This window comes from Pseudomonas fluorescens, assembly GCF_902498065.1.
Taxonomy (GTDB): Bacteria; Pseudomonadota; Gammaproteobacteria; order Pseudomonadales; family Pseudomonadaceae; genus Aquipseudomonas; species Aquipseudomonas fluorescens_BJ.
Genome location: NZ_CABVIR010000008.1, coordinates 113,184 through 168,913, shown reverse-complemented (window position 1 = coordinate 168,913; position 55,730 = coordinate 113,184). Strand labels below are relative to the sequence as shown.

The 55,730-nt window shown below is 59.7% G+C and carries 54 protein-coding genes and 3 pseudogenes (2 of these 57 cut by a window edge); 32 read left to right on the top strand and 25 right to left on the bottom strand.

Annotated features, from left to right (window positions below; translation table 11 throughout):
• On the bottom strand, window positions 1-128 hold the 5' portion of the coding sequence (locus F8N43_RS24435; protein WP_150654513.1) for a LysR substrate-binding domain-containing protein. It extends 802 nt beyond the left edge of the window; 128 of the gene's 930 nt are visible here — the first part of the coding sequence; the start codon lies at window positions 126-128; its stop codon lies off the left edge, out of view.
• A 226-nt stretch (window positions 129-354) separates the two neighbouring features.
• Here F8N43_RS24435 and F8N43_RS24430 point away from each other — a divergent pair, with 226 nt between their 5' ends.
• The 5 genes from F8N43_RS24430 to F8N43_RS24410 all read left to right on the top strand — a co-directional run bounded on the left by F8N43_RS24430 (window position 355) and on the right by F8N43_RS24410 (window position 6,274).
• A complete protein-coding gene (locus tag F8N43_RS24430; protein WP_150654512.1) occupies window positions 355-1,848 on the top strand; it encodes an aldehyde dehydrogenase in 1,494 nt (497 codons plus the stop codon).
• Window positions 1,849-1,879: 31 nt separating this feature from the next.
• The gene (locus F8N43_RS24425; protein WP_150654489.1) at window positions 1,880-3,250 is read left to right on the top strand and encodes an aspartate aminotransferase family protein; all 1,371 of its coding nucleotides are present in this window, start codon (window positions 1,880-1,882) and stop codon (window positions 3,248-3,250) included.
• 400 nt (window positions 3,251-3,650) lie between these two features.
• Window positions 3,651-4,637 (top strand): ABC transporter substrate-binding protein, encoded by a 987-nt coding sequence (locus F8N43_RS24420; protein ID WP_150630402.1) that lies wholly within the window; start codon window positions 3,651-3,653, stop codon window positions 4,635-4,637.
• A 9-nt stretch (window positions 4,638-4,646) separates the two neighbouring features.
• Entirely contained in the window at window positions 4,647-5,450 is an 804-nt protein-coding gene (locus F8N43_RS24415) for an ABC transporter permease (protein WP_150630403.1), read from the top strand.
• Window positions 5,438-6,274 carry an ABC transporter ATP-binding protein gene (locus F8N43_RS24410; RefSeq protein ID WP_150630404.1) on the top strand — a complete coding sequence of 279 codons (837 nt, stop codon included), beginning with the start codon at window positions 5,438-5,440 and terminating at the stop codon, window positions 6,272-6,274. Before F8N43_RS24415 ends, F8N43_RS24410 begins: the two co-directional genes overlap by 13 nt.
• Before the next feature lie 133 nt (window positions 6,275-6,407).
• On the opposite strand, the gene F8N43_RS24405 is transcribed toward F8N43_RS24410, so the two are convergent.
• Together F8N43_RS24405 and F8N43_RS24400 are read right to left on the bottom strand one after the other, a co-directional pair.
• Window positions 6,408-7,487: an endonuclease/exonuclease/phosphatase family protein gene (locus F8N43_RS24405; RefSeq protein ID WP_150630405.1), complete on the bottom strand. Its 1,080-nt coding sequence runs from the start codon at window positions 7,485-7,487 to the stop codon at window positions 6,408-6,410.
• Window positions 7,488-7,553: 66 nt separating this feature from the next.
• Window positions 7,554-8,228: a YciC family protein gene (locus F8N43_RS24400; RefSeq protein WP_150638510.1), complete on the bottom strand. Its 675-nt coding sequence runs from the start codon at window positions 8,226-8,228 to the stop codon at window positions 7,554-7,556.
• Between the two features lie 178 nt (window positions 8,229-8,406).
• On the opposite strand from F8N43_RS24400, the gene F8N43_RS24395 reads away from it, so the two are divergent.
• From F8N43_RS24395 to F8N43_RS24385, 3 genes are all read left to right on the top strand, one after another.
• Window positions 8,407-9,162: a DUF2076 domain-containing protein gene (locus tag F8N43_RS24395; protein WP_150654488.1), complete on the top strand. Its 756-nt coding sequence runs from the start codon at window positions 8,407-8,409 to the stop codon at window positions 9,160-9,162.
• Between the two features lie 120 nt (window positions 9,163-9,282).
• Window positions 9,283-9,762: an NYN domain-containing protein gene (locus tag F8N43_RS24390; RefSeq protein WP_064675757.1), complete on the top strand. Its 480-nt coding sequence runs from the start codon at window positions 9,283-9,285 to the stop codon at window positions 9,760-9,762.
• A 22-nt stretch (window positions 9,763-9,784) separates the two neighbouring features.
• Complete coding sequence (locus F8N43_RS24385) at window positions 9,785-10,396, top strand: PolC-type DNA polymerase III (protein ID WP_017340916.1); 612 nt, start codon at window positions 9,785-9,787, stop codon at window positions 10,394-10,396.
• Window positions 10,397-10,523: 127 nt separating this feature from the next.
• Here the strand turns inward: F8N43_RS24385 and F8N43_RS24380 are convergent, their stop codons facing one another.
• A complete protein-coding gene (locus F8N43_RS24380) occupies window positions 10,524-10,976 on the bottom strand; it encodes an Lrp/AsnC family transcriptional regulator (RefSeq protein WP_150630408.1) in 453 nt (150 codons plus the stop codon).
• A 165-nt stretch (window positions 10,977-11,141) separates the two neighbouring features.
• Here F8N43_RS24380 and yedA point away from each other — a divergent pair, with 165 nt between their 5' ends.
• On the top strand, window positions 11,142-12,068 hold the full coding sequence (gene yedA / locus F8N43_RS24375) for a drug/metabolite exporter YedA (protein ID WP_150630409.1): 927 nt from the start codon (window positions 11,142-11,144) through the stop codon (window positions 12,066-12,068).
• Between the two features lie 64 nt (window positions 12,069-12,132).
• Window positions 12,133-13,467: a DEAD/DEAH box helicase gene (locus F8N43_RS24370; RefSeq protein ID WP_150630410.1), complete on the top strand. Its 1,335-nt coding sequence runs from the start codon at window positions 12,133-12,135 to the stop codon at window positions 13,465-13,467.
• Window positions 13,468-13,602: 135 nt separating this feature from the next.
• Here F8N43_RS24370 and F8N43_RS24365 read toward each other — a convergent pair whose 3' ends face one another.
• Both F8N43_RS24365 and F8N43_RS24355 read right to left on the bottom strand, forming a co-directional pair.
• Window positions 13,603-14,844, bottom strand: coding sequence for a TIGR03862 family flavoprotein (locus tag F8N43_RS24365; protein ID WP_150638372.1), 1,242 nt, complete (start codon window positions 14,842-14,844; stop codon window positions 13,603-13,605).
• A 281-nt stretch (window positions 14,845-15,125) separates the two neighbouring features.
• Complete coding sequence (locus F8N43_RS24355; RefSeq protein WP_150638368.1) at window positions 15,126-16,046, bottom strand: histone deacetylase; 921 nt, start codon at window positions 16,044-16,046, stop codon at window positions 15,126-15,128.
• Window positions 16,047-16,134: 88 nt separating this feature from the next.
• Here F8N43_RS24355 and F8N43_RS24350 point away from each other — a divergent pair, with 88 nt between their 5' ends.
• The 4 genes from F8N43_RS24350 to F8N43_RS24335 all read left to right on the top strand — a co-directional run bounded on the left by F8N43_RS24350 (window position 16,135) and on the right by F8N43_RS24335 (window position 19,643).
• Window positions 16,135-16,704, top strand: a complete 570-nt coding sequence (locus F8N43_RS24350) for a GNAT family N-acetyltransferase (RefSeq protein WP_150630414.1) — start codon at window positions 16,135-16,137, stop codon at window positions 16,702-16,704.
• Between the two features lie 106 nt (window positions 16,705-16,810).
• Window positions 16,811-17,680: an acyl-CoA thioesterase II gene (gene tesB / locus F8N43_RS24345; protein WP_150630415.1), complete on the top strand. Its 870-nt coding sequence runs from the start codon at window positions 16,811-16,813 to the stop codon at window positions 17,678-17,680.
• Complete coding sequence (locus tag F8N43_RS24340) at window positions 17,677-18,270, top strand: HAD family hydrolase (protein WP_150630416.1); 594 nt, start codon at window positions 17,677-17,679, stop codon at window positions 18,268-18,270. The genes tesB and F8N43_RS24340 overlap by 4 nt, the downstream gene beginning before the upstream one ends.
• 194 nt (window positions 18,271-18,464) lie before the next feature.
• Entirely contained in the window at window positions 18,465-19,643 is a 1,179-nt protein-coding gene (locus F8N43_RS24335; RefSeq protein ID WP_150637996.1) for an integrase core domain-containing protein, read from the top strand.
• A 52-nt stretch (window positions 19,644-19,695) separates the two neighbouring features.
• Here F8N43_RS24335 and F8N43_RS24330 read toward each other — a convergent pair whose 3' ends face one another.
• From F8N43_RS24330 to F8N43_RS24315, 4 genes and pseudogenes are all read right to left on the bottom strand, one after another.
• Complete coding sequence (locus tag F8N43_RS24330; protein WP_150654486.1) at window positions 19,696-20,655, bottom strand: alpha/beta hydrolase; 960 nt, start codon at window positions 20,653-20,655, stop codon at window positions 19,696-19,698.
• Complete coding sequence (locus F8N43_RS24325) at window positions 20,656-21,549, bottom strand: neutral zinc metallopeptidase (protein ID WP_150654485.1); 894 nt, start codon at window positions 21,547-21,549, stop codon at window positions 20,656-20,658.
• Between the two features lie 220 nt (window positions 21,550-21,769).
• Window positions 21,770-21,922: pseudogene (locus F8N43_RS29625) on the bottom strand (aldo/keto reductase); the annotation flags it as partial.
• A 21-nt stretch (window positions 21,923-21,943) separates the two neighbouring features.
• Entirely contained in the window at window positions 21,944-23,692 is a 1,749-nt protein-coding gene (locus F8N43_RS24315) for an FAD-dependent oxidoreductase (RefSeq protein WP_150638363.1), read from the bottom strand.
• 173 nt (window positions 23,693-23,865) lie between these two features.
• Here F8N43_RS24315 and F8N43_RS24310 point away from each other — a divergent pair, with 173 nt between their 5' ends.
• The 4 genes from F8N43_RS24310 (at window position 23,866) to F8N43_RS24295 (ending at window position 27,573) form a co-directional block, all read left to right on the top strand.
• Window positions 23,866-24,642 (top strand): IclR family transcriptional regulator, encoded by a 777-nt coding sequence (locus tag F8N43_RS24310; protein ID WP_150630420.1) that lies wholly within the window; start codon window positions 23,866-23,868, stop codon window positions 24,640-24,642.
• Between the two features lie 145 nt (window positions 24,643-24,787).
• The gene (locus F8N43_RS24305) at window positions 24,788-25,843 is read left to right on the top strand and encodes a Gfo/Idh/MocA family protein (RefSeq protein WP_150630421.1); all 1,056 of its coding nucleotides are present in this window, start codon (window positions 24,788-24,790) and stop codon (window positions 25,841-25,843) included.
• A 2-nt stretch (window positions 25,844-25,845) separates the two neighbouring features.
• A complete protein-coding gene (locus F8N43_RS24300; protein ID WP_150638361.1) occupies window positions 25,846-26,661 on the top strand; it encodes a sugar phosphate isomerase/epimerase family protein in 816 nt (271 codons plus the stop codon).
• Between the two features lie 33 nt (window positions 26,662-26,694).
• Window positions 26,695-27,573, top strand: a complete 879-nt coding sequence (locus F8N43_RS24295) for a DMT family transporter (RefSeq protein ID WP_150630423.1) — start codon at window positions 26,695-26,697, stop codon at window positions 27,571-27,573.
• Between the two features lie 6 nt (window positions 27,574-27,579).
• On the opposite strand, the gene F8N43_RS30040 is transcribed toward F8N43_RS24295, so the two are convergent.
• The 3 genes and pseudogenes from F8N43_RS30040 to F8N43_RS24285 form a co-directional block, all read right to left on the bottom strand.
• Complete coding sequence (locus F8N43_RS30040) at window positions 27,580-28,368, bottom strand: methyl-accepting chemotaxis protein (RefSeq protein WP_412072601.1); 789 nt, start codon at window positions 28,366-28,368, stop codon at window positions 27,580-27,582.
• Window positions 28,369-28,434: 66 nt separating this feature from the next.
• Window positions 28,435-29,202 (bottom strand): annotated as a pseudogene (locus F8N43_RS30035) (MCP four helix bundle domain-containing protein); the annotation flags it as partial.
• 95 nt (window positions 29,203-29,297) lie between these two features.
• Window positions 29,298-30,554 carry an MFS transporter gene (locus F8N43_RS24285; RefSeq protein ID WP_224787855.1) on the bottom strand — a complete coding sequence of 419 codons (1,257 nt, stop codon included), beginning with the start codon at window positions 30,552-30,554 and terminating at the stop codon, window positions 29,298-29,300.
• A gap of 352 nt (window positions 30,555-30,906) precedes the next feature.
• Between F8N43_RS24285 and quiC the strand changes: the two genes are divergently transcribed.
• Together quiC and F8N43_RS24275 are read left to right on the top strand one after the other, a co-directional pair.
• Window positions 30,907-32,808, top strand: coding sequence for a 3-dehydroshikimate dehydratase QuiC (gene quiC / locus F8N43_RS24280; protein ID WP_150654484.1), 1,902 nt, complete (start codon window positions 30,907-30,909; stop codon window positions 32,806-32,808).
• Between the two features lie 102 nt (window positions 32,809-32,910).
• Window positions 32,911-33,588 (top strand): TetR/AcrR family transcriptional regulator, encoded by a 678-nt coding sequence (locus tag F8N43_RS24275; RefSeq protein ID WP_150630427.1) that lies wholly within the window; start codon window positions 32,911-32,913, stop codon window positions 33,586-33,588.
• Window positions 33,589-33,633: 45 nt separating this feature from the next.
• On the opposite strand, the gene F8N43_RS24270 is transcribed toward F8N43_RS24275, so the two are convergent.
• The 3 genes from F8N43_RS24270 to F8N43_RS24260 form a co-directional block, all read right to left on the bottom strand.
• Window positions 33,634-34,488 carry a shikimate dehydrogenase gene (locus tag F8N43_RS24270; RefSeq protein WP_150630428.1) on the bottom strand — a complete coding sequence of 285 codons (855 nt, stop codon included), beginning with the start codon at window positions 34,486-34,488 and terminating at the stop codon, window positions 33,634-33,636.
• Between the two features lie 5 nt (window positions 34,489-34,493).
• Window positions 34,494-34,934: a type II 3-dehydroquinate dehydratase gene (gene aroQ / locus F8N43_RS24265; protein WP_150654483.1), complete on the bottom strand. Its 441-nt coding sequence runs from the start codon at window positions 34,932-34,934 to the stop codon at window positions 34,494-34,496.
• Between the two features lie 140 nt (window positions 34,935-35,074).
• The gene (locus F8N43_RS24260) at window positions 35,075-35,986 is read right to left on the bottom strand and encodes a LysR family transcriptional regulator (RefSeq protein ID WP_150630429.1); all 912 of its coding nucleotides are present in this window, start codon (window positions 35,984-35,986) and stop codon (window positions 35,075-35,077) included.
• Between the two features lie 216 nt (window positions 35,987-36,202).
• On the opposite strand from F8N43_RS24260, the gene F8N43_RS24255 reads away from it, so the two are divergent.
• Both F8N43_RS24255 and F8N43_RS24250 read left to right on the top strand, forming a co-directional pair.
• Window positions 36,203-36,631, top strand: a complete 429-nt coding sequence (locus F8N43_RS24255) for a DUF4160 domain-containing protein (protein WP_150630430.1) — start codon at window positions 36,203-36,205, stop codon at window positions 36,629-36,631.
• On the top strand, window positions 36,628-37,074 hold the full coding sequence (locus F8N43_RS24250) for a DUF2442 domain-containing protein (protein ID WP_150654482.1): 447 nt from the start codon (window positions 36,628-36,630) through the stop codon (window positions 37,072-37,074). Before F8N43_RS24255 ends, F8N43_RS24250 begins: the two co-directional genes overlap by 4 nt.
• A 54-nt stretch (window positions 37,075-37,128) precedes the next feature.
• Here F8N43_RS24250 and trmA read toward each other — a convergent pair whose 3' ends face one another.
• Together trmA and F8N43_RS24240 are read right to left on the bottom strand one after the other, a co-directional pair.
• Window positions 37,129-38,208: a tRNA (uridine(54)-C5)-methyltransferase TrmA gene (gene trmA / locus F8N43_RS24245; protein WP_150654481.1), complete on the bottom strand. Its 1,080-nt coding sequence runs from the start codon at window positions 38,206-38,208 to the stop codon at window positions 37,129-37,131.
• Window positions 38,205-39,500, bottom strand: coding sequence for an NCS2 family permease (locus F8N43_RS24240; RefSeq protein WP_150630433.1), 1,296 nt, complete (start codon window positions 39,498-39,500; stop codon window positions 38,205-38,207). Before F8N43_RS24240 ends, trmA begins: the two co-directional genes overlap by 4 nt.
• A gap of 222 nt (window positions 39,501-39,722) precedes the next feature.
• Here F8N43_RS24240 and F8N43_RS24235 point away from each other — a divergent pair, with 222 nt between their 5' ends.
• On the top strand, window positions 39,723-40,169 hold the full coding sequence (locus tag F8N43_RS24235; protein ID WP_150630434.1) for a DUF4879 domain-containing protein: 447 nt from the start codon (window positions 39,723-39,725) through the stop codon (window positions 40,167-40,169).
• Window positions 40,170-40,234: 65 nt separating this feature from the next.
• A complete protein-coding gene (locus F8N43_RS24230; protein WP_150630435.1) occupies window positions 40,235-40,786 on the top strand; it encodes a DJ-1 family glyoxalase III in 552 nt (183 codons plus the stop codon).
• A 6-nt stretch (window positions 40,787-40,792) separates the two neighbouring features.
• On the opposite strand, the pseudogene F8N43_RS29620 reads toward F8N43_RS24230, so the two are convergent.
• Together F8N43_RS29620 and F8N43_RS24220 are read right to left on the bottom strand one after the other, a co-directional pair.
• Window positions 40,793-40,897: pseudogene (locus F8N43_RS29620) on the bottom strand (addiction module antidote protein, HigA family); the annotation flags it as partial.
• 50 nt (window positions 40,898-40,947) lie between these two features.
• Window positions 40,948-42,186, bottom strand: a complete 1,239-nt coding sequence (locus F8N43_RS24220; RefSeq protein WP_150638347.1) for an MFS transporter — start codon at window positions 42,184-42,186, stop codon at window positions 40,948-40,950.
• Between the two features lie 388 nt (window positions 42,187-42,574).
• Here F8N43_RS24220 and F8N43_RS24215 point away from each other — a divergent pair, with 388 nt between their 5' ends.
• From F8N43_RS24215 to F8N43_RS24205, 3 genes are read left to right on the top strand one after another with little or no spacing between them, the layout of a single operon-like run.
• Window positions 42,575-44,017 (top strand): cytochrome ubiquinol oxidase subunit I, encoded by a 1,443-nt coding sequence (locus tag F8N43_RS24215; RefSeq protein WP_150638345.1) that lies wholly within the window; start codon window positions 42,575-42,577, stop codon window positions 44,015-44,017.
• A gap of 3 nt (window positions 44,018-44,020) precedes the next feature.
• On the top strand, window positions 44,021-45,028 hold the full coding sequence (gene cydB / locus F8N43_RS24210) for a cytochrome d ubiquinol oxidase subunit II (protein WP_150630438.1): 1,008 nt from the start codon (window positions 44,021-44,023) through the stop codon (window positions 45,026-45,028).
• A gap of 57 nt (window positions 45,029-45,085) precedes the next feature.
• On the top strand, window positions 45,086-45,253 hold the full coding sequence (locus F8N43_RS24205) for a DUF2474 domain-containing protein (protein ID WP_064680606.1): 168 nt from the start codon (window positions 45,086-45,088) through the stop codon (window positions 45,251-45,253).
• Window positions 45,254-45,331: 78 nt separating this feature from the next.
• Here F8N43_RS24205 and F8N43_RS24200 read toward each other — a convergent pair whose 3' ends face one another.
• Both F8N43_RS24200 and F8N43_RS24195 read right to left on the bottom strand, forming a co-directional pair.
• Window positions 45,332-46,456 carry a methyltransferase gene (locus F8N43_RS24200; RefSeq protein ID WP_150638343.1) on the bottom strand — a complete coding sequence of 375 codons (1,125 nt, stop codon included), beginning with the start codon at window positions 46,454-46,456 and terminating at the stop codon, window positions 45,332-45,334.
• Window positions 46,457-46,606: 150 nt separating this feature from the next.
• Complete coding sequence (locus F8N43_RS24195) at window positions 46,607-47,338, bottom strand: helix-turn-helix transcriptional regulator (RefSeq protein ID WP_150654480.1); 732 nt, start codon at window positions 47,336-47,338, stop codon at window positions 46,607-46,609.
• A 333-nt stretch (window positions 47,339-47,671) separates the two neighbouring features.
• Here F8N43_RS24195 and F8N43_RS24190 point away from each other — a divergent pair, with 333 nt between their 5' ends.
• Window positions 47,672-48,448: a ferredoxin--NADP reductase gene (locus tag F8N43_RS24190; protein WP_150654479.1), complete on the top strand. Its 777-nt coding sequence runs from the start codon at window positions 47,672-47,674 to the stop codon at window positions 48,446-48,448.
• Between the two features lie 41 nt (window positions 48,449-48,489).
• Here the strand turns inward: F8N43_RS24190 and mscL are convergent, their stop codons facing one another.
• A complete protein-coding gene (gene mscL, locus F8N43_RS24185; protein WP_150630442.1) occupies window positions 48,490-48,906 on the bottom strand; it encodes a large-conductance mechanosensitive channel protein MscL in 417 nt (138 codons plus the stop codon).
• Between the two features lie 654 nt (window positions 48,907-49,560).
• Here mscL and radA point away from each other — a divergent pair.
• A complete protein-coding gene (gene radA / locus F8N43_RS24180; RefSeq protein ID WP_008040321.1) occupies window positions 49,561-50,928 on the top strand; it encodes a DNA repair protein RadA in 1,368 nt (455 codons plus the stop codon).
• A gap of 130 nt (window positions 50,929-51,058) precedes the next feature.
• On the opposite strand, the gene F8N43_RS24175 is transcribed toward radA, so the two are convergent.
• Window positions 51,059-51,427, bottom strand: coding sequence for a PilZ domain-containing protein (locus tag F8N43_RS24175; RefSeq protein ID WP_150630443.1), 369 nt, complete (start codon window positions 51,425-51,427; stop codon window positions 51,059-51,061).
• Between the two features lie 158 nt (window positions 51,428-51,585).
• On the opposite strand from F8N43_RS24175, the gene F8N43_RS24170 reads away from it, so the two are divergent.
• The 3 genes from F8N43_RS24170 to yjiA all read left to right on the top strand — a co-directional run bounded on the left by F8N43_RS24170 (window position 51,586) and on the right by yjiA (window position 54,997).
• On the top strand, window positions 51,586-53,652 hold the full coding sequence (locus F8N43_RS24170) for a carbon starvation CstA family protein (RefSeq protein WP_150638340.1): 2,067 nt from the start codon (window positions 51,586-51,588) through the stop codon (window positions 53,650-53,652).
• Between the two features lie 14 nt (window positions 53,653-53,666).
• Window positions 53,667-53,864: a YbdD/YjiX family protein gene (locus F8N43_RS24165; RefSeq protein WP_007895266.1), complete on the top strand. Its 198-nt coding sequence runs from the start codon at window positions 53,667-53,669 to the stop codon at window positions 53,862-53,864.
• Between the two features lie 161 nt (window positions 53,865-54,025).
• Window positions 54,026-54,997, top strand: a complete 972-nt coding sequence (yjiA, locus tag F8N43_RS24160) for a GTPase (RefSeq protein WP_150654478.1) — start codon at window positions 54,026-54,028, stop codon at window positions 54,995-54,997.
• 124 nt (window positions 54,998-55,121) lie between these two features.
• Here yjiA and F8N43_RS24155 read toward each other — a convergent pair whose 3' ends face one another.
• Window positions 55,122-55,730, bottom strand: the 3' portion of a protein-coding gene (locus tag F8N43_RS24155) for a GntR family transcriptional regulator (RefSeq protein WP_150654477.1). Its footprint extends 81 nt past the window's final position; the window shows 609 of its 690 coding nt (coding positions 82-690); the start codon falls outside the window, past its right edge; the stop codon is at window positions 55,122-55,124.

The following is a 55,730-nucleotide window of genomic DNA, read 5'->3' as shown; positions in this document are numbered from 1 at the left end:
TCCAGGCCTTTGATCGCCGTGGAGATCGCCGGCTGAGCGATGTACAGCTTGCGCGACGCCTCGGCGACGCTGCCGCATTCGACGGTGGTGATGAAGTACTTCAATTGACGCAGGTTGTAGGCAGCCACGGCAAACCTCGGGGTGGATGGACTCGACATCCAGGCAATTTTTGCGCCGACTGCATCCGTTCTGACGACGGTGTTGTTGTGCCTGAACAATAACCACATACCGCGCAACCGTGGAGATGGGCTGCCCAGTTTTTTCATGGTCTGCGAAGACATTTTTACTATTTTTCCTCGACACGGGTCTGGGCCACCATCCAATTCACAAGAAAAGCCCATGGAGCATCTGAACGTGTTCGAGCTTACCTACTGGCAAAACAAGGCCGTTGTACTGCGGTTTCCTGACCTGGCCCTGATCGACGGCAAACCCTGTTCGGCGCAGTCGGGCCAGACCTTCGCCGCGATCAACCCGGCCACCGGCCAGTGCCTGGCCAACGTGACCGCGTGCGGCGCTGAAGACGTCGACGTCGCGGTCAACAATGCGCGGCAGGTGTTCGAGGCCGGCACCTGGTCGGCGCGTTCGCCGGCCGAGCGCAAGCTCGTGCTGCTGCGTCTGGCTGATCTGATCATGACTCACCGCGAAGAATTGGCACTGCTCGATTCGCTGAACATGGGCAAACCGGTGATGGACGCCTACAACATCGACGTGCCGGGCGCCGCCGGGGTATTTCGCTGGTACGCCGAAAGCCTCGACAAGCTCTACGACCAGATCGCCCCGAGCGCACAGAACGTGTTGGCAACCATCACCCGCGAAGCACTGGGCGTGGTTGCCGCCGTGGTGCCATGGAATTTCCCGCTGGACATGGCCGCGTGGAAGCTCGCGCCAGCCTTGGCCGCAGGCAATTCGGTGATCCTCAAACCCGCCGAGCAATCGCCTTTTTCTGCCCTGCGTCTGGCCGAGCTGGCGCTGGAGGCCGGTGTTCCCGCCGGCGTGCTGAACGTGCTGCCCGGCCTCGGCGAACAAACCGGCAAAGCCCTCGGTTTGCACCCGGACGTCGATTGCCTGGTGTTCACCGGCTCCACCGAAGTCGGCAAATATTTCATGCAGTATTCCGCGCAATCGAACCTGAAACAGGTATGGCTGGAGTGCGGTGGCAAGAGCGCCAACCTGGTATTCGCCGATTGTCAGGACCTGGATCTGGCCGCCGAGAAAGCCGCGTTCGGCATCTTCTTCAATCAGGGCGAAGTGTGCTCGGCCAACTCGCGGTTGCTGGTGCAGCGTTCGATCCATGACGAGTTCGTCGAGCGCCTCAAGATGCAGGCCGAACGGTGGTTGCCGGGCGATCCGCTGGACCCGTCGAGCAGCGCCGGGGCGATTGTCGACAGCCGCCAGACCGCACGAATCATGAAGTTCATCGAGCAAGCCGAACGCCAGGGCGCGAGCAAGGTGTGTGGCGGTCGGCAGTCGATTTTCAACGGATCCGACAACTTCATTCAGCCGACGATTTTTACCGGCGTGAGCCCGGACATGCCGCTGTTTCGCGACGAAGTGTTTGGCCCGGTGCTGGCGGTCACCGCGTTCGATGACGAGGCACACGCCTTGCAACTGGCCAACGACAGCGTCTACGGGCTGGCTGCGTCGCTGTGGACCGACGACCTCAATCGCGCCCACCGCGTGGCGCGGCAATTGCGTGCGGGCACGGTGTCGGTGAACAGCGTCGATGCGCTCGACGTGACCGTGCCATTCGGTGGCGGCAAGCAGTCCGGTTTCGGCCGCGACCTGTCGCTGCACTCATTCGATAAATACACCCAGTTGAAGACCACCTGGTTTCAGCTGCGCGCATAACAGCCGCTCACAACAAAACGGAGAACTGGCGATGACCACACCACGTGAAACCCGCGACTACCAGGCCGCCGACGCTGCGCACCACATTCACGCATTCGTCGATCAGAAAGCGCTCAACGATGAAGGGCCACGGGTGATGGTCCGTGGAGAGCGCCTGCACCTGTGGGACAACGATGGTCGGCGTTACCTCGACGGCATGTCCGGGCTGTGGTGCACCAACCTCGGTTACGGTCGCAAGGATCTGGCGGCTGCGGCGACCCGACAGCTTGAACAGTTGCCGTACTACAACATGTTTTTCCACACCACCCACCCGCAAGTGATCGAGCTGTCGGAGCTGTTGTTCAGCCTGTTGCCGGGGCACTACAGCCACGCGATCTACACCAACTCCGGCTCGGAAGCCAACGAGGTGCTGATTCGCACCGTGCGGCGTTACTGGACGATCCTCGGCAAGCCCGAGAAGAAAATCATGATCGGTCGCTGGAACGGTTACCACGGTTCCACGCTGGCGGCGACGGCGCTCGGTGGCATGAAGTTCATGCACGAAATGGGCGGCATGCTGCCGGACATCGAGCACATCGACGAGCCGTACTTCTTCGCCCACGAAGGCAACCTGACCCCGGCTGAATTCGGCCTGCGGGCGGCGCAGCAACTGGAAGCAAAGATTCTTGAATTGGGCGCGGACAAGGTCGCCGGGTTTATCGCCGAACCGTTCCAGGGCGCGGGCGGGATGATCTTTCCACCGGAAAGCTACTGGCCGGAAATTCAGCGGATCTGCCGCAAGTACGACGTGTTGCTGTGCGCTGACGAAGTGATCGGCGGCTTCGGTCGCACTGGCGAATGGTTTGCCCACGAGCACTTCGGTTTCGAGCCGGACACGCTGTCGATCGCCAAGGGTCTGACCTCCGGCTACATCCCCATGGGCGGGCTGATTCTGTCGAAGAAAATGGCCCAGGTATTGGTGGAGCAGGGCGGGGTGTTTGCCCACGGCCTGACGTACTCCGGGCACCCGGTGGCGGCAGCGGTGGCCATCGCCAACCTCAAGGCATTGCGCGATGAAGGTGTGGTGACGCGGGTCAAGGATGACATCGGCCCGTACCTGCAACAGTGCTTGCGCGAAGTGTTCGGCAATCATCCGTTGGTGGGGGATATTCAGGGCGTCGGGATGGTTGCGGCGTTGCAGTTGGCCGAGGACAAAAGCAGTCGCAAGCGCTTTGCCAACGAGAACGACATCGCCTGGCGCTGCCGCACGATTGGCTTTGAGGAAGGGGTGATCATTCGTTCGACGCTGGGGCGGATGATCATGGCGCCGGCGTTGATTGCCAGTCGTGAAGAGGTTGATGAGCTGGTTGGCAAAACCCTGAAAGCGGTGGATCGTACGGCTCAGGAATACGGCCGGCTCTGATCTGGCCGGAAGGTCCTTCGGACCTTATCGCGAGCAGGCTCGCTCCCACATTGGGACTGTGTCAACCTCGGTAGAGAGGAGGACATGGAACCCCTGTGGGAGCGAGCCTGCTCGCGATAGCTTTCTCTCCCGCAACCTATCTCTAAGCTTTTGCACCCGTCCCGTGCGCCCCCGCAAACAGCGCTCATTTTCAGTGCGCGCTACCCAGTTTTTTCATCACTCCCAACGACATATTTCCTGATTTTCCTTCTCTCGGCCTTGGGCCAACATCGACCTCGCCAGTCAGCCGAACGCTGCCCACAAAAAGGTCCATCAGAGACCGCCCGTGGCAGCTCTTCTCCAAACGCTGCTGGCCGTACTGCCCATGACAAAACTAAATCAACAGCTTTGGGAGTGCTCCATGATCAAGTCCTTGCTTACCCGCGTCGCTCATCCACTGGCGATCACCGCCATCGCCGCCACGGTTGCCACCAGCGCCCAGGCCGGCACTCTCTCTATCGGCCACACCACGTGGGTCGGTTACGGCACGCTCTACCTCGCCCAGGACCTGGGCTACTTCAAGGAGAACGGTTTGACCGTCGAATTGCCCGTCGTCGAAGAAGCCTCGATGTACATGGCCGCGCAAGCGTCGGGTGAATTGTCCGGCTCGGCGTCGACCATCGATGAGGTGCTCAAGTACCGTCCGCAATTCTGCTTCAAAGCGGTCGCTGCACTGGACGACAGCCATGGTGGCGACGGTGTTCTGGTAGGCAAGGACGTCAAGAGTCTGCAGGAGCTGAAGGGCAAAGCCGTGGCGGTGAACGAAGGTTCCACCTCGCAGTTCTGGCTGTCGTACTTACTGAAAAAACACGGCATGAGCATGAGCGACATCACCGTGCAGAACATGACGGCTGATGACGCCGCCACCGCGTTCATCGCCGGGCGTGTACCCGCCGCTGTGACTTGGGAACCGCATCTGTCGATGGTGCGCAGCAAGCAACAGGGCAAAGTGCTGATCGACAGCAGCAGCACGCCGGGGGTGATCGTCGATGTGGTCGCGCTTAACTGCACCGTCATCGAGAAGCAACCGGAAGACGTCAAGGCGTTGGTCGCCGGTCTGTACAAAGCGGTGCAGTACACCAAGGACCATCCGAAGGAAGCCTACAAAATCATGGCCAAGGGCGTGGGTGGTTACCTCGCCGATCCGAAGGAACTGGAAGCGGCCGCGCAAGGCGTGCGTTTCTACGATCAGGCCATGAGCGAAAAACTCCTGGGCTCGCCGGGCAAGCCGGGCGACAGCGAACCGCTGATCAAACTGGCCAATGAAACCGCCAGTGAATTGCAGGGCAAACCCTACAACGTCAGCAATGACGACCTGATCGACAACCGCTTCGTCACCCCGCTCTAGGAGGTTCGCATGTTCAAGCGCAATTCATGGCTGAGCCGCTGCATCACGCCCAAGACCGGCCTGCCGGTTTCAGTGATCTGGAGCGCAAGCGGCTTGGCCTGGGTGTTATTGGTTGGCCTGTGGGCCGGGTTGTCGTATGGCGGCGTGGTGCCGGGCATGTTCCTGCCGACACCGGGCGCGGTGGTCGAAGCCGCCGTGCGCCTGAGCCGAGACGGCACCCTCGGCCTGCATGTGTGGGCCAGTCTTGAAGTGGTGATCGTCGGTTTCGTCGTCTCGTCGCTGGTGGCGGTGCCGCTGGGGTTGCTGATGGGCAGCTTTCGCATCGTTCAGGCGTTCCTCGAACCGATGGTGAATTTCATTCGCTACCTGCCGGTAACCTCGTTCGTGCCGCTGTTCATTTTGTGGATCGGCATCGGTCTGGAACAGCGCGTTTCGGTGATCATCTTCGGCGTGTTTTTCCAGCAACTGGTGATGATCGCGGACGTGTCCAAAGGCATCTCCAAGGACCTGATCAATGCGTCTTATACCTTGGGCTCGAACCGCCGCGATGCCGTGCTGCATGTGATCGCTCCGGCGTCGTTGCCCGGTGTGCTCGACACCTTGCGCGTGACCATGGGCTGGGCCTGGACTTACCTGGTGGTCGCCGAGCTGGTCGCCGCTTCCAGTGGCCTGGGTTACTTGAGCCTCAAGGCCATGCGTGGCTTTCAGGTGGATGTGATTTTCCTCGCCATCGCGATCATCGGCCTGTTGGGCCTGGTCACTGATCAACTGTTCCGTTTCCTTCGTCTGAGGATTGCCGCATGGGCTCAGTAACTGCCGTCAACCCGCGTTTCGTCACCCCGATGGCTGCCCCGGTGCACGCCGCGCCACGCCTGCAAGTGGACAAGGTCAGCCTGCGTTATCAGAAGCCCGATGGCGGTGTGTTCACTGCACTGGATCAGGTTTCGTTCGAAGTCCCGGATCAACAATTCGCGGTGCTGGTCGGGCCGTCGGGCTGCGGCAAGTCGAGTTTGCTGTACCTCACGGCCGGCCTGAATGAGCCCACGGAAGGAGAGATCTACGTCGGCGGTCAGCAAGTGCAGGGCCCCGGCGCGGATCGCGGCATGGTGTTCCAGAGCTACACGCTGTTCCCGTGGCTGACCGTGCGGCAGAACGTCGAGTTCGGCCTCAAGCGTCGCGGCATGGCGGCGGCGCAGCGCAAGGAGATCGTCGATTACTACGTCAATGAAGTCGGCCTGACGGGTTTCGCCGACAACTACGCCAAGCAGCTGTCCGGCGGCATGATGCAGCGGGTGGCGATTGCCCGGGCGTTGGCCAACGATCCGCAGATCCTGCTGATGGACGAACCCTTCGGCGCCCTCGACAGCCAGACGCGCCTGCAAATGCAGCAGCTGCTGTTACGGGTCTGGGGCAACAGCAAGAAGACCGTGCTGTTTGTGACCCACGACATCGACGAGGCGATTTTGCTGGGCGACCGGGTTTACGTGATGGGCGCCAGGCCTGGGCGGATCAAGCAGATTCTGGACGTGCCGATTGAGCGTCCACGGACCCTGGACATGGTCATGGAGCGCTCGTTTATCGAGATGAAGCGCAATATTTTCGGGTTGCTGCACGACGACCTGGAGGAGGTGCATTGAGTTTGTGCGTCGTACGCCATCCCTGTGGGAGCGAGCCTGCTCGCGAAGGCGGCCGCACATTCAAGATTGATGTCGGCTGACACAATGCCATCGCGAGCAGGCTCGCTCCCACAGGTTTTGTGTCGGGTCCAGGCTACGGCGCAGCCGGCAGGAGGAACCGCGCAATCACCGGCAAGTGATCGGAGATCCGCAAGGTATCGTCCTGCCGCACCGTCGCCTCGACCCGTTTGATCCGCGGGCTGTAAAACAGGTAGTCAACAGTCCGGTCCGGGCCGTTCAGCCCCGGGTCATTCGGGTAATGCGTCAGCCACTGCGCCCGATCGATGCCGCTCGCTTCATTGTTGGTCGGGATCATCGGGTACTTGTCCCACAACAGGTGTAACGCGCTGTCGGCGGAGTAGGGCGTGCGTTGTTCAGTGGGCAAGCGTCGATATTGCCCCAGCGGCAACAGGTTGAAGTCGCCGCCGATCAGCCACGCCGTGCCACGGCTTTCGTATTTGTCGAGGACTTTGGCCACCGCCGTCACCTGGGTCTGTAGCGTTTCATCAGGTTGGGTCGCGCGGTCCAGATGGGTGTTGAGCACTGCTATCTGACCGCCGTCACTCAACGGCAGGTAAGTGACCAGCAAGGCATTTTTCGGCTGGAACTGACGGCTGATGAGGTTGGCCGGCGCGACCGGCAATTGCAGGCGTTCGGCGTGATCGATCTGGTAGCGGCTGAGGGTTGCCAGTTGTCGGCCGACACTGCCGAAGAGGTGCGGTTGCGGCACGAAGTCGGCTTTCCAGTCGAAGGCATGAGCGCTGCACGGATAGAGGTCGGCGAGGCGTTCCTGGAGCAGCTTGAACTGGTTCTGGTAATCGCTGGCCTTGGCGCCGTCATCGAGTTCTTGCAACAACACGATGTCCGGTTGTTCGTCGCGAATGACCCGCGCCACCTCATCGAGGCTGAAGGCCATGTCTTCAGGCGTCGGTTTTTCATCGCTGCCGGCGGCCAGGTCATTCCAGAACACATAGCGCTTACCCGCCAGGTACTGAACGTTCCAGGTCATCACTTTCAACGCCTGGCCGGGCACCAGTGTCGGTGCTTGAGCATTGCAGCTGACGGGCAGAACTTCCTTGGCTTCAGGGCGCCAGGTCAGGCTGTAGATCAGCAGGGCAATCAGGCCGATCGCAATCAACAAGCCCAGCAGGGTGTAGCGCAGTAGACGGGTCATGGCTCGGCTTATAGCGTTACAAAAGATGACCCCGAGCATAACCGAGAGCGGGGCCGAAGCCCACGCTTAGAGCGGTCGGTCGATTTTCTCGGGAACGTCGCTGATCAGCATGAACAAACGGAACACCACCACGCTGGTGAACAGTTGCAGGAAGCTGTGGGCGCTGTCGATCAGCAGGGAGATCACCGGGTTCTGCGGTTCCGGGTAAACGTTGAGGGTCACGCCTTTGAGCAGCCACAACGGGGCCATCACACACAGAATGCACACCAGAATGCGCAGGAAATGACCGCGGGTCAGGCGCAGGCTTTCTTTCATTGCCGCCAGTGGCGCCAGGCCGCGCAGCACCAGCAGGTATTCGCCGAACGCCAGGGTCACCATCAGCCAGATGCCCGGCAGGAAATACAGCGACAGACCGAGCAGGATCAGCAAGGTATTGAGCGCGGTCAGCAGGGCGAAGCGCGGCCACAGCCAGGCGGACCTTGTCAGCAGGTCACGGTTACGCGGTGATTCGCCTCGGCTGCGCGCGTCGAGAAACAGAATCAGCGCGCCGGTGTACAGCGGATACACCAGCAGGCCGACGATCACGCTGATGCCGGGGAAACTGTCCGGTTCGGTGGAGTGGTCGACCACTTGTTGCAGCAGCGCCTCGAGGATCACCAGCGGCAGGCACAGCTGCACGATCTGGCTCAGATTGCGCTTGAAGAAATACAAAGAGTCACGCAGTACATCGAACGGATTCATCAGTCGGTATCGCAGGTTGAAAGCAGTGGCCCACTTTAACCGATGCAGCGCTTCGGGGCGCAAACGTAAACGTTCGGTAAAGGTCATTGAAACAACTTGTTTCAGCCTCCATTAAGGTCGAGCGCCGTATCCTCCCTGGAGAAGGTCAACGATTTCCCCGGCAATCTACGAGGTCGCCATGAACAGCGAAGAACAAACCCTGATCGATGGACTGTTTTCCCGGCTGCAACAGGCCGAAACGGACTCAGCCCCGCGTGACGCCCAGGCCGAGGCGCGGATCAAGGAGCATCTGACTCGCCAACCTGCGGCGGGCTACTTCATGACCCAGGCGATTCTGGTGCAGGAGGCCGCGATCAAGAGCCTCGACGCGCAGAACAAGCAACTCACCCAGCAAGTCCAGCAATTGCAGGCCGAGCTGCAATCGGCCAAGGCGCAGACGGTGGCTCCGGCGCCAAGCGGCGGTGGCTTCTTGTCGAGTATTTTCGGCGGCAGCTCCCGTGAGGCGCCTGCTCAGAGTGCGCCGCCCTCCAACGGTGGCTGGCGCGAACCGGGGCGGCCCTCATTCAACGCGCAGCCGCCGCAGCAGGGTTTCGCTGCACCGCCACCGCAGCAGAACTACGCGCCGCAACAGCAGGCGCCTGCGGCCGGCAGCAGTTTCCTCGGTGGCGCGCTGAAAACCGCCGCCGGTGTGGCGGGTGGCGTGATGCTGGCGCAGGGCATCAGCAGCCTGTTCCACAGCAATCAGCAGCCTCAGGAGGTCGTCGAAGTCATCAAGGAAGAGCCGGCTCAGGTCAACGATCAGAGCAATGACAGCGGTTGGGCCGATGATCGGCGTGTGGCGGACAACGCCAGTGATCAGGGCGGCTTTACCGACGCCGACTACAACGATGACAGCTCATCGTTCTTCGGCGGCGACGACGATTCCTTCGTCTGACACGCCATTCGTCCGGAGCGCTGCGGCGCTCCGGACCGATTATTCGCGGAACAATCCTTCAGGCTGGCATACTGGGCAACTTTTCGGGCCCGGTGCCTGATCCAGCCTTGAGGAAAACCGGTGAAAAAAATTGCAGTGTTCGCCGACGTTCAAAACCTCTATTACACCGTGCGTCAGGCCTATGGTTGCCACTTCAACTACGCCGCGTTGTGGGCTGACATCAGCAAACAGGGCGAGATCGTCGAGGCCTATGCCTACGCGATCGATCGTGGTGACAGCAAGCAGCAGCAGTTTCAGCAGATCCTGCGCAACCTCGGTTTCACCGTGAAGCTCAAACCCTACATCCAGCGCAGCGACGGCTCGGCCAAGGGCGACTGGGACGTGGGCATCACCCTCGACATCATGGACGCGGCGGACCACGTCGATGAAGTGGTGCTGGCCTCCGGCGACGGCGATTTCGACATGCTGCTGGAGCGCATCATCGCCAAGCACGGCGTGCAAGCCGTGGCTTACGGCGTGCCAGGCCTGACGGCCAACTCGCTGATCCGCGCCGCCAGCCGCTACGTGCCGATCGAAGGCGCGTTGCTGCTCAAGAATTGATTTTTACGGAGTTGAAACAGGTTTGGAACGCATAGCAGTCATCGACTTTGAGACCACCGGGATCTCCCCGAGCAGCAGCTGCCGGGCCACGGAAATCGCCGTGGTGATCCTTGAACAGGGGCGCATCGTCGAGCGTTACCAGAGCCTCATGAACGCCGGCGTGCGCGTCCCGGCCTTCATCGAACAACTCACCGGCATCAGCAACGCGATGCTGCGCACCGCGCCATCAGCCGAGCAGGTGATGAACGAGGTCAACGAATTCGTCGGCATTACGCCGTTGCTGGCCCACAACGCCGCGTTCGACCAGAAGTTCTGGGACTTTGAACTGGGGCGGATCAAACGCACGCGGTTGCAGAACTTTGCCTGCTCGCTGTTACTCGCCCGCCGCCTCATGCCCGCTGCGCCGAATCACAAACTCGGGACGCTCACCACCTTCGCCAGCCTGCCCAACACTGGCAAGGCTCACCGGGCCATGGCTGACGCCGAGATGGCCGCCAACCTGACGGCGCATCTGGCGCAGGAACTGCGGCAGAAGCATGGGTTGCGCGAGTTGTCCCATGATCTGCTGGTGAGCCTGCAGAAAGTGCCGGCGGCGAAGATCAATGAGCACCTCAAGCGCCACCGCGGGTTCTGACAGAAACACCGGTGAACCCCTGTGGGAGCGAGCCTGCTCGCGATAGCGATTTATCATTCAACATCTATGTTGCCTGACACTCCGTCATCGCGAGCAGGCTCGCTCCCACATTTGATCTCCTGCAACTTTAGACCGGTTTCCCTTCCAACTGCCCCAACGGCACGCGCTTTTCGATGGCGCTCGACAACACAATCGACGTCTTGCTGAACCCGAATTTGGCAATCCGGTTGATCAGCTCCTCCAGCTCCGGCATCGAGCCCACCGCCGCTTGCATGATCACGCACGGGTCGCCCGTCACCCGGTGGCATTCGGTCAGTTGCGGGATTTTGATCAGGTCGTCGTAAGCCTTCTGATTACCGTGCTGGTTCAGGCGCAGTTCGATGACGCACTGGATCGGCAAGCCAAGCTTGGCCATGTCGACTTTCGCCTGGTAACCGGTGATCACCCCGCTGGCTTCGAGTTTGGCTACGCGCTCGGCCACGGCCGGGGCGGACAGGTTGACCTTGCGCGCGAGGTCGGCGTAGGACGCACGACCGTTTTCCAGCAGGGCGCTGAGGAGCATGCGGTCGTATTTATCCATCGTCGTATTCCTGAAAAATGACTGACTTTCGAAAGCACGGTTTATAGCGCTGATCTCCGTGATTTGAAAAGTGTACCGGCGCTATAAACAGGTTTTGTAACTTATTTTCTACGGTTCACCTTTCTAGAATAGCTGTTCATTTGTCCTTGCCTGTGAGCTGCCCCCATGCCTGGCCTGCGCCGTTTTCCCTTACCGTTGATCGCTGCCTTTTTCGCCTTGTACGTGATTTGGGGCTCGACTTACCTGGTGATTCGTATTGGCGTGGAGTATTGGCCGCCCTTGCTGCTCGCCGGTATTCGCTTTGTCATCGCGGGTACCTTGATGTACGCCTTCCTGCGCTGGCGCGGTGCTCCGGCCCCGACCTGGGCGCAGTGGAAAGCGGCGGGGATCATCGGGATTTTGCTGTTGGCGTGCGGTAACGGCGGGGTCAGTGTGGCGGAGCACATGGGCGTCGCGTCCGGCGTCGCCGCGCTGGCGGTGGCGACGGTGCCGCTGTTTACCTTGCTCTGCGGCTATTTCTGGGGCGCGCGTAATACCCGTCTCGAATGGGCCGGGATTGTGCTCGGGCTGATTGGCATTGCCATGCTCAACCTCGGGTCCAACCTGCAATCGAGCCCGCTGGGTGCCCTGTTGCTGATCTTCGCGGCGGCGTCATGGGCGTTCGGTTCGGTGTGGAGCAAGCACTTGCCGCTGCCCCAGGGCGCGATGGCCAGTGCCGTGGAAATGCTGGTGGGTGGCGTGGCGCTGCTGATCGGCAGTGCCGTGAGCGGTGAGCATCTGGAAGCCATGCCGCCGATTGAGGGTTGGGCGGCACTGGCCTACCTGACCTTCTTCGGTTCGATCATCGCCTTCAACGCTTACATGTACCTGTTGAAAAACGTGCGTCCGGCGGCGGCCACCAGTTATGCCTACGTCAACCCGGCGGTGGCGGTGTTGCTGGGGATCGTGTTTGTCGGCGAGACCATCGGTATCGAAGAAGCGTTGGCCATGCTGGTGATCATCAGTGCCGTGGTGTTGATCGGTTTGCCGCAGTGGCGCCGGGCGCCGGTGCGACCGGCTGCCGTGGTGCAGACAGAATCGAGCGTGAATTAGGGTAAACTGCGCGCCATTGCACACTTGTTTGCACACCCGCGCTGAATTTTCCTACGGTAATCCCATGACTTTCGCCTCCCTTGGCCTGATCGAACCCTTGCTGCGCTCTCTCGAGACGCTCGGCTACCAGACCCCGACGCCGGTTCAGGCGCAAGCCATTCCGGCGGTGCTGGCCGGTCGCGACCTGATGGCCGCCGCCCAGACTGGCACCGGCAAGACCGCCGGTTTCGCTGTGCCGCTGCTGCAATTGCTGGCCATGGAAGGGCCGAAAGTCACTGCCAACTCTGTACGTGCATTGATTCTGGTGCCGACCCGCGAATTGGCCGAACAGGTTCACGAAGCCGTGCGTCAGTACGCCGAGAACCTGCCGTTGAGCACTTACGCGGTGTACGGCGGCGTCAGCATCAACCCGCAAATGATGAAGCTGCGCAAAGGCGTCGACCTGTTGGTGGCGACGCCGGGCCGTTTGCTCGACCTGTTCCGTCAGAACGCGCTGAAGTTCAACCAGCTGCAAACCCTGGTGCTGGACGAAGCGGACCGCATGCTCGACCTGGGCTTTTCCGAGGAGCTGGGGAACATTTACCGGGTGCTGCCGAAGAAACGTCAGACACTGCTGTTCTCCGCGACCTTCTCCGATGCGATTCGCCTGCTGGCCGGGCAAATGCTCAACGATCCGCTGAGCATCGAAGTCAGCCCGCGCAACGTTGCGGCCAACACCGTTAAACAGTGGGTGGTGACGGTGGACAAGAAGCGCAAGCCGGAGCTGTTCATCCATTTGCTGCGCAAGGGCAAGTGGAAGCAGGTGCTGGTGTTCGCCAAGACCCGCAACGGCGTGGACGCGCTGGTGGAAAAACTCCAGGGCCTGGGCATCAATGCCGATGGCATCCATGGCGACAAACCTCAAGCGACCCGTCAGCGTGCGCTGGACCGGTTCAAGGCCAGTGAAGTGCAGATCCTGGTCGCCACCGACGTCGCCGCCCGTGGTCTGGACATCGAAGATCTGCCGTTGGTGGTCAATTTCGACCTGCCGATCGTGGCAGAGGACTACATCCACCGGATCGGTCGTACCGGCCGCGCGGGTGCCACCGGGCAGGCTATTTCGCTGGTGTGTGCCGATGAAGTGAATTTGCTGTCAGCCATTGAGACGTTGACGCGTCAGACGTTGCCTCGGCAGATGGAGCATGACTTTGAACCTGAGCACCGTGTGCCGGATACCGATGCCAGCGGTCAGGTGGTGAAGAAACCGAAAAAGCCGAAGAAGCCAAAGACCTCCGGTGGCGGTAAACGCAATTTGGGTAAATGGGTCGAGAGCGGGGATGCTTCGGCGCCGGAGCCTTCGATCAAGCCTGTGCGTAAGGTGCCGGTATTCAATACCGGGCCGCGTAAGCGTAAGCCTTGAACACACGAGGCGTCTGTTAGGCCGCCATCGCGAGCAGGCTCGCTCCCACACTGGATTTTCGGTGAACACATCATTTGTGTACACCTGAGATCAAATGTGGGAGCGAGCCTGCTCGCGATGGGCACGACTCATTCTTCAATTCTTACTCAGCAACCACTCCACCATCCCCAACCCCGCTGCTCGCCCACTGGCGAAACACGCGGTCAGCAGATAACCGCCGGTCGGCGCTTCCCAATCCAGCATTTCCCCCGCGCAAAACACGCCAGGCAGTTGCTTGAGCATCAAACGTTCGTCCATCGACTCGAACATCACGCCACCGGCGCTGCTGATGGCTTCGTCCAGTGGACGGGTTTTCACCAGCGTCAGTGGCAGCGCTTTGATCGCTTTGGCCAGCAACGCCGGATCGGCGAAGCATTCAGCCGCCGTTAGTTCGCGCAGCAACGCTGCTTTCACGCCATCAATCCCCAGCTGACTGTGCAGATGTTTGGACATTGAACGAGAACCGCGCGGTTTGCTCAGCGCCGCCTGAACTTTATCCACAGGTCGGCCCGGTAACAGGTCGAGGTGAATGGTCGCCGAGCCGTGTTGATTGATGGCTTCGCGGATTGGAGCCGACAGGGCGTAGATCAAGCTGCCTTCAATCCCGGTGGCCGTGATCACACATTCTCCCAGCCTTGGAACATCGTCATTGAGCCCGATGGCGATGTTTTTCAGCGGCGCACCGGCGAATTTGCTGACCATCAATTCGCTCCAGGCCTGCACTTCGAAGCCGCAATTACTTGGTTGCAGCGGCATCAGTCCTACGCCACGTTGCTCCAGTGGCAACATCCATGCGCCGTCGGAGCCGAGCCGCGACCAACTGCCGCCGCCGAGGGCCAGCAGGGTCGCGTCGGGTCGAATGGTTTTTTCGCCGTCGGGACTTCCGATGAGCAATCCACCGTTGTCATCCCAGCCCAGCCAACGGTGGCGGGTGTGGATAACTACGCCGGCATCCCGCAAGCGTTTGAGCCAGGCGCGCAACAGCGGCGCAGCTTTCATGTCGGTCGGAAACACCCGGCCGGAGCTGCCGACGAAGGTTTCGATGCCCAGATCATGAATCCACTGGCACAGCGCCTCGGCGCCAAAGGCGCGCAGCAGCGGTGCAATCTGCGGTGCACGCTCGGAGTAGCGTGCGAGAAAGGCCGGATAGGCTTCGGAATGGGTGATGTTCATGCCGCCGACACCCGCCAGGAGAAACTTCCTGCCCACCGACGGCATGCCGTCGTAAAGGTCGACCTTGATCCCGGCCTGGCTCAACACTTCGGCGGCCATCAGGCCGGCGGGGCCACCGCCGATGATGGCGACTTGAGGGGGGAGGGCTGCGGAGGTTTGGGTCATGGAATGCGCTGCGGTTTGGCGGAATGAAGCCGGGCATTCTACCAGCCCAAATCCCTGTGGGAGCGAGCTTGCTCGCGATAGCGGTGGGTCATTCGACATCGATGTTGGATGTGAAGGCCTCATCGCGGGCAAGCCCGCTCCCACAGGGATTGTTGTGGGTTCAAGAGGTTGGTCAAAAAATAACCAGTGCTTTGCAGGCTATACGCAACATGGCCTGCAGGCCCTTTCACTCAGGTTATCCACAGGCAGTTCCACAGGCATTGTGGGTAAAGACTCACACCTCAATGACAACCTGATGACGTCCAGACCCGCTGCGCGCTGTGATGCAGGATGCCGTGACGTCGCGCCAACGCCTTGCGGTCCTTGCTGTAACCGCCGCCAATGACCCCGACCACCGGGATATCCCGCCCCAGGCAATGGCGCATGACGCTTTCATCCCGAGCGGCCACGCCTTCGTCTGTCAGCTTCAGATAACCGAGCGCGTCATCCTTATGCACATCGACACCGGCGTCGTACAACACCAGGTCCGGTTGATAGAGCGGCAGCAGATAATTCAGCGCATCGTCCACCACCTTCAGGTAATCGGCATCGCCCATCCCTTTGGGCAGCGGGATGTCCCAGTCACTTTCTGCCTTGCGTGCGGGAAAGTTCTTCTCGCAGTGCAGGGAAACGGTCACCGCGTCCGGGGTGTTGTGCAGGATGCGTGCAGTCCCGTCGCCTTGATGCACGTCGCAATCGAAGATCAGCACCCGATTCACACGACCGCTTTCCAGCAGGTAATGGCTGATCACCGCGAGGTCATTGAAGATGCAGAACCCCGCCGGATAGTCGTAATGCGCGTGATGCGTGCCCCCAGCCAGGTGACAGGCCAGTCCATGTTCCAGCGCCTGTTCCGCCGCCAGCAACGACCCGCCGACTGCCCGCACCGTGCGCCGGGCCAGTGCTTCGCTCCACGGCAGGCCGAGGCGCCGCTGGTCTTCGCGAGATAACTCGCCGCTCATGTAGCGCTCGATATAAGCAGCGTCATGGGCGAGGGCGAGAATCTCCGGTGGGCAGAGCTGCGGGCGCTGCAGATCGGCGTCCCGGGTCAGGCCGCTGTCCACCAGGTGATCGCGCAGCAGGCGAAACTTGTCCATGGGGAAGCGGTGGTCCGCAGGGAACTCGGGGCTGTAGTCTTCGTGGTAAATCAGCGGCAGCGGCATGGCAGGCTTTTATTGAGTACGGCGTGTAGGAATGAGTGAACGATCCTACCAGCGATGTAGACTTGCAGCATGGAAACGGAGGGGCACGATGGAGCCGATACTGGAACTCGAGAGCGCACGACTGTTGTTGCGACAGTGGCGTGACGAGGATTTGCCGGAGTTTGCGGCGATGTGCGCTGACCCACAGGTGATGCGCTACTTTCCGGCGCCCTTGAGTCGACTGGAAAGCGCCTCGCTGATCGGACGGATTCGTGGGCATTTCGCCGAGCATGGTTTCGGCCTCTGGGCGCTGGAGCGCAAGGACACCGGCGCATTTATCGGTTTTACCGGGCTCGGTGTGGTCGGTTTCGACGCGCCCTTCACCCCGGCCATCGAGATTGGCTGGCGCCTGGCGCGCGAGCACTGGGGCCTGGGTTATGCCAGTGAAGCGGCATGGACCGCTCTGCGCTGCGGGTTTGACCGCTTGGCGCTGAAAGAGGTCGTGTCCTTCACCACCCAAACCAATACGCCTTCTGAAAAAGTCATGCAGGCGATTGGCATGCACCATGATTCAGCCGATGACTTTGAGCACCCCAAGCTCGCGGCCGATCATCCCCTGCGTCACCATGTGTTGTACCGCATCACCCGCGAACAATGGCTGCAAACCTTGCATGGATAAGCCGGCCCGGACGTTTACAATGGCGCCAATGATGGCCCCGGCCAGAACCTGAATCGACCGCCGCAGCCAAGACTGCGCGGCATAGCGTTGTGTGAGGAGAGTCTGAATGAGCCAAGTGTTGGATGATCTGGTCGACTTGCTGACCCTGGAACCGATCGAAGAAAACCTGTTCCGTGGCCGCAGTCAGGACCTGGGTTTTCGTCAGTTGTTCGGCGGTCAGGTAATCGGCCAGTCCCTGTCGGCGGCCAGTCAGACGGTCGAAGCTGCGCGCCATGTGCATTCGATGCACGGTTATTTCCTGCGTCCGGGCGATTCCGCGTTGCCTGTTGTGTATCAGGTTGACCGGGTCCGCGACGGCGGCAGTTTCAGCACGCGCCGGGTGACGGCCATCCAGAAGGGCAACCCTATCTTCACGTGCAGCGCCTCGTTCCAGTACGACGAAAAAGGCTTCGAGCACCAGGCCGAGATGCCGACCGTGGTCGGCCCGGAAAACCTGCCCTCGGAGCTGGAACTGACCCAGCAGCGTGCGCACCTGATTCCCGAGCACATGCGCGAAAAATTCCTGTGCCCGAAACCGATCGAATTCCGACCGGTCACCGAGAAAGATCCCTACAACCCGCAGCCGTCCGATCCAATCAAGTACGTCTGGTTTCGTGCCGACGGTGCCTTGGCCGATACGCCGGCGCTGCACAAATACCTGCTGGCCTACGCCTCGGATTTCGGTCTGCTGACCACGTCGATGCAGCCGCACGGCAAGTCGGTCTGGCAGAAAGACATGCAGGTTGCCAGCCTTGATCATTCACTGTGGTTCCACGCGGACCTGCGCGCCGATGACTGGTTGTTGTACGCAATGGACAGCCCTTGGGCAGGTAATTCCCGTGGTTTCTCTCGCGGCAGCGTGTTCAACCGTGCCGGGCAATTGGTGGCCTCGGTCACTCAGGAAGGCCTGATTCGTCACCGCAAGGATTGGGCATGAGCCTGGCCGAGGTGCGGCACTGGGTGTTCGACATGGATGGCACCCTGACGGTGGCCGTGCATGATTTCGCGGCGATTCGCGTGGCCTTGGCGATCCCGGCCGAAGACGACATTCTGACCCACCTCGCGGCGCTGCCAGCCGATGAAGCCGCGGCAAAACACGCGTGGTTGCTGGAGCATGAACGGGATCTGGCACTGGGTTCGAAACCGGCGCCGGGTGCCGTCGAGTTGGTGCGTGAGTTGGCAGGGCGCGGTTATCGTCTGGGCATTCTGACGCGCAATGCGCGGGAACTGGCGCATGTCACCCTGGAGGCCATTGGCCTGGCCGACTGCTTCGCGGTGGAGGATGTGCTGGGGCGTGATGAAGCGCCGCCGAAGCCGCATCCCGGTGGCTTGTTGAAACTGGCCGAGGCCTGGAACGTGCCGGCGAGCGAGATGGTGATGGTCGGTGATTACCGGTTTGATCTGGATTGCGGGCGGGCGGCGGGGGCGCGTACGGTATTGGTGAATCTGCCGGATAACCCGTGGCCGGAGTTGACCGATTGGCATGCGGCGGATTGTGTGGAACTGAGGCAGATGCTTTCGGCTTGAGGAATTGGCGCGCTGAGAGGCCGCCATCGCGGGCAAGCCCGCTCCCACAGTGATTTGCATGTAACGCAAAATTTTCATCCGGCGAAGCATCCTGTGGGAGCGGGCTTGCCCGGGTAGAAACCGGAGACATCCTTTACGTTTTAAACCGGAGACATCCTTTACAGGTGTGAAATACGGTCAGGAGGTACCTGACCATGCCCTGGAATCGAGAGTCCCCAATGGATCAACGGATCAAACTTATAGGCGACTGGCTGCAAGGCAGCTATTCCAAAAGCGAGCTGGCCCGCCACTACGGGCTCAGCCGCCCCACTTTGGACAAATGGCTTGCACGCTACAAGTTGCAGGGCATTGATGGGCTAAAAGAGCTGTCACGGCGTCCGCATACGAGCCCTTTCAAAATTAGCGACGAGGTCCTTGAGTTGTTAATCGCGTATAAGCGCGAGCATCACAGCTGGGGGCCTGAGAAGCTAGTACATAACCTTAGAATCGATCATCCAGAATTGTCTTGGCCAACTGTCAGCACTGCAGGCGAGTGGCTTAAGCGAGCGGGCCTGGTGCAAAAACGCCGATTCCTCAATCGCCCGCCAGCAGGAAAGAATCCGCTGCGCGACGCCACTGCGCCTAATCAGACATGGGCCGCGGATTTCAAAGGTGACTTCGCGCTTCAGAACGGCCAACGTTGTTATCCACTGACAATTACCGATCACGTCAGCCGATTTCTATTGCTGTGCAGAGCACAAAGCAGCGTTGCCGGTGCCCGCGAAGGATTTGACTGGGCGTTTCGGGAGTACGGCTTGCCTGATGTAATTCGCACAGATAACGGTTCTCCCTTTGCCTCCACCGGCATTTCACGCATATCCAGCCTGGCGGCTTGGTGGATACGTTTAGGAATTTACCCGGAGCGAATCCAGCCGGGGCGACCGGACCAGAATGGCCGTCATGAACGCATGCATCGAACGCTTAAGGCTGCGTTGCTTCATGCACCTGAACGTAATCTGGTGGAGCAACAGTTGGCGTTCGAAAAGTTTCGACAGGAATTCAATTACGTAAGGCCTCACAAGGCTTTAGAGATGAAAGTTCCTGCGGACGTCTATGAACCGTCGCAACGGCAGTACGACGGACGCGTGCCCGAGGCCGATTACGCTTCGGATATGACAATTCGCATGGTCAGGCAGAATGGGTCAATGAAATGGAAAGGCAAAATGATTTTCGTCAGTGAATCCTTGGCAGGTGAGGCGCTAGGACTCAAGGAAGTGGACGATGATGTGTGGAATATTTATCTCTGTAACTACCTTTTAGGCAGACTGAAAAGCGGCGAGAGCCGCCTTTCAAGCCAACAGAAACGTAAAGGATGTCCCCGGTTTCAATCGTAAAGGATGTGTCCGTTTCTACACCGCGATGGCGGCCTCTCAGGCACCGCAAGGCTTACTGACCAAACAATATCTTCTGCCCCTCCGGCGACGTAAACATCCCATCCCCGTTGTGCCCAACTCCAGGCACTTCGATCAATTGCTGATTCAATCCTTGTGGATGACTACGCTTCAAGAAATCAAAATAATTGCGTCCGCGAATCAACCGATTGGCGCCCTGGGCTTTCGCCTCACAGCCTTTATCCAGTGCCGGATGATTCGGGTCGATGTCCTGCTGCCCCAGTAGATAGACGATGTCACGCTGGACGTAGTTTTCCTCCAGTTGCGCGGGCGTTTGGCCTTCAGCATAAGCCGGCAAATCTGTCAGACCGTACTTCCAGCGATTGAACTCCGGGCAACCGGCGTGGCTGAAAGCCACCGGCCGGCGCTCATCGAAATACGCGTAGGAAGACGGGTTGGCGATGACATAACGCACATGCACGCCTGCAGCCTTGAGCTCCGGTTGATCGTGACTCAACAACGCATAACGCTGAACCACCTGGGCCCCACCCGAGTGACCCGCGATGACGACGTCTTTCACATCCGGAAACTGTCGACGATCGCCGAGCCGGGCGATGATCTGGTCGAGAGCCGCGTAGGAACTCAGCGCAAACGGAGCGGTGGATAAACCGCCGGCCATCCAGTCATTGCCCTGCCAGCGCAACACAGTGTCGGCCACGGGTTGGAGTGTCACGTCGGTTTCATTGAGGAATTGCGGAGCAATCACCAGCGTATTCGCGCTTTGCCCGGCCAGTTCTGCCGCACGCTCGGCGCTCTGGCGATAGGTTTCGGCGTTGCGCAACCGTCCATGGATGATAATCAGCACGCGTTCGATTTTCGCCGGCGCCGGGCCAATGCCCACCGCCATCTCACCTTCTTCCAGCAACAGCCGTCCGGGGCTGATCTCCTTGACCCCCTGCTCGGCAGCCTGGGTACTTGCGCAGGTGAACAACAGAACCAACAGCCACTTGTTCATCTATAGGTTTTTCGCCGCAAAGGTATCGCACTGGCCGACCTGGCCTTGCGCAAATCCGGTTTTGAACCAGCGCACCCTTTGCGCTGACGTGCCATGGGTAAACGAGTCCGGCACCACGCGACCCTGACCTTGCTGTTGCAAGCGGTCGTCGCCGATGGCGTTGGCAGCATTCAAGGCTTCTTCGATGTCGCCCGGTTCCAGCCAGTTCAGGCGCTGCTGTGCATTGTTGGCCCAGACACCTGCCAGGCAATCCGCTTGCAGTTCCTGGCGCACCAGCAAACCGCCGTCGCCTTCCATTTGCCGGCCTTGCTGGCGGGCGGTCTGAATTTTCGCGGAAACGCCGAGCAAGGTCTGAACGTGGTGTCCGACTTCGTGAGCGATCACGTAGGCCTGAGCGAAATCACCCGCCGCGGAAAAGCGTTGCGACATTTCCTGGAAGAAACTCATGTCCAGGTAAACCTTCTGGTCCGCCGGGCAATAGAACGGCCCGGTCGCCGATGTCGCCAGACCGCACGCCGAGTTCACCCGGTTGCTGAACAGCACCAGCGTCGGATTTTTATACTGCCGGCCGGCCTGCTGGAAAATCTGGCCCCAGGTGTCTTCTGTGTCACCGAGGATCGACCGTACGAATTCGGCCCCTTCGTCATTGGCTGGCGGAGCCTTGCGGGTTTGCGTCGGTGCGGGTGCCGATTGCTCGGTCATTTGCCCGGTGAGTTGGCCGAGGATCTGCAGCGGGTCCTGGCCGGTGATCCAACCGATGCCGACAATCAGAATGATCGCGGTCAGGCTCAGGCCCTTGCCGCCACCAAAGCGCATCCCGCCGCCACCGCCTCCGGCATCATCACCACGGGCGTCGACCACGTTGTCGCTGCGTCGGCCTTTTTTCCATAGCATGTGGGAATCCTCTGATTGTCCGTGGGGATGAGTGTTGCTGGTGAGTGAGAGCGGCGCCAGTCCGGTCGTCCGGCTTTTCGCGCACGGCCGCATTCCCGGTCACCGTCAGTGGTCACCGGGAACAGTGCAGACTTGTATTGAACGTGGATAACCCATCAAATTCCGTCAGGTGACAGGTTTTTATGGCGTCAGGGCGAGCGCCCAATACCTTGTCCGGTGATTACCGGTCGAACGCATCCCACACTGGCGCAAAGTCCGGGTTGACCTGCCGTCCGCGTTTGGACAAACCGGCAATCAACGCCCGGTCTTCATCATCCAGCCGGACTTCGAGCGAGGTCAGGTTGGCCAGTTGATTGGCCTCGCTGCTGGTTTGGACATATTCAAACCCTGTGCATTAACGATGCGCTGCATGGTCGATCTCCTGTTCGTAAGCAGTGATTCCGGCGATATGTCGCGCGGCAATGTAGCCAAACGTCAGCGCAGGGCCGAGATTAATGCCGCCGGCGGGGTAGTGCCCGCCCATGATGCTGGCCATGTCGCCGCCCGCGGCGTACAGCCCTGCGATGGCTTGGCCTGATTCGCCGAGGACCTGGGCGTGTTGATTGACCTTGAGCCCGGCGAAGGTGCCGAAGCAGCCGGGCTGGACTTTCACCGCGTAAAACGGCCCTTGCTCGATGGGGGCTACGCACGGGTTGGGTTGCTGCAAGGCGTCACCCTGTTTGCGGTTGTAAGGCGTCGAACCACGGCCAAACAAGGGGTCTTCACCGTTGCGCGCATGCCGGTTGTAGTCCGCCACCGTACTACGCAAGCCGTCCGGGTCGATGCCGCAAGCCTGGGCCAATTCCTCGATCGTGTTGCCGGTTTTCAGATAGCCGCTGCGGATAAAGGATGACAACGGAACCGGAAATGGCCGAGAGATGCCCAGCCCATAGCGGCGTTGAAAACCATGGGTGCAAATCAGCCAGGAAGCCACTTCTTCACCCTGAGGTGCGGCGGCGACCATGGCTGTCACGTAGTCGAAGTAGCCGTTGGCTTCGTTGACGAAACGCTGGCCGTTGCTCAGTACACCGATGATCCCCGGTTTGCCGCGCTCGACGATGTGCGGGAAGTGACCGAGGCTGCCATCACGGTGCGGCACTTGTGAAACCGGCGCCCACGCGACGGGCGACGCCATGTCGGTGTCGACCCGCGCACCCGCGCTTTCACCCAGGCGCAAGCCATCACCGGCCACGCCAAGCGGTGGCAGCGCCCAATGTTCGTTGCCGGTCGGTGTACGCGGGAACAACGCCTTGCGCCTCTCGATGTCGTTGGCAAACCCACCGGCTGCGAGCACCACAGCCTTGCGCGCATGGATGCGGATGCTGCCTCTTTCAGTGCTCACCATCGCGCCTCGCACCTGGTCGCCGTCGAGAAGCAATTGAGTCACTGGTGCCGATTCCCACAGTAATACGCCAAGGTCTTCGGCGGACTTTGCCAAACGGGCGACCAACGCCACACCGTTGACCAGTTGCATTGCCCGGCCATGAACGGCAAGGTCGCGCAGATGCCGGGTGAAGCGTTGGGTCACATGCCATGCCGCTGACAAAGAGCGGGTCAGATTGAGAAATGCCGTCAGGTCCGCGCCCGCCATGATCGGCATGCCCATGAACGAAGTTTCCCGCATGGTTGGGCGAAGACGCTTCAGCAGTTTGCCGACTTTTCGCCCGTCATAAGGCGCGGCGATCACCGAGCGCCCACCGGTACCCGCGCCCGGAGTACCGCCATGAATGTCGGCGATGGCGTTGCCGTCGGCGAATTGCAGGGACGTGTGCTGCTCGAAGAACTCGACCATGCGCGGGCCGGCTTCGAGAAACGCGTCGATCATCGCCGGATCGTAGTGCTGGCCCAGTTCGTGTTTCAGGTAGGTGCGCGGTTGTTCGACGTCTTCGACGATGCCGGCGCGCCGCGCCAGTGGGTTACACGGCACCCAGGCCCAACCGCCCGACCATGCGCTGGCGCCGCCAAACACTGGGTCTTTTTCCACCACGATCACTTTCAATCCGTGCCAGGCAGCGGTAACCGCTGCCGATAACCCGGCTGCACCGGAGCCGACGACCAGCACATCGCAGTCGATGTCCGGAGAGCTATGGGATTCGGCAGGCATTGTTGAAAACTCCAGTGCACATTTTTAGAATTTGATTCCAGAAAATATAGCGACATGAATCTGTTAGGCAATCATCCAGCCGATAAAGCGGGCGGTTACCGGACAAGCAGTTCCAGATTTCGCATTGAGCGGTTTGTCTTCTAGAATCGAGCAAATTTCAGGTGGAACCTCCCATGGCCGGCAGTCAGATCGAACGTGTTTTCAGCGTGCTGGAAAGCCTTACCAATGACCCTCGCGGCTTGCCGATGCAGACGCTGGCGGAACAACTGGACATCCCGAAAAGCGCGACTCATCGCCTGCTCGCCGAACTGATTCGGCTGGGTTACGTGCGGCAGAATCCGGAAAACCTGCGCTATCACTTGTCGACCAAGCTGGTGGCCATGGGCTTCCGTTATCTGTCGGGAAGCGGCACCGATATCGTGCAGCCGGTGCTCGATCGCCTGGCGCAGGAAACCGGCGAGCTGGTGCGGCTCGGGGTGATCGAAGGTGAGCGGCAGACCTGGATTGCCAAGTCCCAGGGCGCTCGGGCCGGTTTGCGTTACGACCCGGACATGGGCCGTGATGCGCCCTTGTTTTACACGGCGTCGGGGCATGCGTGGCTGGCGTGCATGAGTGATGCCGAAGCGTTATCGCTGGTGGAGCGTCAGGGCGGCGAGCGGCCGAAAGACCTCGGGCCAAACGCGCCACGCTCCAACATTGAATTGCTCGAGCGCCTGCGTCTGGCGCGCGAGCAGGGTTACGCCTGGGTCGAAGAGAGTTCGGCAGTGGGCACTTCGGCGATTGCGGCGGTGGTGCGCCACCCTGGCGATGGGCGAGTGATCGGGGTGCTGAGCATCGCCGGGCCGAGCGCGCGGATGCCGGGGGCGCGGCTGCATGAGTTGGCGCCGCTGTTGTTGAAATTTACCGAGGAGTTGTCGGCGGCGAGTCAGGCGTCGGAACTCTTCAGTTAACCAGGCGCCACCCTCCACAGTGATCTCTGCTCGCCCGGAAAGATGTGCGTTGTTCGCACACATTCGTGGTTCGCGTGTGTAAGAATCTGGAACCAGGTTCTAAATTGTTGGTTGTCACCCACAATAACCACAAGAGGACCGCACCATGCCTTCCCCCCTTCGCATCGCCCTGATCGGTGCCGGCAACATGGGCCAGCTGCATTATCAGCATCTGAGGACCCTGACCGAAGCGACCCTCTGTGCGGTGGCCGACCCTGGCCCACAAGCGGCTGCGCTCGCGGTCGAATGGGGCGTGGGATATTTCTCCGATCATCGTCAGATGCTGGAGCAAGTGAAGCCGGACGCGGTGATCGTTGCCAATCCGAACACGCTGCACGTCAGCACCGCGCTCGACTGCCTGGCTGTCGGCGTGCCCGTCCTGCTGGAAAAACCGGTCGGGGTGCACCTGGATGAAGCGCGCGAGTTGGTGGCTGCATCGAAAGCCACTGGCGTGCCGGTATTGGTCGGCCACCATCGCCGCCACAATCCGTTGATTGTCCGTGCCCGCGAACTGGTGCAAAGCGGTACTTTGGGACGGCTGACGACGGTGACGGCGCTCTGGCAATTGCGCAAACCCGACAGTTATTTCGAAATACCGTGGCGCCGCGAGCCGGGCGCGGGAATGTTGCTGACCAACCTGATTCACGACCTCGATCTGCTGCGGCATCTGTGCGGTGAAGTGCGGCAGGTTCAGGCGATCACCAGCAACGCGGTGCGCGGGTTTGCCAACGAGGATTGCGCGGCGGTGTTGCTGCAATTCGACAGTGGCGCACTGGGCAGCCTGACCGGCTCCGACGCGGTGGCGGCGCCTTGGAGTTGGGAGCTGGATTCCGGGGAGAACCCGATGTATCCGCGCCAGGCCGATCAGCCGTGTTACTTGCTGGCCGGTACGGGCGGCGCGTTAAGCATTCCTCAGCTCAAACGCTGGCATTACGCCGATACCGATGGGGGGTGGCATGACCCCTTGCTGCCCGTGCAGGAGAGTTTCAGCGGCGAAGAAGCGTTGCGTTTGCAGTTGCAACATTTCGTGCGGGTGGCACGCCGGGAGGTCGAGCCGTTGGTCAGCGCTGCCGATGCCGCGCGCACATTGGCGCTGATCGAAGCCATCCGCGAAGCCGCCGAAACCCGTCGAGCCTGTGCGCCGATGTTGATCGAGGAGTGAACATGAGTGAACGGATCTTTTCCCTGGCCAGTCTGACGGTACTGGAGTTATCGCCGCCGCAAATGGTGGACGTCGCGGCGCGGGCTGGTTACAGCCACGTGGGACTGCGCCTTGAGCCTGCGACACCCGAAGAACATCACTTTGCGCTGGTCGCCGATATCGGTTTGCGGCGTGAGACGCTGGCGCGTCTGCGCGACACCGGCATTCGTGTGCTGGATGTTGAAATCCTGCGTCTTAAACCGGACACGGTTGTCGCCGATTTCGAGAAGATTCTGGCGGTTGGTGCGCAGTTCGGTGCCAGTGAATTGCTGGTGGCCGGTAATGATTCTGACGAGCAGCGGCTTACGGAAAACTTCGCCCGGCTCTGTGATCTGGCGGCACCTTACGGGCTCCATCCGCACCTGGAGTTCATGCCTTGGACCGACGCACGCAATCTGGAACAAGCGGTGCGTATCGTCGAAAGTGCCGGGCGTGAAAACGGCGCGGTGCTGGTCGATGCTTTCCATTTCGATCGTTCAGGATCGCGGCTGGAAGATCTGGTCAAAGTCGCCCCGTCACGGTTACGGTATGCACAGTTGTGTGATGTGGCGGGGGCGCGTCCGACGGACATGGCGGAAATTTTGCGTCAGGCCCGCAACGAGCGACGTTTTCCGGGGGATGGCGATTGTGATCTGGCGGGGTTGTTGCAGTGTTTGCCAGCCAATATTCCGTTGAGCCTGGAGATACCCACCGTGAAGTTGCTGGAGCAGGGCGTGAGCGGGTTGCAACGGGCGCAGATGGCGTTGGATAAAACCCGGGAATTGTTGGCACGCCGGTAAGCTTTTGACTTTCGATGTAAAAAAGGATCGCTAATGACCGTCAGCACCCCGCTCTCCGGCGTAAACCAACCCTTCAAAGGGATTTTGCTGATCGTTGTCGCGACCTTCCTCTTCTCCAGTCACGACGCCCTGTCGAAGTACCTTTCGGGGTTCTACCCGATTGTCATGGTGGTCTGGGCCCGTTATGTGGTTCACACCTTGTTGATGGCCGGGATTTTTCTGCCGCAATCCGGGCTGCGAGTCCTACGCACAAAACGACCGTGGCTGCAGTTGCTGAGGGCGCTGTGCCTGCTGGGCACCAGTCTGTTTTTCACCACCGGCTTGCAGTACATCCCGTTGGCCGAAGCCACGGCGGTTAACTTTCTCGCGCCGGTGCTGGTCACTGCGCTGTCGGTACCACTGCTGCGTGAGCGGGTGACCCGCGGTCAATGGATCGCGGTGATTTGCGGATTTATCGGCGTGTTGATCATCGTCCACCCCGGCGGCGATCTGTTCACCCCAGCGGTGCTGCTACCGCTCTGCTCGGCGCTGTTTTTCTGCTTCTATCAATTGCTCACTCGCAAGCTCAGCAGCATCGACAGCCCGACCACCAGCAACTTTTTCGCCGGCTTGTGCAACACCCTGGTGATGAGTGCGCTCGTGCCGTTCTTCTGGCAGGTGCCGAGCCTTGGGCATGGCTTGATGATGGTGGCGCTGGGCGCGTGCGGGATGACGGCGCACTTGTTTCTGACCCAGGCATTCCGCTATGCCGCCCCGGCGCTGCTGGCGCCATTCGGCTATTGCCAGATTGTCTTTGCCGGTTTGTTGGGCTGGTTGCTGTTTTCCCACACGCCGACCCTGACCACAGTGGTCGGGATCGCGGTGATTTGCTGCAGCGGGTTGGCGGCAGCTTGGCAGCAAAGCCGTCGCTGAACATGATCAGAATCTGAAACGCACCACCAGGTTTTGCAGGCCGGTCGCCAGTTGCGACAGTTCCTGACTGGTGGCGCTGGTCCGGGTCGAGGCGTCGGCACTTTCCAGCGACAGATCGCGGATGTTCAGCAAATTGCGATCCACCTCGCGGGCCACTTGCGCCTGTTCCTCTGACGCGCTGGCGATCACCAGATTACGTTCATGGATCTGCTCCATGGCCCGGGTGATTTCTGCCAGTGCCAGACCCGCCTGTTCGGCAATCGACAAGGTTTCGGCGACGCGCTGACTGTTGTCGTGCATCGACAGCACCACGCTGTCGGTATCGCCCTGCACGCGGCCAATCATCTGTTCGATTTCGCGGGTCGATTGCTGGGTGCGATGAGCCAGCGCCCGCACTTCATCGGCCACCACTGCGAACCCACGCCCGGCTTCCCCGGCGCGCGCGGCCTCGATGGCGGCATTGAGGGCGAGCAGGTTGGTCTGTTCGGCGATGGCGCGGATCACGTCCAGCACCTTGCCGATTTCCCGGGATTGCTCGGCAAGCGTCTGTACCTGTTGCAGAGCGATGCCGGCATTGCTGCTCATCGCCTGAATCGAATCGAGTGTCTCAATGACCCGCGTCTGACCCTGGCTGGCTTGTTGCGTGGACAGGCGAGTGCTGTCGGAAGTCGACACCGCGTTACGTGCGACTTCTTCCACCGCGACCGTCATCTCGTTCACGGCCGTGGCGGCTTGCTCGATTTCATTGTGTTGCTGTTGCAGCCGAGCGGAATCCTGCCGAGTGTTCTGATTCATCTGCAGCGCAGCCGCCGCCAATTGCGTCGAGGTGCCGCTGATCAGTTGCAGGGTTTCGCGCAGGCTGGTTTGCATGGCCGACAAGGCCTTGAGCAAACGTGCGGTTTCATCGGTGCCATGGCTGCGGATCGGTTTACTCAAGTCACCGGCGGCGACTTGCTCGGCCACGGCGACGGCCTGACGGATCGGAACGACGATGCTGCGGATCAGCAACCAGGCCAGGCACAAGGTCAGGAGCGCAACGGCTATCAGCGCACCGATCACGGTGAACTTCACCTGGCTGTAAAGCGAATCGGCCTGGTTGGCCGACAGGCTGACTTCGTTGGCGGCAAGGGCCATCAGTTCGGCGAACTGGTCACCGGTCTGCGTCGAGTAATCCTGGATTTTGCCGTTGAGCAGCGCGGTCATGTCCTCGCTGCGGTTCTCCCGCGACAGCGCTTCATATTGCGCCAACGCCTGACGGTAACGGGTGACGGTGGCAACGAACTTTTCGTACGGCTCCCGGTTGTAATCACCGACCAGCGGGGTGAATTTTTCCAGCGTCTCGCCCAGCCAGCCTTGTACTTGATGCAGGCGTGTGACGGTGGCATCGAGCACTTTCGGGTCGCGGTTGAGTGCCATGCGCAGGCTGAGTACGCGAATGCTAAGGACGTAGTCGCGGATTTCACCCAGGTAGCGAACGCTCGGCAGGGAGATGTTTTCCGTGTGCTGGCCGGTGGCGCGGACCTGCGCGACCTGTTTGAGGGCGAACAGTCCCTGCAACAGAACCAGCAGGGCGATAACGCCGAAGCTGATCACGGCGCGTTTGGCAATGCTCAAGTGACCTGGCGACATGGTGGGTCTCTGTGGTGTTGAGAAAAAAGGGGACATTCATAAATCCTGCGCATAAAAAAACGCAGGCCCGGGATCAGGCCTGCGTTTGGGGTGTGTCAGTTTTCGACAGTCGGAATCTTGCGGGGCGCCATGAAGTACATCCAGGTCAGCGCGATGAAGTACATCGCCGGAATCATGGTGAACAGCACGGTGTAGTTGTTGTTGGTGATGGTCAGAATGTGGCCGACCAACTGGGTCATGAACATCCCGCCGATGGCGGCGCACATGCCGCCGAAGCCGAACACCGTACTCATCATGTGTTTAGGCGTGTAGTCCATCACCAGGCTCCAGATGTTCGCGGTCCAGGCCTGGTGTGCACCGATGGCCAGGGAAATCGCAAACACCGCCACCCACAAGCTGCTCGAACCAGCGGCCATGATCACGCCGACGATGCAGCAGGCGAACAGGAACATGGACATCAGTCGCGCCTTGATCGGGTTCATGCCACGGCCGATCAGGAACGAGGACAGGATGCCGCCGCCGACACTGCCGAAGTCGGCCGTCAGGTAAATGATGATCAGCGGGATACCCATCTGGGTCACGTTGATGCCCAGGTTGTATTGCTGATTAAGGAACGGCGGCAGCCAGTACAGGTAGAACCAGAACACCGGCGCGGTGATCGAGTAGGCGAGGGCGAAGGCCCAGGTGCCACGCATGCGCAGGATTCTCGAGAACGGTACGCGGGCCTGTTCCGGTTCGACTTCCTTCTGGATGTAGTCCAGCTCCGACTGTTTGACGCTCGGGTGATCTTCCGGGTTGAAGTACTTCAAACCCCAGAACAGCAACCAGATCCCGCCCAGGGATGCCATGCACAGGAACGCAGCCTGCCAGCCCCACACGTGCAGGATCAGCGGCAGCAGCATTGGCGTGAACATCGCACCGACGTTGGTGCCGGCGTTGAAAATACCGGTGGCCACGGCGCGTTCGCCGGCCGGGAACCACAACCGCGTGGTCTTCACGCAGGCCGGGTAGTTGGCGGCTTCGGTGAGCCCGAGGATAAAACGGCAGACCATGAAGCCGACCGCCGAGGTGGCGAGGCCATGGGCGCCGGTCGCCAGGCTCCAGAGCAGCACCGCGCAGAAGAACACGCGTTTCACGCCGACCCGATCGATCAGCCGGCCTTGCAGCACGAAACCGATGGCGTAACCGACCTGGAACCAGAAGTTGATGTTGGCGTAGTCCATCGCCGTCCAGCTCATTTCCTTGGCCAGGATCGGCTGCATCACGCCCAGTGCGGCGCGGTCGATGTAGTTCAGGGTGGTGGCGAAAAACACCAGCGCCAGCATGCCCCAGCGGGTTTTGCCGACAGCCATGGCGCCACGGATTTTATCGCCGATACCGCCGACGGCAGGAGTCGTGGAGGAGCGCTCCACGGGAGAGCTTTGGGAAGGAGTCATGTAGGCCACCGATTATTTTTATGTGGTGTTTTGAGTCTTGGGTCACCGAGACCGCTGGTTGTGACCGGACTCAATGTGTAGTGGATGGTGGGCAGTGGACGAAAAATCGTCAATTCGCCAAAGGCCATTCTGTTCGATAATCGCACGCAAAACTAACTGGGTAGTACACTTTGAATTGCTCATTGTATGGGGCCGCTCAATAATTCACTCACTCTTTTAAAAGCGGCGCAAATTCCCTGTAGCCGAAGCCTCCACCGGGAGTCGAAACATGCAGCGTTCCATTGCCACCGTGTCCTTGAGCGGTACCCTGCCGGAAAAACTCGAAGCCATTGCCGCCGCCGGTTTCGACGGGGTGGAGATTTTCGAGAACGACCTGCTCTATTACGACGGTAGTCCCCGAGAAATTAAACAGATGTGCGCCGATCTCGGGATCGCCATCACCCTGTTTCAACCCTTCCGCGATTTCGAAGGTTGCCGCCGCGACCGTCTGCCGCGCAATCTGGAACGGGCCGAGCGCAAGTTCGACCTGATGCAGGAGCTGGGCACGGACCTGGTGCTGGTGTGCAGTAATGCGTCTGCCGATTCCGTGGGGGATGAGCAAATCCTCGTCGACGACTTGCGCCTGCTGGCCGAACACGCCGGTGCCCGTGGTCTGCGAATCGGCTACGAAGCGTTGGCCTGGGGTCGCCACGTCAATACTTGGCAACAGGTGTGGAACATTGTTCGCCAGGCGGATCACCCGAGCCTCGGCGTGTTGCTGGACAGTTTTCACACGTTGTCGCTCAAGGGCGATCCAACGGCCATTGCTGAGATCCCAGGCGACAAAATCTTCTTCGTGCAAATGGCCGACGCGCCGATCCTGGCCATGGACGTGCTGGAATGGAGCCGGCATTTTCGCTGCTTCCCGGGCCAGGGCGAATTCGATTTGCCGGGGTTCCTCGCGCCGATTATCAAAAGTGGCTACACCGGACCGTTGTCGCTCGAGATCTTCAACGACGGTTTCCGCGCCGCGCCGCCACGAGCCAACGCCGCCGACGGTTTGCGTTCGTTGTTGTACCTGGAAGAGAAAACCCGCGAGCGACTGGCGCAGGAAGCCAAACCGGCGGCCAACCCGGACATTCTGTTCGAGACGCCCAAAGCCAGTGAATACAACGGCATCGAATTTCTTGAGTTCGCCGTGGACGAAAGCCTTGGCGCCAAGCTCTCTCATTGGCTGGAGCGACTGGGTTTCGTCAAGGCCGGCCAGCACCGCTCCAAAAGCGTGAGCCTGATGCGTCAGGGCGACATCAACCTGATCCTCAACTCCGAGCCTTACTCGTTTGCCCACAGCTTTTTCGAAGCTCATGGCCCGTCGCTGTGCGCCACTGCGGTGCGGGTCAACGACAGCGCCAGTGCGCTGGCCCGGGCCGTGGCTTACAAAGGTCAGCCGTATCGCGGACTGGTCGGCCCCAATGAACTGGAGCTGGCCGCGGTGCGTGCGCCGGATGGCAGCCTGATTTATCTGGTGGACCAGGACGCCGACGTCTACGACACCGATTTCAATCTGCAACCGACGGCAGCGGCCAGCGGTGGCCTCAAGCGCATCGACCACATGGCCATGGCGTTGCCGGCTGACAGCCTCGACAGTTGGGTGCTGTTCTACAAGAGCCTGCTGGATTTCGAAGCTGACGACGAAGTGGTGCTGCCGGACCCGTACGGTCTGGTGAAGAGCCGGGCGCTGCGCAGCCGCGACAGTTCGATCCGCTTGCCGCTGAACATTTCCGAGAACCGAAACACCGCGATCTCACACGCGCTGTCGAGTTATCGCGGCTCCGGTGTGCATCACATTGCGTTTGACTGCGACGATATCTTTGCCGAAGTCAGTCGCGCCAAGGAGGCGGGCGTACCGCTGCTGGATATCCCGCTCAACTATTACGATGACCTGGCCGCGCGGTTCGATTTCGACGACGAATTCCTCAGCGAACTGGCCTATTACAACGTGCTCTACGACCGTGATGCCCAGGGCGGTGAGCTGTTTCACGTCTATACCGAGCCCTTCGAAGGGCGGTTCTTCTTTGAAATCATCCAGCGCAAGAATGGCTATGCCGGTTACGGCGCGGCCAACGTGGCGGTGCGGCTGGCGGCCATGGCCAAGTCCCGCAGCGGCGCCATTCGTCAGGCGAAGTTGTAGTGATTTGGTAAACGCGAGGATAAACCGCTGCCGCGCAGCTTCCTTCACTGTGCGGTGCGGCTCATAATCGCCGGCGTGTGCAGTGATGGCCGTGAGCCCGCAATGACAATGACCTCAGAACTCTCCGTAGCGCCCGACGAACCCATGACCGAGCCTCGCAAGAGTCGCAAGAACAACCCGGAAAAGACCCGCGAGAACATTCTTCAAGAAGCCATTGTCGAGTTCGTCCAGCAGGGGCTTTCCGGTGCTCGCGTCGATGCGATCGCCGAGCGCATCCATACCTCGAAACGCATGATCTATTACTACTTCGGCAGTAAGGAACAGCTCTACATCGAGGTGCTGGAGAAGCTCTACGGCGATATTCGCAACACCGAAAACCGCCTGCACCTGGCCGAACTGGCGCCGGTGGAAGCGATTCGGCGGCTGGTGGAGTTCACCTTTGATCACCACGATCGCAACGTCGATTTCGTGCGCATCGTCAGCATCGAGAACATTCACAACGCCGAATTCGTGAAACGTTCCGATGCGATCAAGGCGATGAACAACACCATTCTTGATTCACTGGGCGTGATATTGCGTCGCGGCGCTGAAGAGGGTGTGTTCCGGACAGGGCTTGAGCCTTTGGATGTGCATCTGCTGATCAGTTCGTTCTGCTTCTATCGCGTGTCGAACCGCCATACCTTTGGTGAGATTTTTCAGATCGACCTGCCGGACGAAAGCATCAAGCAGCGTCATCGGGAGATGATTTGCGAGTCGGTTTTGCGATACCTGCAGGCCTGACGTTATTTGTAGGAGCCGGCTTGCTGCGGGCTCCTACAAGTTGCATCAGCCATTCATGCTTTGAAAATGCGCCAGCATTCGCTGCGCATCCGGCACCACGCCACTGAACAGCTCAAACGCCTTTACCGCCTGAAACACCGCCATGTTGCCGCCATCCAGTGTCCGGCAACCCAAGGCGCGGGCGTTGCGCAGCAGTTCGGTTTCCAGCGGGAAGTAAACGATCTCCGCCACCCACAACTGTGGCCGCAGCAACTCCACCGGGACCGGCATGCCCGGGAGTTTTTTCATGCCCATAGGCGTGGTGTTCACCAGGCCGTCAGCCTGTGCCAGCGTGTTCGGCAAGTCATGCCCTGCTACGGCTCGGCCAGCGCCGAAATGCTGATTGAGATTGTCCGCCAGACTCTGCGCGCGACTGATTTCCACGTCGAAAATAGTCAGCCGTTGTACGCCTTCGCTCAATAACGCGTGGGCCACTGCGGCACCCGCACCACCGGCGCCCATCTGGACCACACGCTCAAGGGCAACGCCCTGCAAGCCACGGCGAAAACCTTCGGCAAACCCCAGGCAATCGGTGTTGTGGCCGATGCGTTTACCGTCCTTCAACACCACCGTGTTCACCGCGCCGATGCCGCGGGCTTCCGGCGACAATTCGTCGAGCAACGGGATGATCGACTGCTTGCAGGGGAAGGTGATGTTCAGACCGGTGAAGTTCATGCGCTCGGCCGCCATCAACAGGTCGGGCAGGGCGCTGCTGTCGAGTTTCAACTGATCGAGGTCGATCAGTCGGTAGAGGTAGCGCAAACCCTGGGCGTCGCCTTCGTGTTCGTGCAGCGTGGGTGTACGGGATGCCTGGATGCCGGCGCCGATCAGCCCGGCCAGTACTGCGTTGTTCTGAGTCACTGTGTTCACCCTTTCAAGCGCAGGCTGAAATGCTCCAGCGCCAAGCGGTAGCCGTGGCTGCCGAAACCGGCCATCACTGCGGTGGCAATGGCTGAAACAAAGGAGTGGTGGCGGAAGGGTTCGCGAGCATGGACGTTGGACAGATGGACTTCGATCACCGGCAATTCGCTGGCGACCAGGGCATCACGAATGGCAACCGAGGTGTGGGTCCATGCGGCGGGGTTGATGACGATCCCGGCGCAACGACCGCGGGCGGCGTGTATCCAGTCGAGCAGTTCGCCTTCATGGTTGGTCTGGCGAAATTCCACCGTCAGGCCGAATTCTTCGGCAGCCCGGCCACACAACGCGGCGATATCCGCCAGGGTTTCGTGGCCGTAGGTCGCGGGCTCGCGCGTGCCCAGCAGGTTCAGGTTCGGGCCGTTGAGCACCAGAACGATAGGGTTCATCAGGGTCTCTCCACTTATTGTTCTTGGCATCGGCTGATGCTTCAGCCTGTGGAGATAAATTGTACTAGATGGTTAATTTGGTCAATTGAAGAGGCGCCGCGACGAAGCTTTGTGTGCGGTGATCGGACGCTTTCGATCATTCAGCGTGGCAAATGCTCTACCAGAAAATCAATAAACGCCCGTAACCGCAGAGGCACATGGCGGCTTTGCGGGTAAAGGAGGGTGAATGGCCGTGACCGCCCGCCGTAAGGTTTGAGGACTTCCACCAGCGAGCCATCGGCCAGCTCCTTTTCGACGATGAACCGATAGGTCTGGAACAGGCCCGCCCCATGTTTGGCCAGGGTCACACCGCCCAGAACGTCGTCAGAACAACTGAGATCGCCCTCGGCGAGAATCTCGCGCTGCACCCCATCGTCGTTGAACAGCCAGGCAATCCGCCGACCGCTGCTGGGCAAATCGTACTGGATACATTCGTGCTGTTTGAGATCATCCAGGGTTTGCGGTATGCCCGCGCGTTTCAGGTAATCGGGGCTGGCGATCATCACCAGTTCCGCGTCCTCAAGTTGCCGGGCGATCAGCCCTGAATCCGGAATCGCCCGCACACGGATGGCCAGGTCATAGCCTTCACCGACGAAATCAATGTTGCGGTTGCTGATATGCGATTCGACTTTTACTTGCGGAAAGCGCTCCCGAAACGCCGGCAGCAACGGGAGGATCCGGTGATGCGCATACGTCGTGGGAATGCTGATGCGCAACGTGCCGGAAGGCTGCTGCTGCTGGCCCATGACCTCTCGTTGGGCCTCGACCAGTTGCGCCAGCGCCTGGCGGCATTCTTCGTAATAGCGGCGCCCGCTGTCGGTCAGTTTGACGCTGCGAGTGGTGCGCGCGAACAGCCGTACACCCAGGCGTTCTTCCATGCGCGATACGGAACGGCTCACCGCTGCGGGGGTCACGCCGGCCACCAGCGCGGCAGCGGTAAAGCTGCCCGCTTCGGCGGCGAGGCAAAACAGTTCGATGCTGCCGAGCTGAAGATCGTCGAATGTTCGCTGCATGATTGATTACACCGGAGATCAAATGAAGGGCTTGATGCAGTATTTATCAAATTGCGGAAAGGATTGCTTACCATTTTTGCCCCGGATCGCCGCGCTCGATTTGCGTTGGAACGCTAGCCTCAAGTTCGGCTGGCAATGTGCACGCCTGTACCGGTTATCGGATTTTTAAAGGAATGACGAGTCCTCGGGCTCATTAACCTAACGGATGGGTTAACAATGAAATTGTTCAGCTACAAAGGGCTTTCAGTGGTGATCATGCTCCTTGACGAGCATTGCCCGCCGCACGCACATGTGGATGCCGGAAGCTGGAGCGCACGCTTCAAATTCAGTTTTTGGCACAACAGTGTCGAACTGTGGGACGTGGTGCCCCATTCAAACCGGCCACCGGTGGCCGTGCTGGAAGGGTTGCGTCACGCGCTCAGACAACCCGCTCACTTGCGTCGCGCCCGGAGCATCTGGTGGGAAAAGCTGCACACGGTCTGCCTCGACCATCAGATATGGGACTGGCAAACCGGCGAAGTTGTGGTGGCCAAAAGGATTGCCAGTACGACCACCATGATTTATTCGGCTTGCTATGAGCCCGAGACGAACAAGACCCTGCTGTCGCTGATCGGTGTTTGGGAGGGCGTGGAGATCAAACTATGAAAACGATAGAAGCAAGCATGATGGCCGATCGGCCCGTCACCGAGGACGTGCTGGATGAAGCCATCCGGCGAGGGCAAGTGCGTCACAAAAGCGGATTGCAGGTGACGGCCGTGTCCTTTGTGGAACCTTGTCTGGCCGTCAGTTTCATTGATGGTAGTGGCGTGCTGCTGCCTGTGCAGCACTATCCCGAATTCAATGATTTCGAGGTCGAGGATCTCGCCGAGCTGAAAGTCGGCTTTTCCGGAACCGCCCTCTGCCATGAGGGCAAGGATCTTCAAGTCTCGATCGCCGGCATGATCTCGGCGAGCAAGCCGCTGATGGACATGGCCGCCTCGGTCATCGCTTCGCGCAATGGTCGCCAAAGCAGTGCCGCCAAAGCCGAGGCCGCGCGGGCCAATGGTCGCAAGGGCGGGCGTCCGCGCAAGCCAGAAATCACTGAATGAGCGCGCACAAAAAAGCCGTCGAAATGACGGCTGTTTTGTATCGGACGGCTGCAATCAACGTCGGGTCAACAGCACCCCGGACTCCATGTGGTGAGTCCACGGGAACTGGTCGAACATCGCGCATCGGGTAATGCGGTGGGTGTCATGCAACTGGGCGATGTTGGCCGCGAGGGTTTCCGGGTTGCAGGAGATGTACAGGATGTTGTCGAAGCGTCGGGTCAATTCGCAGGTGTCCGGGTCCATGCCGGCGCGAGGCGGGTCGACGAAGACGCTGCCGAACTCGTAGCTCTTGAGGTCAATGCCTTGCAGGCGACGGAACGGGCGAACTTCGTTCAAGGCCTCGGTCAGCTCTTCGGCGGACAGACGCACCAGCGTGACGTTGTCCACCGCGTTTTCGCTGAGGTTGCTCAGTGCCGCGTTGACCGAGGTCTTGCTGATTTCGGTGGCCAACACTTTACGTACGCGGGTAGCGAGCGGAAGCGTGAAGTTGCCGTTGCCGCAATACAGCTCCAACAGATCGTCGGGACGATCGCCGAGCGCGTCATAAGCCCAATTGAGCATCTTTTGGTTCACGGTGCCGTTGGGCTGGGTGAACGCGCCTTCCGGTTGACGGTAGCTGAACGTGCGGCCACCGACTTGCAGTTTTTCGACCACGTAATCGTGACCGATCACTTCGCGTTTGCCCTTGGAGCGGCCGATCACACTGACGTTAAGCTCGGCGGCGAGTTTCGATGCCGCAGCGTGCCAGTGTTCGTCCAGAGGACGGTGGTAGCACAGCGTGATCATTGCATCGCCGGCCAGGGTGGTCAGGAATTCCACCTGAAACAGCTTGTGGCTCAGGGCCGCACTGGCTTTCCACGCGGCTTTCAGTTGCGGCATCAATTCGTTGATGCGCAGGCTGGCGATCGGGAACGCTTCGATCAGGATCGGTGTGCGTTTGTCTTCCTGGGAAAACATCGCGTAGTGGCGCTCGCCGCCTTCACGCCACAAGCGGAACTCGGCGCGCAGGCGGAAGTTTTTCAGCGGCGAATCGAACACGGCCGGTTCAGGTGCATCGAACGGGGCCAGCAGGTCGCGCAGGCGCGAGACCTTTTCTTCGAGCTGAGCGGTGTAAGCCTGGGAATCAAAAGTCATGCGTTGAACCAACCCAACTTGATCACGAACAGAATCGACAGAATCACCAGCGCCGGGTTCAGTTCACGGCCGCGACCGGACAGCAACTTGATCGCGGTCCAGGAGATGAAACCGAAGGCGATGCCGTTGGCGATGGAATACGTGAATGGCATGGCCAGTGCAGTGACCACGACCGGTGCGGCAACGGTGATGTCGTCCCAGTCTATTTCGGCCAGGCCGGAAGTCATCAGTACGGCGACGAACAGCAGTGCCGGTGCTGTGGCGTATGCCGGAATGCTGGCGGCCAGTGGCGAGAAGAACAACGCCAGCAGGAACAGAATCGCCACGACAATGGCGGTCAAGCCGGTGCGGCCACCGGCACTGACGCCGGCGGCGGATTCGATGTAGCTGGTGGTGGTCGACGTACCCAGCAACGAACCGGCCATAGCCGCGGTACTGTCGGCGATCAGGGCGCGGCCCATTTTCGGCATGTGGCCGTCCTTGCCCATCAGGCCGGCGCGCTTGGCGACGCCAATGAGGGTGCCGGAGTTGTCGAACAGGTCGACGAACAGGAAGGCGAAAATCACGCTGACCAGACCGATGTCCAGTGCACCCTTGATGTCCAGTTGCAGGAAGGTCGGCGCCAGCGATGGCGGCATCGACATCACGCCGCCGAACGGGGTGAAGCCCATCAGGATCGAAACGATGGTCACCGCCAGAATCCCGATCAGTACTGCACCGCGTACGGCCAGCGCTTCGAGGGCGACGATCAGGGCGAAGCCAAGCGTTGCGAGGATCGGAGCCGGTTGTTTCAGGTCACCGAGACCGACCATGGTCGCCGGATTGCTGACCACGATGCCGGCGTTGTGCAGGGCAATCAGCGCCAGGAACAGGCCGATACCGGCAGCAATCGCCGAACGCAGCGGCAACGGGATGCTGTTGATGATCCATTCACGGATGCGGAAGATCGACAGCAGGAAGAACAGCACTGCCGAGATGAACACCGCGCCCAGCGCCACTTGCCACGTGTGGCCCATGTGCAGAACCACGGTGTAAGTGAAGAAGGCATTCAGGCCCATGCCCGGTGCGAGGGCGATCGGGTAGTTGGCGATCAGGCCCATCACCGTGGAGCCGATGGCCGCGGCCAGACACGTCGCGACAAACACCGCACCCTTGTCCATGCCGGTCTCGCCGAGGATGCTCGGGTTGACGAACAGAATGTAGGCCATGGCCAGGAAGGTCGTGATGCCCGCAAGAATCTCGGTCCGCACGTTGGTGTTGTGTGCCTTGAGTTGAAACAGCCTTTCCAGCATGTCTGCTCCCCGTGGCGCGCCCGGCGCCGTGAATGTATCGACCTCAACAGCAAAGCACAGACCGCTGCAGGCGCCTGGTAATTTTCTGTGGGTCGGAAAAAGCCGCGCATCATACCAGCCGCGTGGGGTTGTGGCTGCTTATGGTGGTGATCGTCGTCGATGTTTTGCGTTAAAGCCAAGTGCGCCATACTGCGCGCTGGTTTTGGGGGACATGGGGATAGCATGAAAACGCATCTGGTTAACGTATTCGCAATAGTGATTGGCTTGTTGCTGGGGGCACAAACCGCCTCGGCGGCGTCGGCGGGGCCGTTGAGTCAGGTCAAGGTGCTCAAGGTCGAGTCGCCGGCCTGCGGGTTTGAAGACATTGGCGATGGGCAAGAGAAAACCCGTTGCGATCACAGCGGGCCGAACATCAAGATCTACGTGCTGGAAGTCGGCTACGGCCGCAAGGCGCAAGTCGGGCTCGACGGTTTTGACGTGGACGGCACCCGGACTCCGGTTTGCGCCTTTGATAATGGCAACCTGACCGATTGCACCGTCGGCAGAAAAACCGTCGGTTATCTGTATGTCTTTGATCTGGCCGGCAAGCAGGAAGGCACGTTCACCTTCAGCAACACGTCGATCAACGCGCCGGGCAATACGATGTCGACGCAGCTTTACATCAAGTAACGCCCGCCCGAACGGAGAGCAGGAAAGCTGACTACGCTGTAAAGATCATCCTGTGGACTGCACTCATGACCTTTAGAGCCCTGATTACCCTCGCCGAGGGCATCGATGACCTGCAAGCCGCGACGCTGATCGATGTGCTGCGTCGCGCCAAGGTTGAAGTGGTGGTGGCCAGCATCGAGGGCCGGCGCATGCTCACCTGTGCCCGCGGCACCCGCGTGACGGCCGATGCGATGCTGGTGGATTTGCTGGCCCAGCCCTTTGACCTGATCGCACTGCCCGGCGGTGCAGTCGGCGCGCAGCATCTGGCGGCGCATCAACCCTTGCAACAATTGATCAAGGATCAGGCGGCGGCCGGACGTCTGTTCGCCGGCATCGCCGAAGCCCCGGCGCTGGCACTGCAAACCTTTGGCGTCCTGCGTCAGCGGCGGATGACCTGCCTGCCTAGTGCCAGCCATCAACTGTCGGGTTGCAACTTTGTCGATCAACCGGTGGTGGTCGATGGCAACTGCGTGACCGCTCAAGGTTCCGGGGGCGCACTCGCGTTTGCCCTGACACTGGTGGAACAACTCTGCGGCAAAGCTGCACGGGCGACGGTGGCGGGGGAGTTGGTGGTTTAGAGCATGTCAGGCGTGAACGGCAAGCGGTTTGATGATCGGTTGTTCCCGCTGCTCTGCTTGCCAAAGATCGTAGTCGGTCTGAACCCCTAACCACATACGCGCCTTGCCAATCACTATCTATGTATTGCACTTGGTCGGCAAAATTGTGCTCTAGCCCTGGTTCAAACCCTGGCTTCTTCCACCGGCACATGCATACGATCACGGTTGGCCAACGTCGGGAAAAGCTTGATCCACACCCCGGTGACCACCAACGTGCCGATACCGCCCATGACCACCGCCGGCACCGTGCCGAACCAGTGAGCGGTAAGGCCGGATTCGAACTCACCCAACTGGTTCGAGGCGCCGATGAACAGGCCGTTTACCGCGCTGACCCGGCCACGCATTTCATCCGGTGTTTCCAGTTGCACGAAGGACGCGCGGATTACCATGCTGATCATGTCTGCCGCGCCCAACACCACCAGCACAGCCAGCGAGAACCAAAACGAGGTCGACAGGCCGAACGCAATGGTCGCGACGCCAAACACACCCACGGCGGTAAACATCACCCGACCGACCTTGCGATCCACCGAGAATCGCGCCAGCCACAGCGACATCAGCAACGCACCGACTGCCGGAGCTGAACGCAGCAGGCCCAGCCCCCATGGCCCGGTCAGCAGAATGTCCTTGGCGAACACCGGCAGCAACGCCGTCGCTCCGCCGAGCAGCACTGCAAACAGATCGAGGGAAATCGCGCCGAGAATATCCGGACGGCTGCGAATGAAACGGACACCTGCCAGCAGCGAATCGAGGGTCGCCTTGCCTTTGTTCAGCGGCGTTTGCCGGGCGGGCAGGTTGAGCATTAACAGGCAGGCGATCACATAAAGGATCACGGTCGGCCCGTAGACCCAGACGCTGCCGAAGGCATACAACAAACCACCCAAGGCCGGGGCGACGATGGTTGCCGATTGTTGCGCCGACTGTGCAGCGGCGACGGCGCGGGGGAACAGCGCAGCGGGAACGATGCTCGGCAATAGCGCCTGGGTGGTCGGCATCTCGAAGGAGCGAGCGGCGCCGAGCAGGAACGCGAGGATGAAGATCATTTCCCGGGTGACGTGGCCGGTAGCGCCGCCAATCGCCAGCGTCAGCGCGATCAATGCCTGCAGTGACTGACAGATGGCCGCGACTTTACGGCGGTCATAGCGGTCGGCGACGTGCCCGGTGTGCAGCATGAACAGCACGCGCGGGGCAAATTCCACCAGACCGACCAGGCCCAGGTCCAGCACGTTGCCGGTCAGTTGATAGAGGTTCCAGCCGATGGCCACGGTGAGCATCTGAAAGCCGCTGGCAGTAAACACCCGAGCCAGCCAGAACGCGATGAAAGGGCGATGATGACGTAACAGCAAGGGCGCTTGGCTGGGCATCGGTGGCAGATCTTGAGCGAGGGGAGGTTCGAGATTATCACCAACCTGTAACTAGAAGTTGCGGGGCCGGAAAATTTAGTTAGCTAGACACCGATATGGCGGGATTGCTTACGGAATGTGTTGCAGCTGATTGCCGAATCCATGAGGCAACCTGTCACGCGGCAAAAGACCACACCGTCCATCGTCAAAAACCGGACTACTCTTTTACCCATGCTTGATCCAGATCAAAACCTTTGTGGAATTGATTCGGTGGCCAGATGGCCAGACTCCCTGCGTGTGATGTTTGTAAAAAGAAGAACGAATTCAAATTCGCCACACTCCATATCCGTGGGGGCCGTGGGTGTAGGCCGCAAGCCTTCAGCCGGTATTACCTGACAGAGGAAGACTTATGTTCGGTTTGGAGGCGCTTGATCTCGCCCGAATTCAGTTCGCGTTCACCATCTCGTTCCACATCCTGTTTCCGGCCATCACCATTGGTCTGGCGAGTTACCTGGCGGTACTCGAAGGCCTGTGGCTGAAAACCAACAACGATACTTACCGCGATCTGTACCACTTCTGGTCGAAGATCTTTGCCGTCAACTTCGGCATGGGCGTGGTCTCCGGGTTGGTCATGGCTTATCAGTTCGGCACCAACTGGAGCCGTTTCTCGGACTTCGCCGGTTCCGTGACCGGGCCGTTGCTGACCTACGAAGTACTGACTGCCTTCTTCCTCGAAGCCGGTTTCCTTGGGGTCATGCTGTTCGGCTGGAACAAGGTCGGACGCAATCTGCACTTCTTCGCCACGGTGATGGTCGCTATCGGCACGCTGATCTCGACCTTCTGGATTCTCGCGTCCAACAGCTGGATGCAAACCCCGCAGGGCTTCGAAATCATCAACGGCCAGGTCATTCCAACCGACTGGCTGGCGGTGATCTTCAACCCGTCGTTCCCGTACCGCCTGATGCACATGGCGACGGCCGCGTTTGTCGCCACCGCATTCTTCGTCGGATCCTCGGCGGCGTGGCATTTACTGCGCGGCAAGGACAACCCGGCGATCCGCACCATGCTCTCGATGGCGATGTGGATGGCCCTGATCGTTGCACCGATTCAGGCGGTCATCGGCGACTTCCACGGTCTCAATACGTTGAAGCATCAACCGGCGAAAATCGCCGCGATTGAAGGCCACTGGGAAAACCACGGCGATGAACCGACCCCGCTGATCCTGTTCGGCTGGCCGGACATGAAAGAAGAGAGGACCAAATTCGCCGTCGAGATTCCGTACCTGGGCAGCCTGATCCTCACCCACTCGCTGGACAAACAGGTGCCGGCGCTCAAGGAGTTCCCGCCGGAAGACCGACCAAATTCGACCATCGTGTTCTGGTCGTTCCGGATCATGGTCGGCCTGGGCATGCTGATGATCTTTACCGGTCTGTGGAGCCTGTGGCTACGCAAAAGCGACAAGTTGTATACCTCGCGACCGTTCCTGTACCTGGCGTTGTGGATGGGCCCGTCCGGCCTGATCGCGATCCTTGCCGGTTGGTTTACCACTGAAATCGGCCGCCAGCCGTGGGTGGTGTACGGTTTGATGCGCACGGCAGACGCATCGTCCAATCACAGCTTCATGCAGATGAGCATCACGCTGATCCTGTTTGTCGTGGTCTATTTCGCGCTGTTCGGTGCCGGGCTGGGTTACATGATGCGCCTGGTGCGCAAAGGGCCGAAGATCGACGAAGGCAAGGAAACCAACGACGGTGGTCCTGGCCAGAAACGCACGCCGGCCCGGCCGCTGTCGGCGGCTGACGATGATGGCGCCGAAAGTGACCACAGCCCCAGCCTGACCAAGGAGATTTGAGTCATGGGTATTGATCTTCCGCTGATCTGGGCCGTGATCATCATCTTCGGCATCATGATGTACGTGGTCATGGACGGCTTTGATCTGGGCATCGGGATTCTCTTCCCGTTCATCCCGGGCAAGACCGACCGTGACGTGATGATGAACACTGTCGCGCCAGTCTGGGACGGCAACGAAACCTGGCTGGTGCTGGGCGGCGCGGCACTGTTCGGCGCCTTCCCGCTGGCGTATTCGGTGGTGCTCTCGGCGCTGTACCTGCCGCTGATTTTCATGCTGATCGGGCTGATCTTTCGCGGCGTGGCGTTCGAGTTCCGCTTCAAGGCCAAGGATGACAAGCGCCATCTGTGGGACAAAGCGTTCATCGGCGGCTCGGTCGCCGCGACCTTCTTTCAGGGCGTGGCATTGGGGGCGTTCATCGATGGGCTGCCGGTGGTCAACCGTCAGTTCGCCGGCGGGTCACTGGACTGGCTGACGCCCTTCACGATGTTCTGCGGCGTGGCGTTGGTGGTGGCTTATGCGCTGCTCGGCTGCACGTGGCTGATCATGAAAACCGAAGGCAAGTTGCAGGAGCAGATGCACAACCTGGCGCGGCCGTTGGCCTTTGTGGTGCTGGCGGTGATTGGTATCGTCAGCATCTGGACGCCGCTGGCCCACGCCGAGATCGCCGCGCGCTGGTTCACGTTGCCGAATCTGTTCTGGTTCCTGCCGGTGCCTATTCTGGTGCTCGTGACTATGTATGGCTTGATCCGCGCCGTGGCTCGCAATGCGAACTACACCCCGTTCCTGCTGACCCTGGTACTGATCTTCCTCGGCTACAGCGGTCTGGGCATCAGCCTGTGGCCGAACATCGTGCCGCCGTCGATCTCGATCTGGGACGCCGCCGCACCGCCGCAGAGTCAGGGCTTCATGCTGGTCGGCACCTTGTTCATCATCCCGTTCATCCTGGGTTACACCTTCTGGAGCTACTACGTATTCCGCGGCAAGGTTACCCATGAAGATGGTTACCACTAGCGCACACGGCAATGGCGCAGGCTTGAGACCTGCGCCATTTCAGAGGAGATCACAATGATGGCTGGCAAACATTCCTTGCAGGAAATCGAAGCAGCAGAGAAAAAGCCGCTGTGGCAGCGGCTCGGTTGGTTGGCGATGATCTGGACCGGCAGCGTCGTGGCGCTGTTCATCGTTGCGAGCCTGATGCGCATGTTCATGAATGCTGCAGGCCTGTCGACCCACTGAATTCGCAAAATCCCATCCCGATGCCTTGCGGCACGGATTTACAACCCTCCCGCGCTGGAGGGTTTTTTTTGTCCGGGATTATTTTCGGGCTTTGAGGATCACGAACTTCGGTGTGGCCGCCACTTGTTCGACGCCACGGAACAACCGCGCCAGTTTGCTGTGGTAACCCAGATGACGATTGCCGACGATGTACAGCGCACCGCCCACCACGAGTGCTTCCCGCGCCTGCTGGAACATCCGCCAGGCGAGGAAGTCGCCCACGACTTGTTGCTGGTGAAATGGGGGGTTGCACAGCACCACGTCCAGTGACTGCGGTTCCTGCCCGGCCAGACCATCCCCGGCACGCACGATCACGTCCCGGTCACCCAGCGCCGCGCACCAGTTTTCGGCGGCCGATTGCACGGCCATGAAGGATTCGTCCACCAGCGTGTAGTGCGCCTGCGGGTTTTGCAGTGCGCTGGCAATGGCCAACACGCCGTTACCGCAGCCCAGATCAGCGACCCGTGCCGCGCCGAGGTTTGTCGGCAAGTGTGGCAAAAAGGCTCGCGTACCGATATCCAGCCCTTCGCGACAAAACACATTGGCGTGGTTGAGCAGCTCAATCGCTGGCACATCCAGCCGATAGCGAGTCGGGTAGGGCGACGTCGCAGGGGCTTTCGCTTCAGCGGTGGCCATTAACAGTCGAGCCTTTTTCACCGCCAGCGAGGCTTGAACCGGGCCGATGTAGCGCTCCAGCAAATCCCCGGCGGCGCGTGGCAGATGCTTGATCATGGCGCCGGCAATCACTTGGGCTCCGGGCGCCAATTGGCTTTGCAGACGGATCAATTGCTCCTCTAGCAAGGCCAGGGTTTTCGGCACGCGGATCAGGACCCGATCAAACGGGCCGCTAAACGCTTCGCTGGCAGGCACGCGAGGCACGGCATCAAATGCCTGAGCGTTACGGATCAGATTTTTTTCCAGGCCCTGGAAGGCCAGGAACGAGTCGCCGCTGCTGGTCACCTGAACCTTGCCCACGAGGCTGGCGGCCAATGCGCCAAAGCTGTCGTTGAGCACCAACACTCGAGTGTTCGCGCTCGGTTGCTGTTCGGCCAAATGATTGAGCAGGTACTCGTCGGCGGCATCAAACGCTTGCAACGGTTCGTTCTGCTGTTCTGGCTGGCGGATCAGGTCGAGGCGGGCGAAGGGTGTTTCGAGCAAAGGCATGGGGCGGGGCTCTGGGTCAATCAACGGGTATCCCGCGGCTCAGGGGCGTTATAGCGGGCGAGACCGTCTGAGTGCACTGCGTCGTGAAGGTTCGCACGTCTACACTCAGGAGGAATCGCAAATGGTACGTTACTCGCCGGTTTTAATCGATCAACGTATCGAGGTGCTGCTGAGGTAGCCTGCCTTGAGGGCGGCGATAATGGCCGCAATTTTGTTACTGACCCCGAGTTTATCGATCGAACTTTGAATGTGAAAATGGATGGTCCGTGCACTCAGATTCAGAATTCGTGCGCTTTCTTCAGCCGTCTTGCCGGCTGCCGCCAGTTCCAGGACGTCGATTTCCCGGGGAGATAAATGCGGAGCGGATGGCTTCAGCATTTTCTTGGGCAGTGATTGTGCGATCAGCGTATGAAGATGTCGGCACATGAACATCGAAAAACCGAGATTTTCATACAACTCCAGGGCCGTGATCGGGCAATGGCTCCTTGCCAGGCTCAGAATGCTGCAGAGGCCGCTCTCTTCGTCATGCAGTGATTGCGACCAGCCGTGCTGCAAACCTTGTGCTTCAAGAGCTTCCCACAGCGAAGGAACGTTGGAGAAAAGAGTTTCGCTCCACATAATGGGCAGCGTGGAGCGATTGCAATGAGCCACTACCGGATCCACCGAACTCAAATTCTTTTGTTTATATTCCTTGTTCCAGCTCGCCGGGTAATTGTTGCGCTGGATAGTGTTGAACTGGTTGTTTTTTGTTTGATAAGTAGTTGAAAAGGCGAAAAATTTAAACCCGATGTTTTTCGCGAATTCAAGTGCAATCGGGTACGCGGTATCTATATCCAGCGTTCTCGATAGTTGGTTGAGTTGTGATTCCTTCCAACGTTCCATCCTGTATCTCCATTTCACAATCTGCTGGGGTGCTGTTTGGATCCAAGATCCAGCACGAGCCGAGTGTAGGATGAATCTTACAGGCAGGTGAGATTTTTTGGCTTTACTGCGCGTTAAAAATTAAATATCAGGTTCTAAACAAATTAAACAAATAAGATCGCTATTGAATGCTGTGTTTAATGTGATTGCCCCGTTTTTAACTGAGTGGTACGTCTAATGATTTAAATACTCGTTGTAATGTCCACGATGACAAATTAAAACACTACAAAAAGTGGGTGTTTGTTTCCCAGGCTTTGCGGGACACTGGACGCTATCTGTTGAATGGAGCGCCCCATGACTGCCAGTGCAGAAAAATACACGCGCCAGACCCTGCTCGACGTCAAGCCGTTGACCCCGAACCTGTTCACCCTGCGCACGACAAGGGATCCCGGCTTTCGTTTTCGTGCGGGGCAATTCGCCAGGCTGGGGGTGACCAAGCCGGACGGCAGCGTTGTTTGGCGTGCCTATTCCATGGTCTCTTCGCCTTATGACGAGTTCCTCGAATTCTTTTCCATCGTGGTGCCGGGGGGAGAATTCACCAGTGAGCTCAGTCGGCTGGGTGTCGGCGATACGCTGCTAGTGGACCGCCAGGCTTTTGGTTACCTCACGCTTGACCGCTTCGTCGACGGGCGGGACCTCTGGTTGTTATCCACAGGCACGGGCGTGGCGCCTTTTCTGTCGATCCTGCAGGACTTCGAGGTCTGGGAGAAATTCGAACGAATCATCCTCGTCTACAGTGTGCGTGAAGCCCGGGAGCTGGCGTATCAGGCGCTGATCGCGGAGCTGGTGCAGCGTGACTATCTGGCCGAATACGCACACAAGTTTCAGTACATTGCCACGGTCACCCGCGAACAACATCCGGGTGCCTTGAATGGTCGAATCACCACCTTGATAGAGAGTGGCGAAATGGAGCGAGCAGCAGGTGCGTCGCTGACAGCCGAGCATTCGCGGGTCATGCTTTGTGGTAACCCGCAGATGATCGATGACACGCGAAAGTTGCTGAAACAGCGCGACATGCACCTGAGTCTCAGCCGACGCCCCGGGCACGTGGCGGTGGAAAATTACTGGTAAAAAAAACGGCGCCACGAGGCGCCGTTTTTGTCTGCATCAGATCATTCAGGCCGATTGTTCTGGGCTTTCAGCAGATCACGGATCTCACCCAGCAGCTCTTCTTCCTTGGTCGGAACCGGCGGCAGGGTGGGCGCAACGGCCTCTTCGCGCTTCAAGCGGTTGATGGCTTTGACGCCCATGAAAATCGCGAACGCGACGATGATGAAGTCGATCATGCTCTGGATGAATTTGCCGTACGCCAGCACCACTGCGGGAATGTCCCCGTTGGCTGCCTTGAGCGTAATGGCCAGGTCACTGAAATCCACCCCACCGATCAGCATGCCGATTGGCGGCATGACCACGTCGCCGACAAACGACGAAACGATCTTGCCGAAGGCCGCACCAATGATGATACCGACCGCCATATCAACCACGTTGCCTTTGACCGCGAAGGCCTTGAACTCACTTATCACGCCCATAGGTTATTTCCTTGTTACAGATGAGGTTGGTAATGCAGTGTAAATCAGCCAAATGGTTCTTGCCCGAAACACCTGCTTACAGCGCTAGCCCGCTATCGACCAGATCATCGGTAAAAAGTTTTCAAAATGCCATCATTGATGGGTAAATCTGCTCGTTCCAGGCGCGTTCCCGCTATCCATCTGAAGGACGTTACTCGTCATTCAGGCGCTTGTGCCGATCAGCGATGGGGGTGGCTATCATTGAAAGTGTGTGCGTTGCAGAAGTCGCTTATTGAGTGTAGTGGGAGTGTGCGTGCTATTAGTTTTACAGTGCTGAATCTCAAGTATAAGTTCTCGGTGTGGAAAATAATGACCGGAAAAATACATTGTGCATGATGTCGTAAAGCCATCGTTCTGAATGTCTGTATTAAACTCTTGGTTCATTGGGTAATGTTGTACTTTAAGCTTGAGAAGTATTAAGGCTTGTACAGCTTTGTGGGGGGCGGTTTAACTTGGGTGGAGTTGTCTGTGCTGGGCGTTGTACAAGTTATGTGAGTTGTAACGCTGTCGCTGTCTCGGGATCTTTACAAGTTCAGGTAGAGCCCCATTGGGTAACTTCGTCGCACTGACCCAGTCCAGCTGAGCTATCATCGCGGTTTTTTGCCGGGAGTTCAGATGGCCAAGGCCAAGCGCATGTACGGCTGCACCGAGTGCGGCTCAACCTTCCCCAAGTGGGCCGGCCAGTGCGGCGAATGCGGGGCCTGGAACACCTTGACCGAAACCATGGTCGAGAGCGGCGGTGCAGCAGCCCCCAGCGGTCGCACCGGTTGGACAGGCCAGCAGGCGCAGATCAAGACCCTGGCCGAAGTAAGCGTTGAAGAGATACCACGTTTTTCCACAGCCTCCAGTGAGCTCGATCGCGTCCTGGGCGGCGGGCTGGTGGACGGTTCGGTGGTACTGATCGGCGGTGATCCGGGCATCGGCAAATCAACCATCCTGTTGCAAACCTTGTGCAATCTCGCCAAGAGCATGCCGGCGCTATACGTCACGGGCGAAGAGTCCCAGCAGCAAGTGGCCATGCGCGCCCGTCGCTTGGGATTACCGCAGGATCAACTGCGTGTCATGACCGAAACCTGCATTGAAACCATCATCGCGACCGCCCGGGTCGAAAAGCCCAAGGTCATGGTGATCGACTCGATTCAGACGATCTTCACTGAACAACTGCAATCGGCACCCGGTGGCGTGTCCCAGGTGCGTGAGAGCGCGGCCTTGCTGGTGCGCTATGCCAAGCAAAGTGGCACGGCGATTTTCCTGGTTGGCCACGTGACTAAAGAAGGTGCGCTGGCCGGGCCGCGAGTGCTGGAGCACATGGTCGATACCGTGTTGTATTTCGAGGGTGAATCCGACGGTCGCTTGCGCTTGCTGCGGGCGGTGAAGAACCGTTTCGGCGCGGTCAACGAACTGGGCGTGTTCGGCATGACCGACAAGGGCTTAAAGGAAGTGTCCAATCCGTCGGCGATTTTTCTCACTCGTGCTCAGGAAGAAGTACCTGGCAGTGTGGTCATGGCAACGTGGGAAGGGACCCGGCCGATGCTGGTGGAAGTTCAGGCGTTGGTGGATGACAGTCACCTGGCCAACCCTCGTCGGGTCACGCTGGGGCTGGATCAGAATCGCTTGGCGATGTTGCTGGCAGTGTTGCACCGTCACGGCGGCATTCCGACCCACGACCAGGACGTGTTCCTCAACGTGGTGGGGGGGGTGAAGGTGTTGGAAACGGCTTCCGACCTGGCGTTGATGGCGGCGGTCATGTCCAGTTTGCGCAACCGGCCATTACCCCATGATCTGCTGGTGTTCGGCGAAGTCGGTTTGTCTGGCGAAGTGCGCCCGGTGCCGAGTGGGCAGGAACGCTTGAAAGAAGCCGCCAAACACGGCTTCAAACGGGCCATTGTGCCCAAGGGCAACGCGCCGAAAGAGGCGCCGCCGGGGCTGCAGATTATTGCCGTGACGCGTCTGGAGCAGGCCCTCGACGCACTATTCGAGTAACTGCAGGCATTACCCAATACTGTAGGAGCCGGGCTTGCCCGCGATAGCGGTTTGTCAGCCGACATTTGTGTTAGGGCTGGCACCGCCATCGCGCGCAAGCCCTGCTCCCACAGGGATTTGCGTCGAGTCGTCAGACCTCGATCAACGCACCCAATTCCCGCTCCAGTTCCCGCTGATCCCCCAGATTGAGTTCGATCAACCGTCGCAGGCGCGCTATGGAATCCAGGCTGATGTATCGGCAGACGAAACCCAACTGGCCGTGATCGTCGTGCGTTAGCTGCACATCCATCTTGATCTCGACGTCTTTATTCAGATGAATGTCGACGGAAAAAACCTTTGCCTGATCGCCCAGCCACGGCTCGGGTTTTTCGATCAGCAGCCCCTTGAGTGACAGGTCAATCAACTTCACTGGCCAGATGAAGTCCCCTTGGCACAACTCTGTTCGGGCGTCGAACGCAATACGTTTGAAGCGGCGGCGATCGGCAGGGTGTTGGCTCATGGCGCAATCCTCTGAATGTTCGCTGACTATAGACCCGCATTGTCAAAGCCTGCCAGCCGGGAGGGCGTCCAGACCAATGTCGGGGTATGGCCTTTGCCGTCAGGCGAGCTAAACTCGGGGTGGCTGTCTTTCTTGTCCACCCTGGCTGGAATCATAAAATGAAAAATAATAATAGCCTGCTACGCCATCTACCCTGGCTGCTGCTGGCAATCGTAGGAGCGTGCGCTCTTGGTGTTGTGGCGTTGCGCCGAGGCGAGGCAATCAACGCCTTGTGGATTGTGGTCGCTGCCGTGGCCATTTATCTGGTTGCGTACCGTTACTACAGTCTGTTCATCGCTAACAATGTGATGCAACTCGATTCGCGACGGGCCACCCCCGCCGTGCTCAACAATGATGGTCTGGACTACGTCCCTACCAACAAACATATCCTTTTCGGTCACCACTTCGCGGCCATCGCCGGCGCGGGGCCGCTGGTCGGTCCGGTGTTGGCGGCACAGATGGGCTACTTGCCCGGCACGCTGTGGCTGATCGCCGGTGTGGTGCTGGCCGGTGCGGTTCAGGACTTCATGGTCCTGTTCATGTCGACTCGCCGCAACGGTCGCTCCCTGGGCGACATGGTCCGTGAAGAAATGGGCCGCATCCCCGGCACCATCGCGCTGTTCGGCTGCTTCCTGATCATGATCATCATCCTCGCGGTGCTGGCGCTGATCGTGGTCAAAGCCCTGGCCGAGAGCCCATGGGGCATTTTCACGGTGATGGCGACCATCCCGATCGCAATGTTCATGGGCATCTACATGCGCTACATCCGCCCGGGCCGCATCGGTGAAATCTCCGTGGTCGGCGTGTTGCTGCTGCTCGGTTCGATCTGGCTCGGCGGGCAGATTGCCGCCGATCCGGTGTGGGCCAAGGCGTTCACCTTCAATGGCGTTCAGATTACCTGGATGCTGGTCGGCTACGGTTTCGTGGCCGCCTCGTTACCGGTCTGGTTGATTCTGGCACCGCGTGACTACCTCTCCACGTTCCTGAAAATCGGTACCATCGTCGCGTTGGCGATCGGCATCCTGATCACCATGCCAGAGCTGAAAATGCCGGCGTTGACCCAGTTCGTCGATGGAACTGGCCCGGTGTGGAAGGGCGGTCTGTTTCCGTTCCTGTTCATTACCATCGCTTGTGGCGCGGTCTCGGGGTTCCATGCGCTGATCTCCTCCGGCACCACGCCGAAGCTGCTGGATAACGAGGTCAACGCCCGTTACATCGGTTACGGCGCCATGCTGATGGAATCCTTCGTGGCCATCATGGCGATGGTTGCCGCTTCGGTGATCGAACCGGGCGTCTACTTCGCCATGAACAGTCCAGCGGCAGTCGTCGGTGGTGATGTGGTGGCTGTGGCTCAAACCGTCAGCAGCTGGGGTTTTGCAATTACCCCGGAAGCCTTGCAAGCGGTGGCCAAGGACATCGGTGAAACCACCATCCTCGCCCGTGCCGGCGGCGCGCCGACCCTGGCGGTCGGTATCGCGCAGATCCTGCACAGTGTCCTGCCGGGTGAAAACACCATGGCGTTCTGGTACCACTTCGCGATCCTGTTCGAAGCGCTCTTTATCCTGACCGCGGTTGACGCCGGTACCCGTGCCGGTCGATTCATGCTCCAGGATTTGCTCGGCTCTTTCGTGCCGGCGCTGAAGCGCACCGAATCCTGGGCGGCCAACCTGATCGCCACCGCCGGTTGTGTCACGATGTGGGGCTGGTTGCTGTACCAGGGCGTGATCGATCCACTGGGCGGCATCAACACCTTGTGGCCGCTGTTCGGTATCTCCAACCAGATGTTGGCCGGTATCGCGCTGATGCTCGGCACCGTCGTGCTGATCAAAATGAAACGCCAACGCTACGTCTGGGTGACCATGCTGCCAGCGGTCTGGCTGCTGATCTGCACCACCACGGCCGGCTTCATCAAGCTGTTCGACGCCAACCCGGCGATCGGCTTCCTGTCACTGGCGAAAAAATACAGCGATGCGCTGGCCAACGGTCAGATCCTCGCCCCGGCCAAGGACATCACTCAGATGCAACACGTGATCTTCAACGCCTACACCAACGCAACGCTGACGGCGCTCTTCCTGTTCGTGGTGTTCAGCATCCTGTTCTACGCGCTCAAGGTCGGTATTTCCGCCTGGGGCACCAAAGAGCGTACGGATAAAGAAGCACCGTTCCAGGCGCTGCCGGATGCGTAATCGAGGAATGCACGATGTTCAATGACCTGAGTCGCCTCGGTAAATACCTCGGTCAGGCCGCGCGCCTGATGGTCGGCATGCCCGACTACGACAACTACGTCGAGCATATGCAAACCAAACACCCGGACAAACCGGTGATGAGCTACGAGATGTTCTTTCGGGAACGCCAGGAAGCTCGTTACGGTGGCAAGGGTGGGCCGAAGTGCTGTTGACCCGGTTATCGGATTAACAGCAATCCGTGTGGGAGCTAGCCTGCTGGCGATGGCGGCTGAACATTCAACATCACTGTTGATTGACAGTCGCCATCGCCAGCAGGCTAGCTCCCACATTTGTTTTGTGTTGTTTTTTAACTTTGTGAAACAGGAGATTCCAGTTGTCCTCTCCCATCCCCGTCACGATCCTCAGCGGCTTCCTTGGCGCCGGCAAGACCACGCTGTTGCGCCACCTGCTCAAAGCCGAGCACGGCCTGAAAATCGCCGTGATCGAAAACGAATTCAGTGACGCCGGTATCGACACCCAACTGTTGGGCGACGAGCCGGTGCAAGTGATGACGCTGTCCAACGGCTGCGTCTGCTGCACCATTCACACCGACCTGACGAAGGCGCTTTACCTGTTGCTCGAACGCCTGGACAGCGGCGAAATCGCCTTCGATCGTCTGGTGATCGAGTGCACCGGCCTGGCTGATCCGGCACCCGTGGCACAGACCTTCTTCATCGACGAGGAACTGCGCGAGCGCTACATCCTCGACGGCATCATTACCTTGGTCGACGCGGCGCACGCCGACGTGCACCTGACCCAAACCATCGCTCAGGCGCAGATCGGTTTCGCCGACCGCTTGCTGGTGAGCAAACGCGATCTGGTGGACGAGCCGGCCTTCACCGCGTTGAGCGAACGCCTGACCCGCATCAACCGTCGCGCGCCTATTCGCGTGGTCGACCACGGCCAGATCGATCTGGCCGAACTGCTCGATGTGCGTGGTTTCAATCTCAATGCCGACCTCGGTGGCGGCCTGAGTCTGCGTCCGGTCAGCAAAGCGCCTTCCATCGACCGCATTTCCAGCCTGGTGCTGCGCACTGACAAGCCGCTGGATATCGACAAACTCAGCGAGTTCATGAACGAACTGCTGGAAGATCATGGCAAGCAATTGCTGCGTTACAAAGGCGTGCTGAACATCCTTGGCGAGCCGCGGCGCATGGTTTTTCAAGGTGTGCTGAAGTTGTACGGGTTCGATTGGGATACGGAGTGGGCGGACGATGAAACGCGTGAAAGCGTGATCGTGTTTATTGCCGATGATTTGCCGGAGGAGAAGATTCGGGAGGGGTTTGCGCGGGTGGCGGCGGGCTGAAATATTTGTAGCGTCAGTGATGACGCCATCGCGGGCAAGCCCGCTCCCACAGTGATCTCTGGTGTACACAGAGTCCATGAACACCAGAGATCCTTGTGGGAGCGGGCTTGCCCGCGATGGCGATCTAACCAGCAACACGATTCTGGCTCAGGCCCGGTCCCGGGGGCAGCAATGTTTCCTCCAGATAATCCAGATGCCTGCTGAGCAGCATGGCCGCCTTGACTGCCTCGCTACGCTCTACTGCAACCAGAATTCCGGCATGCACCTGCCACTCGCAATAACCCTCCACCCGCACATCCAACTGCGCAATCGCCAGCGAAGTCAGCGGCACCAGGGTGCCTAAAAAATGCGCCAACGGTGCATTCCCCGCCATTTCAGCCAACTGCAGATGAAATTCCCCGGCCAACCGAATCGCCGCGCCACGCGTGGTGCACAGGCGCTCGCTATCGATCAAGGTGCGCAGGTGTTTCAAATGCTGTGGATGGGGCTGCTGACAGGCCAGCCGCACCACCGTGGTCTCAGTCAGTCGCCGGGCATGCAGCGTCTGCCGAATCTGCTCGCTGTCGAGCATTGCAACGCGGGGACGATGGTGAGTGCGCAGCACGATGACCTGCTGATGGGACAGTTGCGTCAACACTCCACGAATGTCACCGCGTCGAACGCCGAACATCTGTGCCAGGCTTTCTTCCGTAAAGCGGCTGCCGGCATGGAGGCGTTGCTCGAGAATGGCGTC

Bases quoted from the DNA above. Each gene is read 5' to 3' on its own strand.
- F8N43_RS24425 (WP_150654489.1), top strand. From the start codon at position 1,880: ATGACCACACCACGTGAAACCCGCGACTACCAGGCCGCCGACGCTGCG.
- F8N43_RS24420 (WP_150630402.1), top strand. From the start codon at position 3,651: ATGATCAAGTCCTTGCTTACCCGCGTCGCTCATCCACTGGCGATCACC.
- F8N43_RS24415 (WP_150630403.1), top strand. From the start codon at position 4,647: ATGTTCAAGCGCAATTCATGGCTGAGCCGCTGCATCACGCCCAAGACC.
- F8N43_RS24410 (WP_150630404.1), top strand. From the start codon at position 5,438: ATGGGCTCAGTAACTGCCGTCAACCCGCGTTTCGTCACCCCGATGGCT.
- F8N43_RS24405 (WP_150630405.1), bottom strand. From the start codon at position 7,487: ATGACCCGTCTACTGCGCTACACCCTGCTGGGCTTGTTGATTGCGATC.
- F8N43_RS24400 (WP_150638510.1), bottom strand. From the start codon at position 8,228: ATGAATCCGTTCGATGTACTGCGTGACTCTTTGTATTTCTTCAAGCGC.
- F8N43_RS24395 (WP_150654488.1), top strand. From the start codon at position 8,407: ATGAACAGCGAAGAACAAACCCTGATCGATGGACTGTTTTCCCGGCTG.
- F8N43_RS24380 (WP_150630408.1), bottom strand. From the start codon at position 10,976: ATGGATAAATACGACCGCATGCTCCTCAGCGCCCTGCTGGAAAACGGT.
- yedA (WP_150630409.1), top strand. From the start codon at position 11,142: ATGCCTGGCCTGCGCCGTTTTCCCTTACCGTTGATCGCTGCCTTTTTC.
- F8N43_RS24370 (WP_150630410.1), top strand. From the start codon at position 12,133: ATGACTTTCGCCTCCCTTGGCCTGATCGAACCCTTGCTGCGCTCTCTC.
- F8N43_RS24365 (WP_150638372.1), bottom strand. From the start codon at position 14,844: ATGACCCAAACCTCCGCAGCCCTCCCCCCTCAAGTCGCCATCATCGGC.
- F8N43_RS24355 (WP_150638368.1), bottom strand. From the start codon at position 16,046: ATGCCGCTGCCGCTGATTTACCACGAAGACTACAGCCCCGAGTTCCCT.
- F8N43_RS24350 (WP_150630414.1), top strand. From the start codon at position 16,135: ATGGAGCCGATACTGGAACTCGAGAGCGCACGACTGTTGTTGCGACAG.
- tesB (WP_150630415.1), top strand. From the start codon at position 16,811: ATGAGCCAAGTGTTGGATGATCTGGTCGACTTGCTGACCCTGGAACCG.
- F8N43_RS24340 (WP_150630416.1), top strand. From the start codon at position 17,677: ATGAGCCTGGCCGAGGTGCGGCACTGGGTGTTCGACATGGATGGCACC.
- F8N43_RS24335 (WP_150637996.1), top strand. From the start codon at position 18,465: ATGCCCTGGAATCGAGAGTCCCCAATGGATCAACGGATCAAACTTATA.
- F8N43_RS24330 (WP_150654486.1), bottom strand. From the start codon at position 20,655: ATGAACAAGTGGCTGTTGGTTCTGTTGTTCACCTGCGCAAGTACCCAG.
- F8N43_RS24325 (WP_150654485.1), bottom strand. From the start codon at position 21,549: ATGCTATGGAAAAAAGGCCGACGCAGCGACAACGTGGTCGACGCCCGT.
- F8N43_RS24315 (WP_150638363.1), bottom strand. From the start codon at position 23,692: ATGCCTGCCGAATCCCATAGCTCTCCGGACATCGACTGCGATGTGCTG.
- F8N43_RS24310 (WP_150630420.1), top strand. From the start codon at position 23,866: ATGGCCGGCAGTCAGATCGAACGTGTTTTCAGCGTGCTGGAAAGCCTT.
- F8N43_RS24305 (WP_150630421.1), top strand. From the start codon at position 24,788: ATGCCTTCCCCCCTTCGCATCGCCCTGATCGGTGCCGGCAACATGGGC.
- F8N43_RS24300 (WP_150638361.1), top strand. From the start codon at position 25,846: ATGAGTGAACGGATCTTTTCCCTGGCCAGTCTGACGGTACTGGAGTTA.
- F8N43_RS24295 (WP_150630423.1), top strand. From the start codon at position 26,695: ATGACCGTCAGCACCCCGCTCTCCGGCGTAAACCAACCCTTCAAAGGG.
- F8N43_RS30040 (WP_412072601.1), bottom strand. From the start codon at position 28,368: ATGAATCAGAACACTCGGCAGGATTCCGCTCGGCTGCAACAGCAACAC.
- F8N43_RS24285 (WP_224787855.1), bottom strand. From the start codon at position 30,554: ATGGCTGTCGGCAAAACCCGCTGGGGCATGCTGGCGCTGGTGTTTTTC.
- quiC (WP_150654484.1), top strand. From the start codon at position 30,907: ATGCAGCGTTCCATTGCCACCGTGTCCTTGAGCGGTACCCTGCCGGAA.
- F8N43_RS24275 (WP_150630427.1), top strand. From the start codon at position 32,911: ATGACAATGACCTCAGAACTCTCCGTAGCGCCCGACGAACCCATGACC.
- aroQ (WP_150654483.1), bottom strand. From the start codon at position 34,934: ATGAACCCTATCGTTCTGGTGCTCAACGGCCCGAACCTGAACCTGCTG.
- F8N43_RS24260 (WP_150630429.1), bottom strand. From the start codon at position 35,986: ATGCAGCGAACATTCGACGATCTTCAGCTCGGCAGCATCGAACTGTTT.
- F8N43_RS24255 (WP_150630430.1), top strand. From the start codon at position 36,203: ATGAAATTGTTCAGCTACAAAGGGCTTTCAGTGGTGATCATGCTCCTT.
- F8N43_RS24250 (WP_150654482.1), top strand. From the start codon at position 36,628: ATGAAAACGATAGAAGCAAGCATGATGGCCGATCGGCCCGTCACCGAG.
- trmA (WP_150654481.1), bottom strand. From the start codon at position 38,208: ATGACTTTTGATTCCCAGGCTTACACCGCTCAGCTCGAAGAAAAGGTC.
- F8N43_RS24240 (WP_150630433.1), bottom strand. From the start codon at position 39,500: ATGCTGGAAAGGCTGTTTCAACTCAAGGCACACAACACCAACGTGCGG.
- F8N43_RS24235 (WP_150630434.1), top strand. From the start codon at position 39,723: ATGAAAACGCATCTGGTTAACGTATTCGCAATAGTGATTGGCTTGTTG.
- F8N43_RS24230 (WP_150630435.1), top strand. From the start codon at position 40,235: ATGACCTTTAGAGCCCTGATTACCCTCGCCGAGGGCATCGATGACCTG.
- F8N43_RS24220 (WP_150638347.1), bottom strand. From the start codon at position 42,186: ATGCCCAGCCAAGCGCCCTTGCTGTTACGTCATCATCGCCCTTTCATC.
- F8N43_RS24215 (WP_150638345.1), top strand. From the start codon at position 42,575: ATGTTCGGTTTGGAGGCGCTTGATCTCGCCCGAATTCAGTTCGCGTTC.
- cydB (WP_150630438.1), top strand. From the start codon at position 44,021: ATGGGTATTGATCTTCCGCTGATCTGGGCCGTGATCATCATCTTCGGC.
- F8N43_RS24205 (WP_064680606.1), top strand. From the start codon at position 45,086: ATGGCTGGCAAACATTCCTTGCAGGAAATCGAAGCAGCAGAGAAAAAG.
- F8N43_RS24200 (WP_150638343.1), bottom strand. From the start codon at position 46,456: ATGCCTTTGCTCGAAACACCCTTCGCCCGCCTCGACCTGATCCGCCAG.
- F8N43_RS24195 (WP_150654480.1), bottom strand. From the start codon at position 47,338: ATGGAACGTTGGAAGGAATCACAACTCAACCAACTATCGAGAACGCTG.
- F8N43_RS24190 (WP_150654479.1), top strand. From the start codon at position 47,672: ATGACTGCCAGTGCAGAAAAATACACGCGCCAGACCCTGCTCGACGTC.
- mscL (WP_150630442.1), bottom strand. From the start codon at position 48,906: ATGGGCGTGATAAGTGAGTTCAAGGCCTTCGCGGTCAAAGGCAACGTG.
- radA (WP_008040321.1), top strand. From the start codon at position 49,561: ATGGCCAAGGCCAAGCGCATGTACGGCTGCACCGAGTGCGGCTCAACC.
- F8N43_RS24175 (WP_150630443.1), bottom strand. From the start codon at position 51,427: ATGAGCCAACACCCTGCCGATCGCCGCCGCTTCAAACGTATTGCGTTC.
- F8N43_RS24170 (WP_150638340.1), top strand. From the start codon at position 51,586: ATGAAAAATAATAATAGCCTGCTACGCCATCTACCCTGGCTGCTGCTG.
- F8N43_RS24165 (WP_007895266.1), top strand. From the start codon at position 53,667: ATGTTCAATGACCTGAGTCGCCTCGGTAAATACCTCGGTCAGGCCGCG.